The organism is Mesorhizobium sp. M0954 (genome assembly GCF_040319155.1).
Lineage (GTDB): Bacteria > Pseudomonadota > Alphaproteobacteria > Rhizobiales > Rhizobiaceae > Mesorhizobium.
In genome coordinates, this window is sequence record NZ_JAMYNR010000021.1 from 1 (window position 1) to 57,671 (window position 57,671).

Below are 57,671 nucleotides of genomic sequence, written 5' to 3' on the forward strand. Positions count from 1 at the left end.
CGTGTCCTCGAATGGCATCCCGAACCTCCCGGCGCAAAGCGCGCCAAACTGTTCGCGATGTCCTCGCACACCTGTTCGCGATGTCTCCGGTCCAAACACCCCCCTGAGGGGGAGATGTCCGGCAGGACAGAGGGGGGCGCGAAGGATCACTCCGGTCAAAATCACTGTGCCGCGGAACTCGCTTCCGGGGGGACGCGCAGCCACAGCGCTTTTTCGCCGAGGCTGCCAACCATGCCTGCGTGTGCTGCGCGCTCGGCATCGGTCAGGCGCGACGGCAAGGCGATCGGCCGCACACCGATCGAAATATCGATGTCGTCGACATCCTGCCTGCCGCCCGCCGGAGTCAGGATGCTGTCGAGGATAAGGCTTGCCTGCTTGCCGCCGATGAGCTCGATATAGACCTCGGCCAGCAATTCCGAATCGAGCAGCGCGCCGTGCTTGGTGCGGCGGCCGTTGTCGATGCCGTAGCGGCGGCAGAGCGCGTCGAGCGAATTGGGGCCCATCGGATGCTTGCGGCGCGCCAGCGCCAGCGTGTCGACGATCCGTCCCGGATCGATGGCCGGATGGCCAAGCCGGCCGAATTCGAGATTGAGGAAGCCGATGTCGAAGCCGGCATTGTGCGCGACCAGTTTGGCGCCGTCGATGAAGGCCAGAAACTCCTCGGCGATCTCCATGAAAGTCGGCTTGCCCTGAAGATCGGCGGCGCTGATGCCGTGCACGGCCTGCGCCTCGTGATGGATCTGGCGGCCTTGCGGGTTGATGTATTTGTGGAAGGTTCGGCCGGTCGGGAAGCGGTTGACCAGCTCGACGCCGCCAAGCTCGATGACGCGGTCCTCGCGCGTGTCGAGGCCGGTGGTTTCCGTATCGAAGATGATCTCACGCATCGAATCAGTCCACTGGTGCCGGCATCATTCTAGCCGAATCACACCAGGAACAAAATGGCAACAAGTAATGCGGGTCTGCAAGCCTCTTAACCAGGCCTGGCTGCCTTATCCACGACTAGTTCGGCGATGATGGCCTTGACGGCCGCGCGAGTGGCGTCAAAGCCCTGACCGGTGTCGATGACAAAGTCGGCGCGCCGGCGCTTTTCGGTGTCGGGAACCTGCCTGGCCAGGATCGACGCCAGTTTCTCCTCGTTCATGCCCGGCCGCGCCAGCACGCGGGCGCGCTGGACTTCGGGTGGCGCGGTGACGACCACGACCTTGTCGACGCGGTTGCGGCCGCCGGTCTCGAACAGCAGCGGTATATCGAGCACGGCAAGCGGCGCGCCGGCGGCACGATGTTCAGCCAGGAAGGCATCGGCGTCGGCACGGACCAGCGGATGGATGATCGCTTCCAGCCGTTTCAGCGCGGCGGCGTCGCCGAGCACCCGCTCCGCCAGTGCCGCGCGGTCGACCGCACCGGATCGGGTGGTGCCGGGAAAGGCCGCCTCGACCAAGGGCGCGGCCTTGCCGGCATAAAGGCGATGCACAGCCTCGTCGGAATCATGGACCGGCACGCCGGCCTCGGCGAACATCTTGGCCGCGGTCGATTTGCCCATGCCGATCGATCCGGTGAGGCCGAGCACGATCATTTTATCGCGCCGATATCGGCAATAATTATTTGCCGCAGTTCGGCGGTGACTTCTGGCCTGATGCCGAACCACCGCTCGAAGCCGGGCACCGCCTGGTGCAGCAGCATGCCGAGCCCATCGACGGTTCTCAGGCCGCGCGCTCTGGCGGTAGCAAGCAGCGGCGTCTCCAGCGGCACGTAGACGATGTCGGTGACGATGGCGCGGTCCGGCAGTCTGCCTGGATCCGCGGACAGGCCTTCATTGCCATGCATGCCGAGCGCTGTCGTGTTGACCAGCAGGCCGGCATCTTCGAGCAATTCGCCGGTCGCCGCGAGGTTGTGGGCGGAAACGCCGGCACCGAAGCGGTCGCGCAGCTCCTGCGCCCTCGCAAGCGTCCGGTTGACGATGCGGATGTCGCTGACGCCGCGCTGCTTCAGCGCATGGATGGCCGCGCGAGCGGCGCCGCCGGCACCGAGCACCACGGCGGGGCCGTTGGCCGCCCAGCCCGGTGCATATTCGTCCAGATTGGCGGCAAAGCCATGGGCATCGGTGTTGCCGCCGCACAATTCGCCATTCTCGAACCACAGTGTATTGACCGCACCGATCTGTTCGGCGTCGGCGTCACGCCGCTTGGCCAAAGCGAAGGCGGCTTCCTTGTGCGGGATGGTGACGTTGCCGCCGCGATAGCCTTGTGCCTGCAGCGCCTGCAGGAATTCGGCAAAGGCCTCCGGTGCAACGTCGATGGCCTCGTAGACGCCGTCGATGCCGTATTTCGCCAGCCAGTGGCCGTGGATCTTCGGAGACCTGGAATGCGCGATCGGGTGGCCGGTGACGAAGGCTTTTTTTGGGGCCTCAGCCATCGATCGCCCCGAACTCACGCAGCTTGGCCAGCACCGGCAAAAGTGGCAAGCCGACAATAGTAAAATAGTCGCCTTCGATTTTTTCGAACAGCTGGATGCCTTCGCCTTCGATCTGGTAAGCGCCGACACTGGACAACGCCTTGGCGCCGACGCGCGCCAGATGGCGGCCGATGAAGGCCGGATCGAGCTTGCGCATGGTCAGGCTGGCGATGCCGACATGCCGCCACAGAACCTGGCCGTCACGGCCGAGCACGACGGCGCTGTTGAGATGATGCGTCTTGCCCGACAGCGCCAGCAGATGACGGCGCGCTCCTTCCATGTCGGCCGGCTTGTGGAACAGCTCGTCGCCGAGCGACAGCGTCTGGTCGCAGCCGAGCACCAGGGCGCCGGGCTTGCGCTCACTGACGTCGGTGGCCTTGGCTTCGGCGAGCACCAGGGCGACGTCCTCCGGCGACACGCCAGTGTTCTGCAGCGGCGCCTCGAGCGCGCGCTCATCGACAGAAGCCGGAACCGCTTCGACAGTGACGCCGGCATTGACGAGCAGCGCTTTGCGGAACGGGCTGCCCGAGGCAAGGATGATTTTTTCGGCCATTTTTTTCGCCCGTTTGCTGGCGTCACTAGGGTGCGTCGAGATTCAGGTCAGGCCGCGCCGAAAATGGTGGCTTCCGAGAACCGGAGCGGAGCGTACATTTCGTACGTGAGCACCGGAAGCGCAGGAAACCGCCGTTTGCAGGCCGGCATCACCTGAATATCACACGCCCTAGCGCGTCTTGCCGCGCAGGGCAACGATGGCCGCCGCCGTCTCCTCGATCGAACGGCGGCTGACGTCGATCATCGGCCAGCCGTGCCGCGTGCATATCTGGCGGGCATAGGCGAGCTCTTCGGCGATCGCGGCGCGGTCGACATAGTCGGTCGGTTCGTAGGCGCTGGTGCCGAGAATGCGGTTCTGCCGGACCTGCGAGATCCGTTCGGCGGTGGCGACCAGGCCGACGATCAGCGGCCTCGTGGCATTGACCAGGCTTTCGGGCACCGGAACGCCGAGCACGATCGGGATGTTGGCGGTCTTGATGCCGCGATTGGCGAGATAGATGCTGGTCGGCGTCTTCGAGGTGCGGGAGATGCCGACGAGCACGATGTCGGCATCATCCATATTGGCCGGCAGCTGGCCATCGTCATGCTCCATGGTGAAGTTGAGCGCGTCGATGCGGCGGAAATATTCGGCGTCCAGCACATGCTGGGCACCGACGCGGCGGCCGGCCGGCGTGCCGAGATAGGACTGGAACACCGTCAGCACCGGTTCCAGCACCGAGACGCAAGGCAGGCCCATGGCCGCGCAGCGTTCGTCGATGCCGCGGGCAAGCTTCTGGTCGACCACCGTATAGAGGATGATGCCCGGCTCCTCCTCGATATCCTCAAACACCTTCGTCACCTGCTTTTCGGTGCGGATGAGCGGGTAGATATGTTCGATGGCGCGCGCGTCCTTGTATTGCGCGGAAGCCGCGCGGCCGGCGGCCAGCAGCGTTTCGCCGGTGGCGTCGGAAATCAGGTGAAGGTGAAAGAAGCTCTGCGGTTTGTTCACAGGATACATTCCAGGCTGTGGGCCGATGTGGATAAGCCGGGCGGGAAACTCGGCCACCGCAAAGCGACTGTATCAGATGGCGGTTTGTCCACAATTCGATGTGCTGTCGGCTTCTCCGGGCGGTTGGGGACAAGTCCGGGGACGGAGCTTTTTGCCTTCGCTTCATCCACAGGGGCAATTTCCCTGGCCTGGCGGCAACGCATTGACTCCAGTCGTAAATTCCCGACTTTCCACAAAGTCCTGCAATCCCGTTGGAGAAGCGCGCGACAATATGCTGGCTGGTCTTTTCGAGGGCAAAGCGGGACAGGAGACAACCACCACAACCAACAGACTCTTAGAATCATAAGATTCCTAAAAATAGAATATTTAATTATAGGGAAGCCTGGAAAGGCGAGCGCTCAATGCCTCAAGACCGGATCGTGCTGGACGTGTTGAGAGGCAAGGCGGCGTTTCCGCCACCGCTCTGGGTGATGCGCCAGGCCGGCCGCTATCTGCCGGAATACCGGGAGACGAGGAGACGGGCCGGATCCTTCCTCGATCTTTGCTACGACCCGGATCTCGCCGTCGAAGTGACGCTGCAGCCGATCGAACGCTTCGGCTTCGATGCATCGATCCTGTTTTCCGATATTCTTGTCGTGCCGCATGCGCTCGGCCGCGACGTGCGCTTCGAGGAAGGACGCGGCCCGCTGCTGACGCCGATCACGGCTGCGGAAATTGCGGCTCTCGACGGCGAAACGTTTCACGTGAATCTCGAGCCGGTCTACGAGACGGTGCGGCGGTTGCGCGCCAGACTGCCTGATGAAACGACGCTGATCGGCTTCTGCGGTGCGCCCTGGACGGTGGCGACCTACATGATTGCCGGCCACGGTACGCCCGACCAGGCGCCGGCCAGGCTGTTCGCCTATCGCGAGCCGGCGGCCTTTCTTCGGCTGCTGAAGGTGCTCGCCGATCATTCGGCTGCCTATCTGATCCGCCAGATCGCGGCCGGCGCCGACGTGGTGCAGATCTTCGATTCGTGGTCAGGCGTGCTCGACGAAGCGTCTTTCGAATTGTTCTGCGTCGAGCCGGTGGCCTCGATCGTCCGGCAAGTGGAGGCTGCCCATCCCAATGTTCCGGTCATCGGCTTTCCCAAGGGCGCGGGAGATCACTATCGAAGCTATCGCCAGAAGACCGGCGTGACCGGGCTGGGCCTCGACTGGACCGTGCCGTTGTCGAGCGCGAAGGAATTGCAGCGTGACGGCGCCGTGCAGGGCAATCTCGATCCGCTGCGGCTTGTAGCCGGCGGCAAAGCGCTTGCCGACGGCGTGGGGGCGATCCTGAAGGCGCTGGGCGACGGACCACTGATCTTCAACCTCGGCCACGGCATCACGCCGGAGACGCCGCTGGCGCATGTCGAGCAGATGGTGAAACTGGTGCGGAGCGCATCGTGACGATGATGGGCGCAGACAATGCGAACAGCACCAACAGCGGTCGAGGGGCGATGCGCCGCGCGGCAATTGCGATCGCCATCTTCCTGGTGCTGGCCGGGCTGCTGTTTTTCTTCGGGCCCGATGATTTCTATCCCTGGGCGAAGGCGATCCATGTGATTGCCGTCATCTCCTGGATGGCTGGCATGCTCTATCTGCCGCGCTTGCTGGTCTATCATGCCGATGCCGAAAAAGGCTCCGTCCAGTCGGAGACTTTCAAGGTGATGGAGCGCCGCCTGCTGCGCGGCATCATCAATCCGGCAATGGTGATCACCTGGGCATTCGGCCTGTGGCTCGCCTGGAAAGGCTTTGGTTTTCAAGGCGGCTGGCTGCATGCCAAGATCGCTGCGGTGGTTGGCCTGTCGGCCGTGCATGGCTATCTCGCCGGCGCCGTCCGGACATTTGCCGAAGACCGCAATGAAAAATCGGCAAGGCACTGGCGGATCGTCAACGAGATCCCTACATTGCTGATGATCGTCATCGTCGTTCTGGTAATCGTGAAACCGTTCTGACGTCTTCGGTTGCCCGCAAAAGGCGGCTTGCTCTTTCAACCGACCGACGATAAAAGACGGGTCTTCCTTCCCGTCATGCGCCGCCCATTTATCGCTTCGGCCGCGCCCGGCATTTGTCGCATCCCGCCGATATTTTTCCCAAAGCTTACTCAGAGTCCGTCTAATGATGCAAGAAATGAAGCTCACAGAGTTCAAGAACAAGAAACCGCCAGAGCTGATCGCTTATGCGGAATCGCTCGAGGTCGAGAACGCCAGCGTCATGCGCAAGCAGGAGCTGATGTTCGCGATCCTGAAGAGGCTGGCGACCCAGGATATCGAGATCATCGGCGACGGCGTCGTCGAAGTGCTGCAGGACGGCTTTGGCTTCCTGCGCTCCGCCAATGCCAACTATTTGCCAGGTCCCGACGACATCTATATTTCACCGTCGCAGATCCGGCGGTTCTCGCTGAAGACGGGCGATACGGTTGAAGGGCCGATCCGCAGCCCGAAAGAGGGCGAGCGCTATTTCGCGCTGCTCAAGGTCAACACGATCAATTTCGACGACCCGGAAAAAATCCGCCATAAAATTCATTTCGACAATCTGACGCCGCTTTATCCGACCTCGCGGCTGAAGATGGAGATGGAGGTTCCGACCTCCAAGGATATTTCGGCGCGCGTCATCGACCTGGTGGCGCCGCTCGGCAAGGGCCAGCGCGCGTTGATCGTGGCGCAGCCGCGCACCGGCAAGACGGTGCTGCTGCAGAACATCGCCCATTCGATCACCACCAACCATCCGGAATGCTATTTGATCGTGCTTCTGATCGACGAGCGGCCGGAGGAAGTCACCGACATGCAGCGCTCGGTGAAGGGCGAGGTGGTATCCTCGACCTTCGACGAGCCGGCGGTGCGCCACGTCCAGGTTGCCGAAATGGTCATCGAGAAGGCCAAGCGCCTGGTCGAGCACGGCCGTGACGTCGTCATCCTGCTGGATTCGATCACCCGCCTCGGCCGCGCCTACAACACCGTCGTGCCGTCATCCGGCAAGGTGCTGACCGGTGGTGTCGACGCCAACGCGCTGCAGCGGCCGAAGCGCTTCTTCGGTGCTGCCCGCAACATCGAGGAAGGCGGCTCGCTGACCATCATCGCCACGGCGTTGATCGATACCGGCAGCCGCATGGACGAGGTCATCTTCGAAGAGTTCAAGGGCACCGGCAATTCGGAAATCGTGCTCGACCGCAAGGTGGCGGACAAGCGCATCTATCCGGCCATGGACATCCTCAAATCCGGCACCCGCAAGGAGGACCTGCTGGTCCCGCGCCAGGACCTGCAGAAGATCTTCGTGCTGCGCCGCATCCTGGCGCCGATGGGAACGACCGACGCCATCGAGTTCCTTATCGACAAGCTCAAGCAGACCAAGACCAACGCGGATTTCTTCGATTCGATGAATACTTAAAGGGGGCAAGGCGCTGTCCCGCCGGCGTTCCGGTTCTGTGCACCTCGACCTATCGACGGCGCAACTGCCGCTCGAGTTCCTCAGCGTCGGTTATCGCCGGCAGGCAGACCTGCCCCGTGCAGAGCCAGGCGCCGGGCTCGGTCGTTGGCGGCAGGACGCCGCCTGGCAAGGCCGGCAGATTTGTCGCCGAGCCAACAGGCACGACGACGTCCACCCGGCGCGGGTCTGGATTTCGATTCGCAACCGGAGCAAGCCTTAGAGTCTCCGGTCTATCCACGATCACCAGCTTCAGCGGTTCAAGCGCCAAGGCACAGGCATTGACTATACCCGCCTGGCCATAGCCCTGGTGCTCCGCCCGCCCGCCCGCGTGCTCTGCGACTGTCCAGGCTTTTTCCCAGAGATCGAGATCGCCCGAAAGCGACGACAATCGGACCAGAGCCTCGATGATCTGGCCGGTAGCGGAAGGAATGGCTTCGTCGACATCGCCGCGGATGCGGATCGGCACATCCGCGCTGTCGGACGCGGTCAGATAGTAGCCGGTCTTGTCGCTGTCCCGGTGCCAAAGATCGAGTTGCTCAATGAAGTTCCCGGCGCGATCGATGTAGCCGGGATTGCCGGTCGCCTCGAACAGTGAGATGGCGGCGTTGGCCATGGCGGCATAGTCGCTCGACAGAGCCGGAAACAGCTTCTTTGCGCCGAGCATCGAATGCGGCAGGCGGCCGTCACGTCCGGCAGCCGCAATTGCGCCAAAGGCCGTTGCCGCCGCTTCGATCCAGTCGGATCGGCCAAGCGACCGTCCGGCCTCGGCAAGGGCTGCGATCATCAAGCCGTTCCAGTCGGTCAGGGCCTTGCCGTCACGCCCGGGCCGCACGCGCTGTTCCCTCGCTGCCAGCAGCCTTTGCTTGAGCGGAACCAGAAGGTCACGATCGATGACGCTCTGCGCCTGTTGAGCATCAGTCTGGCAAATGATCGGCTTGCCTTCCCAACCATGCGGGTCGGCAAGCGTGAAGTATTTGAAAAACAATGCTGAATCGTCGCCAAGGGCTGCTTCTAGCTCATCCCTGCTCCAGGTGTAGAACAACCCCTCCTCGCCCTCGCTATCGGCATCAAGGCTGGCGGCGAAGGCATCGCCCTCGACTCGCATTTCGCGCAACAGCCAGGCAATGGTCTCTTCGATTCGCAGCCGGAACAATTCCTCGCCGGTTGACGCATAGGCCCAATTGCACAAGCGGATGAGCTGGGCATTGTCGTAGAGCATTTTTTCGAAATGCGGGACCAGCCATTCGGCGTCGGTCGAGTAGCGGCTGAGTCCGCCGCCAATATGGTCATAGATGCCACCGGCCAGCATCTTTTCGAGGCTGAGGAGAACGGCGTCGCGGTGCGATGCGGTGCCGTCGCGCAGCCAGGTCAGCCAGAGGCTCTGCATGAACGGCGCGTTGGGGAATTTCGGCGCGCCGCGCAGACCGCCCAAATCGCGGTCGATCATGCCGTCAATGCCATTGGCGAGGTTCGCCAGCATGCCGCGGTCGAGCACGGCCTTGCCATGGCTGCCCGCCAGCCGCGTCTCGACATGCGTGGTCAGGCCGTCGGCACTCTGGTTAACGCTTTCTTTCTTCTCCCGCCAAGCCTTGTCAACCGCCTCCAGCACCTGGACGAAACCCGGCCGGCCGTAGCGGGCTTCGCGCGGAAAGTAAGTGCCACCCCAGAACGGCTTGCCGTCCGGGGTCAGGAACATGGTCAGCGGCCAGCCGCCCTGCTCGCCCATCGAGGACAGCGCCGCCATGTAGATCTGGTCGATGTCGGGGCGCTCCTCGCGGTCGACCTTGATATTGACGAAGAGACGGTTCATGACGGCGGCGACGTCGTCGTTCTCGAAGCTCTCATGCGCCATGACGTGGCACCAATGGCACGCGGCGTAGCCGACAGAGAGCAGGATCGGACGCTGCAGCACCTTTGCTTCGGCCAGAGCGGCGGGCGACCATGGCCGCCAGTGCACGGGATTGCCGCTGTGCTGCTGCAGATAGGGGCTGGCCTCTTCGGCAAGCAGGTTTTGTGCAGGCAATGTCACGGCACTACTCGATGCGGATTGAACAGGCATAGCTAGGGCGCTTCGGCAGAGCGGGCAAATGATTTCAAAAGACTCCATCGTGGCGCTGTCGAGCGGGCGCCTGCCGGCCGGCATTGCGGTGATCCGGATTTCCGGGCCGCAGAGTCGATTCGCTGTCGAAACGATTGCTGGATCGAAGGTGCCAAACCGCGTTGCCACCTATCGCAAGTTCCGGGCGCCCGACGGATCGGTGCTGGACAGCGGCCTGGTCGTCTTCTTTGCCGGTCCCGACAGTTTTACCGGCGAGGACGTTGCAGAGTTCCATGTGCATGGCGGGCGCGCCGTCGTGGCGAGGATGCTGGAAACGATCGCCTCCTGCGACGGCGTCAGGCATGCCGAGCCTGGCGAATTCACCCGCCGCGCCTTTCTCAACGGCAAGCTCGATCTGGTCGAGACCGAGGCGCTGGCCGATCTCATCAACGCTGAAACCGAGGCGCAGCGGCGCTTTGCCGTTCACAACGCCCAAGGCGTGCAGAGCGAACTCTATCTGGGCTGGCGCAGACGGCTGATCCACGCCCGCGCGATGATCGAGGCCGAGATCGACTTTGCCGACCAGGATGACGTGCCGGGCTCGGTCGCCGATACGGTCTGGTCCGATGTCCGGGCCATGATCGACGAAATCGAGCGCCATGTCGCCGGCTTCCGCGCTGCCGAAATTATCCGCGACGGGTTCGAAGTCGTCATCCTCGGCGCGCCGAATGCCGGCAAGTCCAGCCTGTTCAACGCCCTGGCGCGGCGCGAAGCGGCCATCGTCACCGACGAGCCGGGCACGACCCGCGACCTGCTCGAGGTGGTACTGGACCTGCAAGGGGTGCGGGTCAGGGTAACCGACACCGCCGGTCTGCGGGAGGCGCCCGGCAAGATCGAGGCGATCGGCATCGAGAAGGCCAGGACCAAGGCGCACAGCGCTGATCTGCTGTTGCTGCTGGAGGATCTGGCGGAGCCAATCGCGATCGGTATGCTGCCGGGCGACATTCAGGCGCTGAGGGTCGGAACAAAAATTGACCTGCTGGGGGGCAAATCGCCCTCGCCTGCGGCGCACTATGATTTCGCTATCTCGACGCGGGACGGCACGGGTCTGACCGAACTGCTGGACGAGATCGGGCGTCGTGCCGCAGTCCAGATCGGCAAGGCCGGCGATGTCCTGCCGTCGCGGCTGCGGCACGTCGAGCTGCTCAACGAGACGAAACGCTTCCTGCTCGCAGCAGTGGTCAGTGGTGATCGCGGCCAGGAGCTACGGGCCGAGGAACTGCGCCTGGCGGCGGATCGGCTTGGACGCATCGTTGGGGCGGTCGATGTCGAGGATATGCTGGACGTTATCTTTTCGCAGTTCTGTATCGGCAAATGACTCACGTGAAACATAGGGGAAGGAGCACACCGGGGTGATTCACGTGAAACATGGGCCCAGGAATAGGGGGGACTGTTTCACGTGAAACGATCTCGCTCGTAGCGTCTCCCCTTCTCCCCCAAAGGGGAGAAGGTGGCCGAGCGAAGCTCGGTCGGATGAGGGGTGTTCCAGCCTGGCACCAACAGTGCTCCGTCCAGCACCCCTCAACCGTCTTGGCGCTGCGCGCCAATCCACCTTCTCCCACAAAGGGGGGAGAAGGAAAGACAGGGCGGCGCCAGGCGATCTCTGTCTGCATTGTCGGGGGCAGTCATGCGTCTGAAGGCCCTGCGTCCTTGACAGCGCGTGTCTCCAGGGACATGTGTCGGTCCACTTGAATTCGGGATTCTGAAATGACCAATCACTATGATGTGGTGGTGGTGGGCGGCGGTCATGCTGGTTGCGAGGCGGCTAGTGCGGCCGCGCGGGCTGGCGCCAGAACGGCGCTGGTGACGCTGCGCTTCGACACGATCGGCGTGATGTCTTGCAATCCGGCGATCGGCGGCCTCGGCAAGGGCCACCTGGTTCGCGAGATCGACGCCATGGACGGGCTGATGGGGCGCGTCGCCGATGCCGCAGGCATCCAGTTCCGTTTGCTCAATCGCCGCAAAGGACCGGCGGTGCGCGGGCCACGGACGCAGGCCGACCGAAAACTCTATCGGCTCGCCATGCAGGCGGCGATTCGCGAACAGGCTGGCCTCGATGTCATCGAAGGCGAGGTGCTGGATTTCGAAATCAACGACGGGGAAATCGACGACGGACGCATCGCGGCGGTGCTGCTGGCGGATGGAAGCCGGCTCGCCTGCGGCGCCGTGGTGCTGACGACCGGCACTTTTCTGCGCGGGCTGATCCATATCGGCGAGAAGAAGATCGTCGCCGGCCGCATGAACGAGCAGGCGAGCATCGGCCTGTCGGCGACGATGAGCCGCGCCGGCTTCAAGCTCGGGCGGCTGAAGACCGGCACGCCGCCGCGGCTGGACGGCAGGACGATCGATTGGGCGTCACTGGAGAGCCAGGCGGCGGACGAGGACCCCGTGCCGTTCTCGCTGCTCACCGATCGCATCGAAAATCCGCAGATCCATTGCGGCATCACCCGAACGACCAATGCGACGCACGAGCTGATTCGCGCCAATCTCGGCCGCTCGGCCATGTATTCGGGCTCGATCGAAGGCGTCGGGCCGCGTTATTGCCCGTCGATCGAAGACAAGATCGTCAAGTTCGGTGACCGCGAAGGCCACCAGATCTTTCTGGAGCCGGAAGGGCTGGACGACGACACGGTGTACCCGAACGGCATTTCGACCTCGCTGCCCGAGGACGTGCAACTCGACATCCTGAAGACCATTCCGGGGCTGGAGCGGGCAACCATGCTGCAGCCGGGCTATGCCATCGAGTATGACCATGTCGATCCACGCGAGCTCAAGCCGACGCTGGAAACCAGGCGGATCGCCGGCCTTTTCCTCGCCGGCCAGATCAACGGCACCACCGGCTACGAGGAGGCCGGCGCGCAGGGGCTGCTTGCCGGCTTGAATGCAGCGCGCAAGGCGTCGGCGAGCGAGGAAATCTTGCTCAGCCGCACCGAAGCCTATATCGGCGTGATGGTCGACGATTTGACCAGCCGCGGCATTGCCGAACCCTACCGCATGTTCACCTCGCGGGCCGAGTTCCGGCTATCGCTGCGAGCCGACAACGCCGATGAGCGGCTGACGCCACTGGCGATAAGGCTGGGGATTGCCTCGCCGGAGCGGATGCAGCGGTTCAACAATAGTATGCAAGACCTTGAGAAGGCGCGACAGCTCGCCCTCGGCACCACCATGACCCCCAATGAGGCGGCGCGCCATGGGCTCGAAATCAACCGGGACGGCGTCCGCCGCTCGGCCTATGAGCTGCTGGCCTATCCCGGCGTCGACATCGCCTGGCTGGCGCGAATCGAGCCGGCTTTCGCGGCGATCGACAGCAAAACGGCGGAACGTCTTGAAACGGAAGCCAAATATTCTGTCTATCTCGACCGGCAGCAGGCCGATGTTTCGCAGATCAGGCATGAGGAGAGCAGGCTTATTCCCAAATCGCTCGACTTTGCTTCTGTTCCCGGCCTGTCGAACGAGTTGAAGCAGAAGATGCTGGCACGCCAGCCGCGCTCGATTGCCGATGCGCAACGCATGGAAGGCATGACGCCGGCGGCGCTGGCGATTATTGTCGCCCATGTCCGCAATGCCGAGGCGGCCGCGCGAAAGCAGGTCGCGTGAGCGCAGCGTCCTGGGCAAACCTGCAGGCGGCAGCGGGCCCGGTTTCACGTGAAACATTCGATCGCCTGGTCGAGTTCGAGGCCGTCTTCCGGAAATGGAACCGCCGGATCAATCTGGCCGCGCAATCGACGCAGGACGATGTCTGGCGCCGCCACATCCTCGACAGCGCGCAGCTGGCGCGAATCAAACCAGAGGCGAAGCGCTGGGTCGATCTCGGCTCCGGCGGTGGGTTTCCCGGCCTTGTGCTGGCCTTTTTGCTTGCCGAGCGGGACGGCGCCGGTATCGACCTGGTTGAAAGCAACCGGAAAAAAGCATCGTTCCTGCAAGCGGTCATCGGACAGTTCAGCCTGCCCGCCAAGGTTATCGCGCGCCGCATCGACGACAGCTATCCCCTTGTTCCTGCACCGCAAATCGTCACAGCCAGGGCACTCGCCTCGCTGCCCGACCTGCTCGACCTGGCGGCACCGTGGCTGATCAAGGGTTCGCGCGGCCTGTTTCACAAAGGCCGGGATTACCGCGCCGAAGTGGCAGAAAGCGCTCAACGATGGTCTTTCGATCTGGTAGAACATGCCAGTGCAACCGACGCGCAGGGCGTCATTCTCGAAGTATCCGACTTGCGACAGCACCCTGGCTTGTGACCGGCGACCCAAATGAATTTCTGGCATAGACCCATGATGAAGAACGGCCCCCGAATCATCACCGTCGCCAACCAGAAGGGCGGCGTCGGCAAGACGACGACCGCCATCAATCTGGCCACCGCGCTGGCGGCAATAGGCGAACAGGTGCTGATCGTCGATCTCGACCCGCAGGGCAATGCCAGCACCGGGCTTGGCATCGACCGGCGCGACCGCACCGTCTCGTCCTATGACGTGCTGACCGGCGAACTGGATCTCGAAGCGGCGGCGATCCCGACGGCGGTGCCTGGCCTGTCGATCGTACCGTCGACGCTCGACCTGCTCGGCATCGAGATGGAAATCGCCTCGGCGCCGGATCGAGTGCTGCGGCTGCGCAACGCGCTGCGGGCTTCGGCTGAGCGCTCGGCCAATTTCGGCTATGTGCTGATCGACTGCCCGCCGTCGCTCAACCTGCTGACACTGAATTCGATGGCTGCGGCGGATTCGGTGCTGGTGCCGCTGCAGTGCGAGTTTTTCGCGCTGGAGGGCCTGAGCCAGCTTTTGGAGACGGTCGAGCAGGTGCGCCGCTCGATCAACCCCGACCTGACGATCCAGGGCATCGTGCTGACCATGTTCGACGGGCGCAACAATCTCGCCAACCAGGTGGTGCAGGATGTGCGGGCGCATATGGGCGACAAGGTCTATGAAACCGTCATCCCGCGCAATGTCCGCGTTTCCGAGGCGCCGTCCTACGGCAAACCGGCGATTCTCTACGACCTCAAATGTTCGGGCAGCCAGGCCTATCTGCAGCTTGCTTCGGAAGTCATCCGCCGCGAGCGCAAATTGCGTGCTGCCTGAACAATAAGCCGATTCGACACCGAAACGATCTGGACGGACGATGAACGAAGACCCTTCGAGGAAAAGACTGGGACGGGGACTGGCGGCGCTGATCGGCGAAATCGATCGCCCGGCGGCACCGGAAAAGCCCGGGCTGGCGGCCGACGGCAAGGTGCCGATCGAGTTCCTCAGCCCCAATCCCAAAAACCCGCGCCGGCATTATGGCGACGCCGACCTGACCGACCTCGCCCAGTCGATCCGCGAACATGGCGTGGTGCAGCCGGTGGTGGCGCGGCCGTCGAAAACCCAAACGGGCCGCTACGAGATCATCGCAGGCGAGCGTCGTTGGCGCGCGGCGCAACGCGCCGGGCTGACCGAAATCCCGATCATCGTACGCGACGTCAACGATCGCACGGCGCTCGAGCTGGCGATAATCGAAAACGTCCAGCGTACCGACCTCAACCCGGTCGAGGAGGCGCTCGGCTACCAGCAGCTGATCGACGACCACGGCTATACCCAAGCCGATCTCGGCCAGGTGATCGGCAAGAGCCGCAGCCATGTCGCCAATACGCTGAGGCTGCTCAAGCTGCCCGACGTCATCCGCGACATGCTGGTCGACGGGGCGCTCTCTGCCGGCCACGCCCGTACCCTGGTGACGGCCAACGACCCGGCCGGGCTTGCCAAGCGGATCATCGACGAGGGGCTTTCGGTGCGCCAGGCCGAGGCGCTGGCGCAAATGCCGGTCGGCGCGCCGGCGGCAAAGCGCCAGCCCGCGCCCCCGCCGCAAAAGGATGCCGACACACTGGCGCTGGAGCGGCTGATGACCAGCACGATCGGCATGATCGTCACGATCGAGCACAACCAGCGCGGCGGCGTGATCAGCGTCGCCTACCGGACGCTGGAGCAGCTCGACGAGCTTTGTCGAAGGCTGAAGCGGGAGTAGGTAGGTTGCTAAAATTAGCCGGCAAAGAACGTTTTGCTGCCGCGCGGTGATTGGCGAAATCGTCGAAGTAGTTAATCTCCTTGAGGGGGAGACGGCCGGCAGGCCAGAAGGGGTCGTCAAATTTCAAGCGCCCACGTCCTCTGTCTTCGCGGAAGGGGCTGGTGTTTTACGCGCTGTGACCCCCTCTGTCGCCTTTGGCGACATCTCCCCCTCAAGGAGGAAGATCAGGTGCGCTGCGCCAGCCTTGCGCTCTCCACTGCGATGCCGAGCAGGGCCTGGCGTGCCAGCGCGACCGACAGATCCGGCCGCCGGCGTGTCTGCAGCACCGCCGTCTGCAGGCGGTTGAGGGCGCGCCCGAGCGCCTCGCTGCTCCAGCGTTCGAGGGCTTTCTCGACCAGCTTGCGCCTGGAGAAAAACACCGGCGGGCGCGCCGCGGCAACGACCGAAGCGGCATTGCGGCCGCCGGCGTCCATCAGGCCGCGCATCGCCTGGATCGCCTGCAACTGCCGCATCGCCGATGAAAGTACCAGAAAGGGCTGGCCGCCGGACTGGCAATGGCGGGTGAAGGCGGTGTCGAAGTCGGCGATCCTGCCTTCGAGCAGGGCGTCGACGGCCGCATCGAAGGAGAGGCCGGACACATCGCCGGATGTCGCCTTGACGTCGTCGAGGCCGATTTCGGCCTGGCCATGCGCATAAAGCACCAGCTTTTCGATTTCACCGCGCGAGGCCAGCCGGTCGCCGCCGAGATTGCGGCGCAGCGCCTGCCGCGCTTCCAGTGTCATCGACATGCCGGCCTTGCGCAGTTCGTCGTCGATGACCGTATCGATATCCCTGGCCTCATCGGCATAGCAAGGCAATGCCATGGCATTGTCCGCCGCCTCCACCACGGCGCGCAGGCCGACGCCCTTCTTCAGGTCGCCGGCCTCGATGAGGATGATGGCGTCCCGCGCGGGCTCCGACGTCAGCGCCTTGACGTCATCGGCAAGCGCCTTCTGAGCGCCGGCGTTGCGCACCCATAGCAGGCGCCGCTCCGAAAACATCGGCACGGTGCGCGCCTCGTCGAGCAGACGGCCCTCGTCGCGATCGACTTCCGATCCGTCCAGCCTGACGACCGAGAACGGATCGTCGAGCGGCAGGCCGGTCTTGCCGGCAAAGGCCTTTGCCCGCTCGGCAACCAGCCCGCGATCGGGACCGTAAAGCAGCACGATCGAGACGCGCGGATCCGGCTTCGCGAGCCATGCATCGACCTCGTATGCTTTCTTTTGTGCCATGGGCGCTGATTAGCATGACGCGGGCGCGGGGTGAACGGCGCCGCCCTCCTTTCCTTCTCCCCCTTGTGGGAGAAGGTGGATTGGCGCGCAGCGCCAAGACGGTTGAGGGGTGCTGGCCGGAGCGCTGTTGGTGCCAAGCTGGAACACCCCTCATCCGACCGAGCTTCGCTCGGCCACCTTCTCCCACAAGGGGAGAAGGAGGTGCTCGTGCCGCCCAACCCGACGCATTGCCTTATCTGGCGGGAAACCCGGCGCAATCATCTCCCAAATTGCGCGCCGGCGCGGAAGATCGACAAGAAATTTCGCCGACATATCTCCATCCTGTCGGCCGCGGGCAGCAGCCAGCGGCAGCGAAGCCTCGCCCGACGAATTGGCACTGGTCTGGCGGTGTGCAAATATCCTGGCCGGGCAACAGTGGAGGACCGAGATCATGGCCGATGCTGGAATGCTGCGCTTCCATGTTCCGGAACCGGAAGTGCGGCCGGGCGGGACGCCGGATTTCTCCAATGTGAGCATTCCAAAGGCTGGCTCGGTGCCGCGCCCGAAGATCGACGTCGACCCGCGCGACATCCGCGATCTGGCCTTCTCGATCATCCGCGTGCTCAACCGCGCCGGCGAGGCGGTCGGGCCGTGGGCAGGGCTGCTTTCGGACGACGAGTTGCTGGAGGGGCTGCGCCATATGATGACGCTGCGCAGCTTCGATGCGCGCATGCAGATGGCGCAGCGCCAGGGCAAGACCTCTTTCTACATGCAGCATCTCGGCGAAGAGGCAGTGAGCTGCGCCTTCCGCAAGGCGCTGTCGCGGGGCGACATGAATTTTCCGACCTATCGGCAGGCCGGCCTGCTCATCGCCGACGGCTACCCGATGGTCACGATGATGAACCAGATCTATTCGAACGAGGCCGATCCGCTGAAAGGGCGGCAATTGCCGATCATGTATTCGTCGAAGGAGCACGGCTTCTTCTCGATCTCCGGCAATCTGGCGACGCAGTACATCCAGGCGGTCGGCTGGGCGATGGCCTCCGCAATCAGCAACGATTCAAAGATCGCCGCCGCCTGGATCGGCGACGGCTCGACCGCCGAGTCCGACTTCCATTCGGCGCTGGTGTTCGCCTCGACCTACAAGGCGCCGGTCGTGCTCAACGTCGTCAACAACCAGTGGGCGATCTCGACCTTCCAGGGCATCGCCCGCGGCGGTTCCGGCACTTTTGCCGCCCGTGGGCTCGGCTTCGGCATCCCGTCGCTGCGCGTCGACGGCAACGACTATCTCGCCGTCCATGCGGTGGCCAAATGGGCGGCGGAACGGGCGCGCAGCAATCTCGGGCCGACGCTGGTCGAATACGTCACTTACCGCGTCGGCGCCCATTCGAGCTCCGACGACCCGTCGGCCTACCGGCCGAAGGCCGAGTCCGATGCCTGGCCGCTCGGCGACCCGATCGTCAGGCTGAAGAACCATCTCATCCAGCGCGGCGTCTGGTCGGACGAACGCCACGCCCAGGCCGAGGCGGAAATCCTCGACACGGTGATTTCGGCGCAGCGGGAGGCCGAGCGCCATGGCACGCTGCATGCCGGCGGCAAGCCCTCGACGCGCGACATGTTCGAGGGCGTCTATGCCGAGATGCCGCCGCATCTCAGGCGCCAGCGCCAACAGGCAGGGGTCTGACCATGCCGCGGCGGACCATGATCGAGGCGATCCGCGACGCCATGGACGTGTCGATGGCGCGCGACAGCCAAGTCATCGTGTTCGGCGAGGATGTCGGCTTCTTCGGCGGCGTCTTCCGCTGCACGCAAGGCCTGCAGGCGAAATACGGCAAGGGCCGCTGCTTCGATGCGCCGATCAGCGAATCCGGCATTGTCGGCGCGGCCATCGGCATGGCCGCCTACGGGCTGAAGCCTTGTGTCGAGGTGCAGTTTGCCGACTATGTTTATCCAGCCTACGACCAGATTGTCTCGGAAGCGGCGCGGCTGCGCTACCGGTCGAACGGCGATTTCACCTGCCCGATCGTCGTGAGAATGCCGACCGGCGGCGGCATTTTCGGCGGCCAGACCCACAGCCAGAGCCCGGAGGCGCTGTTCACCCACGTCTCCGGCCTGAAAGTCGTGGTGCCCTCGAACCCGCATGACGCCAAGGGCTTGCTGATCGCGGCGATCGAGGATCCGGACCCGGTGATCTTCCTGGAGCCGAAGCGGCTTTATAACGGCCCCTTCGACGGTCATCATGAGCGGCCGGTAACGCCATGGTCGAAACATGAGCTCGGCGAGGTTGCCGACGGCCATTACACGGTGCCGCTCGGCAAGGCGGTGATCCGACGGCCGGGTGCGGCAGTCACCGTGCTTGCCTATGGCACGATGGTCTATGTCGCCCAGGCGGCAGCCGAGGAGACCGGCATCGATGCCGAGATCATAGATCTGAGGACACTGCTGCCGCTCGATCTCGAGACGATCGTCGCATCGGTCAACAAGACCGGGCGCTGCGTCATCGTGCACGAGGCGACGCTGACATCGGGGTTCGGCGCCGAACTTTCGGCGCTGGTTCAGGAGAGCTGCTTCTACCATCTGGAAGCGCCGGTGGCGCGGGTCACCGGCTGGGACACGCCCTATCCGCATGCGCAGGAGTGGGACTATTTTCCCGGTCCTGCCCGGCTAGGCCGCGCGCTGGTCGAAACGATGGAAGCCTGAAGAGGGAACGATGGGCGAATATGTCATCAAGCTGCCCGATGTCGGCGAAGGCGTCGCCGAGGCCGAGCTCGTCGAATGGCAGGTCAAGGTCGGCGATCTCGTGCGCGAGGACGCCGTGCTTGCCGCTGTCATGACCGACAAGGCGACGGTCGAAATTCCGTCGCCCGTCGATGGCGAGATCGTCTGGTTGGGCGCCGAGATCGGCGACACGGTGGCGATCGGCTCGCCGATTGTCAGGTTGAAGGTGGCCGGCGAGGGAAATGTGAACGCAGGCGCGAAATCGGCGGAGGGTGAGGCGGCACCTACCCCCACCCCTAGCCCCTCCCCACAAGGGGGAGGGGGACGAGCTTCGGCCGCCAAAGCCGAAGCCAGGTCCAGCTCGCCCTTGGTCGGGCATGTGCCAAGAACCGAGGGCGCACGAACGGCGGATACGGAGTCCTTCTCCCCCTTGTGGGGAGGGGTTAGGGGTGGGGGTACTGCGCCGGCTTTCGGGGGTATAGCGCCGGTCGGTGCGCCGCGCCCCGAGGGAGAAAAGCCACTGGCCTCGCCGGCCGTCCGCCTCAGGGCGAAAGAGGCCGGCATCGACCTTCGGCAGGTCCCGGGAACCGGCCCGGCCGGGCGTATCCGGCACGAGGATATCGAGGCTTTCCTGGCGCGCGGACCCCGGCTCGCCAAGGTTTCCGGCCTTGCCCGCAACGAGGCGGTCGAGGACATCAAGATAGTCGGGCTCAGGCGAAAGATCGCCGAGAAGATGACGCTGGCCAAGTCGCGCATCCCGCATATCACCTATGTCGAGGAGATCGACGTCACCGCGCTCGAGGATTTGCGCGCCGCGCTCAACAAGGAGAAGCGGCCGGGCGCAGACAGGCCGAAGCTGACGCTGCTGCCGTTCCTGATGCGGGCGATGGTCAAGGCAATCGCCGACCAGCCCAATGTCAACGCACTGTTCGACGACGAAGCCGGCATCGTCCACCAGCATGGCGGCGTCCACATCGGCATCGCCGCGCAGACGGCTTCCGGGCTGATGGTGCCGGTGGTCAAGCACGCCGAGGCGCGCGACATCTGGGACTCTGCAGCCGAGGTTGTCAGGCTGGCCGAGGCGGCAAAATCCGGCACGGCGACGCGCGACGAGCTCTCGGGCTCGACCATCACCATCACTTCGCTGGGCGCCATGGGCGGCGTGGCGACGACGCCGGTGATCAATCATCCGGAAGTGGCGATCGTCGGCGTCAACAAGATGATGGTGCGGCCGGTATGGGACGGCAGCCAGTTCATCCCGCGCAAGATGATGAACCTGTCCTCCAGCTTCGACCACCGCGTCGTCGACGGCTGGGATGCAGCGGTATTTATCCAGCGGATAAAGACGCTACTGGAGACGCCGGCGCTGATTTTTGTGGACTGAGGAGATGAGAACGGTCGCAAAGGCCCCCTCGCCCGGCAGCATGGGGCGCCGGGACGCTGGCTCCCCCTTCTCCCCTTGTGGGAGAAGGTGTCGCCGAAGGCGACGGATGAGGGGTGCTCCAGCTTGGCACCTACCGCACTCCGTCCAACACCCCTCATCCGTCTCGGCGCTACGCGCCGATCCACCTTCTCCCACAGGGGGAGAAGGAAAGGTGCGCAGCGGCCGGATGGTGGGGCATTTATCCCCGAAAGGACGCAGCTGACATGAAGGAAATCTCCTGCAAGCTGCTGGTCATCGGCGCCGGTCCGGGCGGCTATGTCTGTGCCATCCGCGCCGGGCAGCTTGGCATCGACACGGTGATCGTCGAGGCAGGCAAACCGGGCGGAACTTGCCTCAATGTCGGCTGCATCCCGTCAAAGGCGCTGATCCATGCAGCCGAAGAGTTCGAAAAGCTCTCGCACATGGCCGGCGGCAAAAGTCCACTCGGCATAACGGTCGCGGCACCGTCGCTTGATCTCGCCGCGACCATTGCCTGGAAAGACGGCATCGTTAGCCGGCTGAACAACGGCGTCGCCGGCCTGCTGAAGAAAGCTGGCGTGAAGACGGTGCATGGCTGGGCGACATTTCGCGACGGCAAGACCGTTGCCGTCGAGACCGAGATCGGCATGCAGGTGATCCGAGCCGAAACGGTCGTGATAGCGACCGGCTCGGCGCCGGTCGAGCTGCCGTCGCTGCCGTTCGGCGGGCCGGTCATTTCGTCGACCGAGGCGCTGGCGCTGAGCGAAGTTCCGGAGAGGCTGGCGGTGGTCGGCGGCGGCTATATCGGGCTGGAACTCGGCATCGCCTTTGCCAAGCTGGGCGCCAAGGTGACCGTGGTCGAGGCGTTGCCGCGCGTGCTGGCGCAATATGATGCGGAACTGACCCGGCCGGTGGTGAAGCGGCTGGCCGAACTCGGCATCGAGGTGCTCGTGAACGCCAAGGCCAAGGGGCTGTCCACTAAGCGCGACGCGCTGCTGGTCGAGACGAATGGCGGCAAGAACGGCAAGATCGCTGCCGACAAGGTGCTGGTCACGGTCGGTCGCAAGCCGGTAACCGAAGGCTGGGGGTTGGAGCAGATCGACCTCGACATGGCCGGACCCTTCATCCGCATCGACGACCAGTGCCGCAGCTCGATGCGCGGCCTCTTTGCCATTGGCGACGTCACCGGCGAGCCGATGCTGGCGCATCGGGCCATGGCGCAAGGCGAAATGGTCGCCGAGATCGTCGCCGGCCACAAGCGCAGCTGGGACAGACGAGCGATCCCGGCTGTCTGTTTCACCGATCCGGAGCTGGTCACCGCAGGCCTGTCGCCGGAGGAGGCCAAGACCCGTGGCGAGATCAAGGTCGGACTGTTTCCCTTCACCGCCAATGGCCGGGCGATGACGAAGTTGGGCGAGGACGGATTCGTCCGGGTAGTGGCGCGGGCGGACAACCATCTGGTGCTTGGCATCCAGGCCGTCGGCCAGGGCGTGTCGGAACTGTCGACGGCGTTTGGGCTGGCGCTGGAGATGGGCGCGACGCTGGAGGACATCGCCGGGACGATCCATGCCCATCCGACACAGGGCGAGGGTTTTCCGGAAGCGGCGCTGAAGGCGCTGGGGCACGCACTGCATGTCTGATGGCTCGCGCTCTCCCCCCTTGAGGGCGAGATGGCCGGCAGGCCAGAGGGGGTCGGTTCGACTGGATGCGACCTCCCTTGCGACAGATGGAGGTTGGCGCTCTACGCGAGGCGACCCCCTCCGTCGCCTTCGGCGACATCTCCCCCTCGAGGGGGGAGATTACGCAGCTCATCCTGCAAGCCGGCTAACCATCTCGTGCTGCGCATAGGCGCGGCCGAAGCGGTTGGCCAGGAACGCGTCGAGCGCGATGTCCTCCTGCTTGATGAAGCCCCTGGCCGGCAAGCTGCCGTCGGTGAGCATGTCGAGCACCGCGCAGATGGCCGATGCGGTGGTGATCTGGATGGCGCTGCGCACCGTTTCGCCGTCGCGCCTGGCGTAGATCTTGTTGGCGTAGGTCTCCTGCAGCAGACGGCCGTTCTTGCGGCCGCTGACGGTGACGAAGACGATAACCACGTCCTGCAGCGTTGCCGGCAGGGCGCTTTCGAAAATGTCCTTCAGCACGTCGCGGCGGTGCCGCAGGCCGAGGTCGTTGAGCAGCGCCTTCATGATCGCCGCATGGCCGGGATAGCGGATGGTGCGGTAGTTCAGCGTGCGCACTCTGCCCTTCAGCGTTTCGGCCAGCGTGCCCAGCCCGCCCGAGGTGTTGAACGCCTCATAGGTGACGCCGTCGAGCGAGAATTCTTCACGCTCCTCGAGCGGCGGCACTTCGATCAGTTCGCCTTCGACGATCGCCTCGCAAGGCTCGCAATATTCGTTGATGACGCCGTCGGTGCTCCAGGTCAGATTGTAGTTCAGCGCATTCGACGGGTACTGCGGCAGCGCGCCGACCCGCATGCGCACGCTTTCCAGCGTGTCGAAGCGGCTGGCGAGATCGTTGGCAACGATCGAGATGAAGCCGGGCGCCAGACCGCATTGCGGGATGAAGGCGCTGTTGCCGGAGCGCGCCAGTTCCTTGACCCGCCTGGTGCTGACGACGTCCTCGGTCAGATCGAGATAGTGCACGCCGGCGCTGGCCGCCGCCTCGGCGATGCGCGTGGTCAGATGGAAGGGCGCGGCGCTGAGCACCGCGAATTTGCCGGCCAGGGCCGCTTCGAGGGTGCCGGCGGCCTCGATGTCGAGTTCCAGCGTCTCGACCGTTTCAGGCAGTTCGGCCGCGCCGAGCTGCGCCGCCGAGCGGTCGACGAGCGTAACATGGTAGTTGCCCGTGGAAGCCAGCATCTCGGCAATGGTCGAGCCGATCTTGCCGGCGCCGACGACGATGATTTCCTTCATGACCGGTCCCTCGCACCAATGCTAAATTCACGGTTAGAATCGCAGCTTGCCTGTCGAAAGGAAGCGTGAGATTGTACGAAACGCAACCTCTCTTTGGGCAATGTGACGGTAAGGTTCGTCGAAATGCTCAGCGATGCCGACCAGGCTCTGCTTTCCCTGCTGCGCACCAATGCGCGCGCCTCGACCGCAGAACTGGCGCGGCGCCTCGGCGTCTCACGAACGACGGTGCAAAGCCGGATCGAGCGGCTGGAAGAGCGCGGCATCATCGCTGGCTACGGGGTCAGGCTGTCGCCGGATTACGAGCAGGGGCTGGTCAGGGCGCATGTCCTGCTCACCGTCACCCCCAAGCTTGCCGACAAGGTGGTGCGCAGCCTGCAGGCGCTGGCACCGGTTCGCACGCTGCACTCGGTCAGCGGCAATTTCGACATGATCGTCATCGTCGAGGCGCCTTCGATCAGGGATCTCGACACGCTTCTCGACCAGATCGGCGCCATGGACGGAGTCGAGCGCACGTCGTCGTCGATCATCCTGTCGACGCGGATCGACCGCTGAGCGGGCTGGTGTCGCGGGTCCAGACGCTGGCGCGAAGGATCACCGAGCGCAGTGATCGTTCTGGCGCTCTCGCGGCAAAGCGATATAGGCTTCGAAGATGTTGGATGAGACTCGCAGAGGGGCCGCGTCCTCTCGCGCCAAGCTGACAAGTCGCGCGGTCACGCAACGATTTCCAGAGGACGCCTCCTTGCCCAAGCAATGTTTTGGAAAATCCCATGTGCCGTTGTCGCCGGCGGTCAGGGCCGGCGATTTCGTCTATGTCTCAGGCCAGGTGCCGGTCGGCACAGACGGACTGGTGGTCAAGGGCGGCATCGCCGAACAGACCGAGCAGGTGCTGTCGAACGTCAAGGCGGCACTGGCGCTGGCCGGCTGTACCCTCGACGACGTAGTCAAGACGACGGTCTGGCTCGAAGACGCCCGCGATTTCGGCATCTTCAACACCGTCTATGCCAGGCATTTCCCGAAAGACCCGCCGGCGCGCACGACAGTGGAGTCGCGGCTGATGATCGACATCAAGATCGAGGTCGAGGCCGTTGCCTACAGGCCGGCCTGACGGGAAAGTGGAGACAGGCGCGATGCAATTCGATCTCCTGATAAAAGGCGGCCGCCTCATCGATCCGGCGTCCGGCCTCGACGCGCAGCGCGATCTGGCGATTGCCGACGGCCGTATCGCCGCGATCGACACCGAAATCCCCTTCGAACGTGCCGCCCGCGTCATCGATGCCACGGGCTCGATCGTCGCGCCGGGCCTGATCGACCTGCACAGCCATGTCTATTGGGGCGGCACGTCGCTCGGCGTCGATGCCGACCGGCTCGCCGCAAAGAGCGGCACCACCACCTTCATCGATGCCGGAAGTGCCGGCGCCGGCAATTTCCTCGGCTTTCGCCGCCACGTCATCGAGCGCTCGAAAGTCCGTATTCTGGCTTACGTCAACATTTCCTTTGCCGGCATATTCGGCTTCTCGCAGACCGTGGCGGTCGGCGAGTGCAGCGACCTCCGGCTCTGCGAACCGCGCGAGACGGTAGCGGCGGCTCGCGAGCACGCGGACGTGGTTGTCGGCATCAAGGTCCGCTCGGGTCGCCATGCCGGCGGCACCAGCGGCATCGCGCCGGTCGATCTCGCGCTCGAAGCCGCCGACAAAGCCGGCCTGCCGCTGATGGCGCACATAGACGAGCCGCCGCCGGGCCGCTCGGAAGTGCTGCCGCGGTTGCGCAAGGGCGACATCCTCACCCACTGCTTCCGGCCGTTTCCCAACGCGCCGGTCTTCGCCTCGGGGGCGGTGCGGCCAGATATGCGGCTGGCGCGCGAGCGCGGCGTCATCTTCGATATCGGCCACGGCATGGGCTCGTTCGATTTCGAAGTGGCGAAAGCGATGCTCGGCGAGGGGCTGGCGCCGGACGTGATCAGCAGCGACGTGCATCTCTACTGCGTCGACGGGCCGGCCTTCGACATTCTGGTGTGCATGTCGAAGCTGCTGGCGCTCGGCATGCCGCTGGTCGAGGTGCTGCGCGCCGCGACACAGCGGCCGGCCGAAGCGATCGCCAGGCCCGATCTCGGCAGGCTGGCGGTGGGTGCGGTCGGCGACATCGCGGTGCTGCGGCTGCGTCCGGGCCGCTTCACCTTTGTCGATTCGGTCGGCGCCTCGCTGGTCGCCGAGCAACGGCTGGTCTCGGACGGAATCGTGGTCGGCGGCAGCTGGTGGCCGAACGAGGCGGTGGACGATCTCGGCGAAACCGAGCGTTTCGAAGCGCATGCGCACGACACGCATGTCGAGGTGGCGAGCCGGCATTTCGGGCGTGGGTGATCTCCCCCCTTGAGGCCCCTTGAGGGGGAGATGTCGCCGAAGGCGACAGAGGGGGTCGGTTCGACCGGGCTCGTCTTCCTGCAACGGATGGAGGCTGGCGCTCGACGCGCGGCGACCCCCTCTGGCCTGCCGGCCATCTCCTCCTCAAGGGGGGAGATCACAGCTTCACCGCCCCGCCGCTCCATAAACCGGCGTCGCAATGCCTTCCATCCTCGCCTTGATCTGCAGCGCGACGTACTTCGAATAGAAGCGCGACAGCGCCAGATTGCCGCCGTGGAACCACAGCGCTTCCTGTGCCGTCGGCTTCCACATGTTGCGCAATTCGCCTTGCCATGGACCCGGGTCGCCTTTCACGCCCGAGCCAATCCCCCAGCACGGGCCGACCTTGTTGGCGACTTCGCGCGAGACGATCGCCGCCACCGTTTCGTTCATCGAGAGATAGCCGGTGCAGGCGATGATTGCGTCGGCCGCCAGTTCGGTGCCGTCGTCGAAGAGGATGCCTGTCTGCGTCAGCGACTTGATCCCGACGCCGCTGCGGATGCCGATCTCGCCGTCGATGATCAGGTCGCAAGCGCCGACATCGATGTAGAAGCCCGAGCCGGTGCGGTAGGCCTTCATCAGGAGCCCGGTCTCGTCGTCGCCGAAATCGATGGCGAAGCCGGCGCCGCGCAAACGATCGTAGAAGGCCGCGTCGCGCGCCTTGATGATGTCGTAAAGCGCCCGCTGGCCTTGCGGCAGCAGCGCGAACGGCGTCGAGGCGACGATCATGTCGGCCTTCTCGGTGGTGATGCCGCGGGCCAGCGCCTTTTCCGAAAAGATCTCGAAACCGATCTCCATCAGCGTGTCCGACTTGACCACCGTCGTCGGCGAGCGCTGGACCATCGTCACCTCGGCGCCGCTCTCCCAGAGGTCGACGCTGACGTCATGGCCGGAACTTGCGGCGCCGATGACGGCGACCTTTTTGCCGCGGAATTTCTCGCCGCTGGAATACTGGCTGGAATGCAGGATCTCGCCGTTGAAGACATCGGCACCCGGCAGGTCGATGCGCCTGGGCGGGCCATAGGCGCCGGTCGCAAAGACGATATGCTTCGGCTTTAGCGTGATGCGCTCGCCGGCGCGATCGAGTTCGACCGTCCAGACCCTTTCGGTCTCGTCATAGGACGCGCTCACGCATGTCGTGGAGGTCCAGTAGTTGAGCTCCATGACGCGCGTATACATCTCCAGCCAGTCGCCCATCTTGTCCTTGGGCGTGAACACGGGCCAGTTCTCGGGAAACGGTATGTAGGGCAGATGGTCGTACCAGACCGGGTCGTGCAGCACGAGCGAGCGGTAGCGATTGCGCCAGGAATCGCCGGCCTGAGCGTTCTTCTCGATGACTATGGCCGGCACGGCCAATTGCCGGAGCCGGGCGCCCAGCATGATGCCGCCCTGGCCGCCGCCGATGACCAGGCAATAAGGCTGCTGGCCGGCGCCGAGTTCACGCGTCTCGCGCGCCCTCGCCTCCAGCCAGGTCTCGCGCTCCGGATCGGCCTTGTGGCGGACACCCAGCGGCCGCGCCGGGCCCTTGCGCTCCTCAAACCCCTTGAGATCGCTCATCGCGGTAAACAGTGTCCGGCATTTGCCGTCCCTGAGGCGCATGATGCCTTGGCCCCACGCCGATGACGTCTCGAAAGAAAACCAGGCTTCGATCGTGCCTTCGTCCGAAGTCGCTTCGCCGCTGAGCTGCCACCGGGCAGGTTTTGTCGTTGCCAGCGTCGCCGCCAGCATGTCGCGGATCGCGACGCGGCCCTCCATCGTCCTGACGTTCCAGGTGAAGGTCAAGAGATCGCGCCAGTAGCAGTCCTCGACGAACAAATTGGTTGCCGCCTCGACGTCGCCGGCCTCGAGCGCCCGGGCAAAGGAATCGAGCCAGGTGGCAGCCTGTTTCGTCGGTGCGATGTCGAGCATCTGTCTTGCCTAACTTCCAGTGGCCTTTGCGCTGACCTCATTCTTACCCTTTCCCGGTTCTTTGCGGGAGAGGGTAAGGGCCGTGCAAACAGTCCGGAAGCTAAGGGCGCAGCGTAGGCCGAAGCGACTGCCGCTGCCGTCAGGCCCGCGCGCGGGCCTGATCCGAACCGCTATCCAGCCATGCGAGATCGTGCGGCGAAAGTGAGATGTCGAGCGCCTGGAGGCTGTCTTCCAACTCGTCGAGCGTGCGCGGCCCGATCAGCGGGACGGACGGAAACGGCTGCGCCAGCACATAGGCGAGCGCGACGTGGATCGGGCTTTTGCCCAGCCGTTTGGCGAGCTCGATGGCGCGGTCGCGACGGCCGAAATTCCTCTCCGAATACCAGACCCGGACCAGCTCCTCATTATCGCGCCGGTCGCGCCCGGCGCGGTCGGTGAAGAAGCCGCGGCCCTGGCTCGACCAGGCGAAATTCGGCATCTGCCGGGCGGCGAGCCAGGCCTTCCATTCGTCGCTGGAGGAGGTGACGCAGCCTGCCCAGATCGGCTCCAGCATCTCGGCCAGCGAGAAATTGTTGGAAAGCGCGCCGGGCTTCTGCTTGCCGGTGCGCTCGGCATAGGCAATCGCCTTGTCCATGCGGTCCATCGTCCAGTTCGAGCCGCCGAACGGACCGCGAATGCGGCCGGCCTTGACCTCGCGGTCCATCGCATCGACGAACTCGTCGACCGGCACGTCCGGATTGTCGCGGTGCATGAAATAGACGTCGATATGGTCGGTCTGCAGCCGTTCGAGCGACTGGGTGAGCTGCTTGCCGATGACGTCGGGATAGCAGAGCGGCGAGTGCGCGCCCTTGCCGATGACCACCGACTGCTCGCGCACGCCGCGGTTCTTCAGCCACTGGCCGAGCAGCGTCTCGGTATAGCCGGAACCGTAGACGAAGGCGGTGTCGAACAGATTGCCGCCGGCCTCGAAATAGGCATCGAGCAGGATGGCGCCCGACGAAAAGGTGCGGAAATCCTCGAAGCCGAGCGCCAGGCACGAGGCCGGCCGCGGCAGGCCCGGAATGCTGCGCTTGGGGATGGCGGTTCCGCCGGAGCGCAGCTTCCGTCCGGAGATCGTGTTGACGCGCTTTGCCGGTTTCTCGATGTCGTATTCGAGCCCGATTGCGGCCCGCCATTTGTCGAGCACGCGCAGATTGCTGAGACTGTCGGCCCAGCCCATGCCGGGCCAGGCGAACTCCTGCTTTCCGCCGAGAATGGCCTCGCCGGCGGCGTCGACCTCAAATGCGTACAGCCAGCCGTCCTCCGTGACCTCGACCACCTCGGTGTCACCCGGACGGATGATGCGGATTTCGCCGGTGCCGCCTTGCTGGCCGCCGGCATACCAGAAATCCGCCACCTCGATGCGGCCTTTGCTGCCGAGAATACGCAAGACATTGTCCTGAGCGAGCGAGATGCTGCAGGACACTTCCGCGACGATGCCGCCCGGAAAATGCAACAGCGCCGACGCCCATTCGTCGACGCCGGATTGGCCGAGATGCGCAGCGCCGACGACTTTGTCCGGCTCGGCGAAGGGCTTTCCCACTGCTGCGCCGGCAATCAGCCGCGCCATCGAGACGGGATAACCGCCGACATCGAGAATGCCGCCGCCGGCGAGATCCTTGGCGTAAAGCCGGTGCTCCGGCATGAAGCCCGGCATGGCGAAGCCGAAGCTGGATTTGATCATCTTGATGTCGCCGATCGCGCCGGCCCTGATCAGCTCGACCAGCTTGGCCGTCTGCGGATGCAGCCGGTACATGAAGGCTTCGCCGAGAAAGGTGCCGGCCTTGCGCGCGGCATGGATCATGGCGTCGGCTTCGAATGCGGTCAGGCCAAGCGGCTTTTCGCAAAGCACGTGCTTTCCGGCCTCGGCCGCCTTGATCGCCCATTCGGCATGGCTCGGATGCGGCGTCGAAATATAGATCGCGTCGACATCCGGATCGCCAACCAAAGCCTCGTAGCCGTCCAGGATGCGGGCGCCGGGGAAAGCCTCGGTGAGCCCCGACTTGCCGGGATTGCGCGCCCCTAAGGCGACCAATGTGCCGGTGCGCGAATGGGCGACGCCCCCGGCAAAAGCCTTGGCGATGTTGCCGGGCCCGAGAATGCCCCAGCGAACTTTTTCTGGTTTGGACGTCATGTCAAATCTCCGTGGGGTGGCCGCGAGCAATCGCGATCGGACAAAAGAAAGATGGGTTAGCGAATGCGTGCGCCGGTGGCGTCGAAGAGAAGCGAGCGGTCGGCTTTGATCGACACCACCAGGTCGTCGCCGTTCGCGCGATGCCGCGAGGCCTCGCGCTCGATGATCAGTTCCTCGCGTCCGCCACCGGTACCGGAATTGGCATAGACATAGCTCACCGATCCCAAGTGCTCGGCGACGTCGGCCTTGAGGGTAAGGTCGCAATCGCCCTGGCCGGCGTCGAAGAAATGCTCCGGCCGCACGCCAAGCACAACATCGCCGCCTGTTGCAGGCAAGGCATCCGAAAGCGGCTTGCGCAGTCGCGCGCCGCGATGATTGACCAGTTGGACGACCGCCGCACCGTTGTCGGCCCCGACCATTTTTGCCGCCAGGAAGTTCATTTTCGGCGAGCCGACGAAGCCGGCAACGAAGCGGTTGGCGGGGTCGTCGTAGAGATCGAGCGGCGCGCCGATCTGCTCGATATTGCCGGCGTTGAGCACAACGATCCTGTCGGCCAGCGTCATTGCCTCGGTCTGGTCGTGCGTCACATAGACCATGGTAACGCCGAGTTCCTTATGAAGGCGCGATATCTCGACGCGCATCTGCACCCGGAGCTCGGCATCGAGATTGCTGAGCGGTTCGTCGAACAGGAACACTTGCGGCTCACGCACGATGGCGCGGCCGATGGCGACGCGCTGGCGCTGGCCGCCCGACAATTGCCGCGGCCGCCGCTTCATCAGCTCGGCGATACGCAGGATTTCGGAAGCCCGCTTCACCCGCCGCTCGGTATCTGCCTTGGGGTTGCCGGTCATTCTCAGGCCGAAGCTCAGATTCTGCTCGACAGTCATGTGCGGATAGAGCGCGTAGGACTGGAACACCATGGCGATGCCGCGATCGGCCGCCTCGACGTCGTTCACCACCTTGCCGCCAATGGCGATCTCGCCGTCGCTGATGTCCTCGAGTCCGGCGATCATCCGAAGCAGCGTGGACTTGCCGCAGCCGGAAGGGCCGACGAAGACGACGAATTCGCCGTCATCGATGTCGATATTGGCACCGTGGACGATCTCGAAGACGCCGAAGCGCTTGATGACGTTTTTGAGTGTGACTGCCGCCATGCTGATCCTTACTTGATGGCGCCGGCGGCGATGCCGGCAACGAAATGGCGCTGCAGAAGCACGAACACGACGAGCATTGGCGCCGTCAGCATCACCGCGCCCGCCATGATGCCGCCCCAGGACACCTTGGTGAGACCGATCAGCGTGCCGAGCGCCACGGGCGCGGTCATCGCGCCCGGCTTGGAATTGATCAGCAGCGGCCAGAGATAGTTGTTCCAGGAGGCAAGGAAGAGGATGATGGCGAGCGCCGCCAGCATCGGCCGCGCCAGAGGCAGTGCGACGAACAGGAATATCCGCCATTCCTTGACGCCCTCGACCTTGGCGGCGTCGAACAGCTCGTGCGGCATCATCGAAAAACTCTGCCGCATGAAGAGCACGCCCAGCGAATTGAACAGCGGCGGCACGATCAGCGCCACCCAGGTGTTGGCGAGCTTGAAGTCGCGCGCCACCATGATGAATTGCGGGATCAGCACGACCGCATAGGGCAGCGTGATGGTGCCGAAGATGATGGCGACGACCATGCCCTTGCCGAAGAAGTTGTAACGCACCAGCGCCCAGCCGGCCATCGAGGTCAGCATCACCGACAGGAAGGTATAGGTCACCGCCACCGAGACGGAGATGCCGATGGCGCCGATGAAATTGGTGCCGCGCTGCAGATTGCTGACATTGTCGAGGAAATTGCCATGCGGCAAAAGCTCGATGTCGGGGCTGAAGATGCCGTTGTCGGGCATCGTCGAAAAAACCACCATCATCCATAGCGGAAACAGCCAGACCAGTGCCAGCGGCGTCAGGAACAGATGCAGCGCGATGCTGCGTCCCAATCTGGCCTGGGAGCGGCTGACTCTTGAGTGCGAGGTCATTTCGGTTCCCTCGTCAGCCATATCTGCACCAGCGAAATGGCGATCGCCAGCCCGGCCATGGTGTAGGCGACGGCCGAAGCGTAGCCGAAATTGAGCGACCGGAAGCCCTGGCGGTAAAGCAGCAGCCCGAGCGTTTCGGTGCCGCCGCCCGGCCCGCCGCGCTCGGTGATCAGGAAGGGCTCGGTGAACAGCTGCATGGTGCCGATGATCGACAGCACGGCGCAGAACACGATGATCGGCTTGAGCAGCGGCAACGTGATGTAGAAGAACTGTTTGACCTTGCTGACCCGGTCCAGGGTCGCCGCCTCGTAGACATCCTCGGGAATCGACTGCAGGCCGGCGAGCAGGATGATGGCGTTGTAGCCGGCCCAGCGCCACGTCACCGCCATCATGATCACCGCCATCGCCGGGGTGACGTTGGTAAACCAGTCGACACTGGGCAGGCCGATGCTGTTCAGCAATTTGTTGATGATGCCGTAGTCGAGATTGAACATCAGCCGGAAAACCGCCGAATAGGCGACCTCGCCGACCACGACCGGCGCGAAGAAGGCAAAGCGGAACAGGCCACGGGCCTTGAGCAGTGGCGAATTCAAAAGCACCGCCATCACAATCGCCAGCGAAATCATCACCGGCACCTGGATGACAAGGATCAGCAATGTGTTCTTCAAGGCATTGAAGAAGGCCGGATCGCCGATCAGCCGGCCCCAGTTGAAGGTCGGCGCGAAGCGCCACGGCACGGTGCGCGTCGCCTGGAACGAGATCAGGAAGGAATCGATGATCGGCCACAGCCAGAAGATCGAAAAAATCAGCAGATACGGCGCGAGGAAGCGATACGCCGTGGCGTTCTGGTAGCGCATCGTTTCCTCCTTTCTGCTTTCAAGTTCTTGCCTTCTCCCCTTGTGGGAGAAGGTAGATCGGCGCGTAGCGCCGAGACGGTTGAGGGGTGATGGCCGGAGTGCCGCCGGCGCCAAGCTGGAGCACCCCTCATCCGTCGCCTTCGGCTCCCCTTCTCCCACAAGGGGAGAAGGGGAGCCGCGCGCTCGGAGCCGCCTCGTCTAGATCACGACTTGACGGGCAGGCCGGTCGCCGCGGCGATCTGGCTTGCGGCATCGTCGAGCGCTGCCTTGGCGTCGGGATAGCCGCCGGCCAGATATTTGGTCTGCACCGCGCGGATGATGATTTCGGCGTCGCTCTGGAACGGCGTGCCGCGGCTGGGGACGACCTTGGGCAAGGTGCCGAGGATGTCCTTCCACACGGCTTGGCCACCCCAATAGGGCAGGCCCTCGGAGACATAAGGGTCGTTGAGCGCCGAGATCAGCGACGGCACCAGGCCGAAGCCTTTCAGCATGGTGATCTGGCCCTCATTCGTCGCAAGCGTGTATTTCAGATAGGCGTAGGCGGCTTCCTTGTTCTTCGACACCGAGGTGATGGCGAGCGAGGAGCCGCCGAGATTGGCGGCGCGCGGACCGTCGGCGGTCAGGCTCGGCATCAGATAGACGCCCCATTTGCCTGCCCCATCGGGCGATTCGGTGCGCACGGTGCCTTCATACCAGCCGCCATACATCTGCGTGGCGACCTTGCCGGCGGTGTTGTTGGTGATCTTGGTGCTCCAGTCGGCAGAGGAAATGATGCCGGCGTCCTTCATCTCCTTGATCTTGGTCATGGCATCGACGCATTTGGGCTGGTTGACCGTGATCGATTGCCCGTCGGCGGAGAAGTAGGCGCAACCCTGCTCGTTGGAGATCATGCGGAAGAATTCGGAATCGCCGTTGAAATCGGCGTTGGTCATCGTGACGCCGGGATTGGCGGCCTGGATTTTCTTGGCGGCGGCGATGAAGTCGTCCCAGGTCTTGATCGAGGACGGATCGACGCCAGCCTTCTCGTAGAAGTCGCGGCGGTAGAACATCGCCACTGGACCGGAATCCCAGGGCATCGCATAGGCCTTGTCGTCAACCTCGAGCTCGGTACGCTTGAAGTCGGGGAATTTTGCCTGGTCTTCCGCGGTGTAGCCGAGCGTATGCAGGTCGACGAAGCAATCCGGGAACTGGCTCCAGTAGTTTTCGGCTTCGCCGTTCTCGATCGTAACGATGTCAGGCAGCCCCTCGCCGCCGGCGGCACAGCCGGCGATTGATTTGTCGTAGGTCGGCTGGTTGCCAAGGTCCTCGACCGTCACCTTGATGTCGGGATACTGCTTGTTGAAGCCCGCTATGGTGGCCTTCAGCGACGAAGCGGCGATATTCCAGCTCCAGATCGTGATTTCACCGGACTGCGCAAAGGCCGGGCTGGAGCCCAAGGCAAGCGCGAGCGCGGCGCAGGTCAATTTTATGCGCATTGAAATCCTCCCATTTCAGTTGCTCTCTGTTTGCGAGCGTGGCTAGACTAGGCCTCGGGAAAGCCTTGTCCGCGACAAAGGGAATAAGAAATGAGCGGAAAGTAAGATGCCGGAAAGGCCGTTTTACCAGCCTGGCGCCAGCAGCGTGGAGGGCCTGCCGCTGCTGCTGCAGATGTTCCACACCCAGCCCCTGGTGATGCTAAAGCCGCATTGGCACGCCCAGGTCGAGGTGAATTTCATCGTGCGTGGTGCCGTGCATTACCGCATGGACGGGCACGGGATTTCGCTTTCTGCGGGCGACATGTGCCTGTTCTGGGGCGGCCTGCCGCACCAGATGGACGAAGCCTCCGACGATGCCATCTATGCCGGCGCGCATTTGCCGCTGGTGCATTTCTTCCGGCTGCATTTGCCCGTCGAGGTCCGCAACAGGCTGATGACCGGCGCGACGCTGGTGACCGACGCCACCGACCGGTCGGACGACCACAATTTCGAGCGCTGGAATCGCTATGCCCGCTCCGGCGACCCGGTCAAGGCCGAGCATGCCGTCAACGAGCTTTTGCTGCGGCTGGAGCGGGTGCGCTTCGAGCCTTACCGGCTGGTGCCCGAAACCCCGGTCGAACAGGAGATAGGCAGTCCCTTCGATCAGCAATCGCTGCGCAATGTCGGGCGCATGTGCGACTTCATCGCCGAGAATTTCCTCTACGAAATCGATTGCGTCGACATCGCCGCGGCGGCCGATATCCATCCCAAATACGCCATGAGCATCTTCAAGAAATCGACCGGCATGACGCTCAATGAATATGTGAACTTGCTGCGCCTCAGCTACGCGCAGGCGCTGCTGATGCATCAGGATGCCAATGTGCTGCGCGTCGCCATGGAATCGGGCTTCGGCTCGCTCAGTGCCTTCAACAAGTCGTTCCGCAAGCTTTCCGGCATGTCGCCGTCGGATTTCCGCAGGGGCGTGGCCGGCGCCAGATAACGGCTGGATTCAAGCGATAATATCCAGGCGCCTCGGCAGGCGGTTCATCGGCGACGGCCCGTTGGCGGTGATCAGGAACTGGTCCTCGAGATTGAAGCTGGCGAGACCGTCGATGTAGAGCGGGATTTCGAATGCCAGCACCATGCTGGCCTCGATCACGACATTGCTGTCGGCCGAGATGAACGGCCATTGCTCGGAAAACACGGAATTGCCGACGCCGTGGCCGAAATGGCCGCGGCGATAGGAACGCAGGCCCTGGCGCGCCAGGCTTTCGCTGGCGGCGCGATGCACGGCGGCTAACGGCTTTCCGGGCATAAGCGCGGCAAGCCCGTCGGCGAAGGCGCGTTCGGCTATCGCATGCAATTCGGCCTGTTCGGGCGAGGGCGGCCCGAAGGTGAAATTCCGCGACATATCCGAGGCATAGCCGTTCACGCTGCACACCATGTCGGCCTTCAGCGGATCGCCGGCGGCGGCGACGACGTCGGCGCCTTTTGGGCGAGCGCCCAGCGTGACGTATTCCGCCGTCGAGATTTGCTGCGACGACCCGGCGGCTGCATCCGCGACGCCTTGCCGGTAAAGCGCGACCAGCTCAGACTGACGCATGCCGGTCGTCGCATGCTGCTGCAGCCGCGACAGGCCGGCTTCCGACAGGGCGATGCCCTGCTGCAGAAGGTCGATCTCGCTCTGCGATTTGATTGCCCGCAGCCTGTCGAGAACCGGCGAGCCGTTGACCAGGGCAGTGCCCGGCAACATTGCCTGCATCGCGGAAAAATCGCTGGCCGAGACGAAATCCAGCTCGATGCCGAGCGTCGCACGCTCCAGCCCGAATTCTGCGAGGATCGGTTTCAGCTCGCGGACGGAGCGGGCAAGCTCGAAGGTCGCCGGACGTGAAAAACCGGGGGCGCGGCCAACCAGGCCGGCCTCGATGCGCTGCGCAACAGGCCGGTCGGCCGTCGCCGGCTCGAGCGACGCCGATTCGATCCAGATCGCATGCGTGCGCAGCACGGCGCCGGCCATCGCCGCCCGGAGCCGGGCAGCCTGGAAATCCGCCACCACGACGCCGAGCGGCAGGTCGCCTCGCTTGGGAATAACGACGAAACCGGCGCCGGCCCGCCGGAACAGGCCGGCCGGGCCGATCCAGGCACCGGTGGCATATTGGAACGCCTCGGGCTCGCAAAGCACCAGCGCCTCGATGCCGGCGCGCTGCATCAGGTCAGTTGCGCGCTCGCGGTCGACAAAGCCGGTCATGGGATCTCCTCGAATGCACTCGAATCCGACGCCGATGCGGCGGCGTTTGGCCTTAGCGTAGCTTCAGTGCCGCCGTGGAGCAGCTTTTTTCTGGAAGCGCTGTTCACCTTGAGAGTTCGTCGTCGGGAAACGAAAAAAGCCGCGGCGAACCACGGCTTTCAACGCGACAAGTGGTCTGTTTTTGGAATCCTTACTGGGTTTCGTCAGAGGTGTCGTCGGCAGTGTCTGCCGCGTCTTTCGCGGCCTTCCTGTCCAGCGCTGCCTGCAAGGCCAGCGTAGCCTGCGGTGAGGCCGGCGTCGTGGCAACGACCGCCATTGCATGAGCAACGCCGGTCGTCGACTTGTCCTTGGCCGCGGCGGAAGTGGCGGCTCCGTGTCCCTGCGAGCCGGCCCCGGCCGAGTTTCCGCCGTTACCGTTGCTGCCGCCATTGCCGTTGCCATTGCCATTGCCCCCGGGGGCAGCGAGTACCGGAGATGCGAGAAGGGTGAGAGCGGCTACAGTCGCGAATAGACAGGTGCGCGTTTTCATAGTTCCTCCTTCGAGTCGCCCTCCCGCCAGGATGGGTTTCAGATGAAAAACGTCAGGACTTTCGAATCCGAAAGTCGGCTGTTACCTAGCTTTGTTCAAATACAGTATTCTACAAGACGGACCTTGGTCCGAAATCGATACGCAAAAGTCCTGGATTTTATCGACAGCGTACTTCGGACGACCGCAGCGGCGGGATTTTTGCTGCCGGCAGATCCGGCGCCGCTACAGCGCAGTGTGCGTCAGCTGTCATCAGGCTGGGGTCGAGGAAACCTAGCTGCTCGGCCATCGGTGAGATCATTCAAGGCGATTGAGGAACATTCCACATTTCGTGAAGTTGGGAGCGCAGGTGCGCTTTTGAGGTGCCAAAATGTTTGATGCCGGCGGGCTTTTGGGAGGAAGCCATGATCCGCGTCACGCCTGCATTTCGTGTTTCGCGCCGCCGCGCGTTGCAGTTTGGCCTGGGAGCAACGCTCGCTTCGGCCACCGGCCTTGCCCCGATTTCCCGGGCCTATGCGCAGGATGAGGTCAAAGACGAAGACATTTTTTTCCGGTTCGCCCTCAATCTCGAATATATGCGGAAGCCGAATATTACCTGCGCGGTACAACCGGAAAAGGGATCGAAGACTCGGATACTGGCCCGAAGGCCGGCGCTGTCGTTGGCGGTAAACAGGTCAGCTTTGACACGCCTGCAATCGGCGAGTTCATGTGCCCATGGCGTCCAAAAAGCTAGTGAGTTCAATTGGCTCGCCCGAAAAGAGTCGAACTCCTGACCCTTAGATTCTGGTCTGAGAAGTCAAGATCTAGGCGGTTCGAACGTGTCCCATACTCCGTCAACGCTCCGGCTTCCCACCGCCAAGGCACATCATGGTTTAGGAGCTTGGCTTAGACGCTCGAAGTGAAGTACCCAGCCCATACCTTATTCCATTCTGGAGTTTCCACGTTTTTCGCAGCGGTCAAGGCCGCCGAGAATCCGAGATGGTCAATACCAGTGAAATGATGCAGGTTCTTCTGGACCACGTGGCAAGCAGGCCGCTGAGCAGACGTAGCTTCCTGGTTTCAGCATATGGACCCTCTTTGTAATACGAATTGAAAATTGCGCCCTCATGTTTCAGAACAGGTCGGTAGACCCGCGAGGATGATTTCGAATCCTGCGGGTCGCACGGTCCTCAAGGCGAGAATTCTAAGAGACGTTCAACAATGACCCAGCACGCAGAAAACGCTCGAATTCTCATGTACAGCCACGACACGTTCGGGCTCGGCCATTTGCAGCGCTGCCGGACTATCGCGCATTCGCTGGTCGAGGATTTCCGCGGACTTCAGGTGCTCATCATTTCGGGTGCGACTATCGCTGGCGCCTTCGATTACCGCGCCCGTGTCGACTTCGTGAAGATCCCCAGCGTCATCAAGCTGCGCAACGGCGAATACACCTCGCTGGAAAAGGACATCGATCTGCATGAGACGCTAAGGATGCGCCAGTCGATCATCCGCCATACAGCTGAGACCTTCCGGCCCGATATCTTCATCGTCGACAAGGAACCGCTCGGCCTGCGCGGTGAGATTGAGGACACGCTGTCCTACCTCAAGACGCGGGGCACCACGCTGGTGCTTGGCCTGCGCGAGGTGATGGATGCGCCGCATCTGCTCGAAGCAGAGTGGGCGCGCAGAGACGTGATGCGCAAGATAGGCGTCTTCTACGACAAGGTCTGGGCCTATGGTCCGCCGGATTTCTACGATCCGTTGACGGGCTTGGATGTGCCCCCGGCTGTCAGGGCAAAGATGAGGTTCGTCGGGTTCCTGCAACGGAGCCTGCAGCGGAACGAGTTGCCCGGCCACCGGCCCGAGGGCGACTATATCCTCGTTACTACCGGTGGCGGCGGTGACGGCGCCGATCTGATCCACGACGTCATCGATGCCTATCAGCAGGATCCGCAATTGCAGCATAGAGCCCTGATCGTGCTTGGGCCTTACATGCCGGCGCGCAAGCGCAACAAGCTGCTCAAGAAGGGGTCCAAGATCCCTTACATCAAGATCATCGAGTTCGACAACCGCATGGAAGACCTGATTGCCGGCGCCAAGGCGGTAGTGGCGATGGGCGGCTACAACACCTATTGCGAGATACTGTCTTTCGACAAGCCGGCGCTGATCGTGCCGCGCGTCGAGCCCCGCCGGGAACAACTGATCCGCGCACGGCGCGCAGCCGAACTCGGCCTCATCGAGATGCTTTTGCCGGAAGAAGCCGAGGACTCCCGGCGGTTTGCCGATGCACTGAAGGTGCTGCCGGACCGGCCCCGCCCATCGCAGAGCAATCCGCATCTGACGCTCGAAGGGCTGCCTCATATTTCCGAAATCGTCGCGGAACTGCTCGACCGGCGGGCCGGCCATCACCTTTCGGTCATTGAAGGAATGACCTGAGTTGCAACATCGCAAGATCGTCGTGGTTCTGAAGGGTTATCCGCGGCTGTCCGAAACCTTCATCGCGCAGGAACTGCTCGGTCTTGAGCGTGCGGGGTTCGACCTGATACTCGTCGCGCTCAGGCGGCCGACCGACGAAAAACGCCACCCCGTGCATGACGAGATCAAAGCGCCCGTCCATTATCTGCCGGAATATCTGCATGAAGAGCCGCTGCGCGTGCTTCGCTCGCTGTTTGCCTGTCTGCTGCGTCCGGGCTTCTGGCGCGCGCTCGGATGGCTGGCTGCCGATATGCCCCGCGACTTTACGCGCAATCGCGCGCGGCGCTTCGGGCAAGCGCTCGTGCTGGCGGCCGAATGGCCGGAAAACGCGGGCTGGCTGCATGCACATTTCGCGCACACGCCTGCATCGGTGACGCGCTATGCCAGCCAGCTTCGTGGCCTGCCGTGGACCTGCTCGGCCCATGCCAAGGACATCTGGACTTCGGCGGACTGGGATCTGGCCGGCAAGCTTTCCTCGGCGCGCTGGACGGTCACTTGCACGAAAACCGGCTTCGACCGTCTGAAAAAACTCGATAACGGCAACTCGTCCGTGCATCTGAGCTATCATGGGCTCGACCTTGATCGCTTCGGCAGTTTCGGCGAGGCGCGAAAGCAGCATGACGGCTCGGCTCCGGACGAACCGGTTGTCGTTCTGAGTGTCGGGCGCGCCGTTGAAAAGAAAGGTTACGATACGTTGCTGGAGGCCCTTGCCCTGCTGCCCGGCGATTTGGCGTGGCGTTTCGAGCATATCGGCGGCGGCGAAGAATTGGAACGGTTCAAGGCGCTGGCGCAAAAGCTCGGCCTGGATGGTCGCGTCTCTTGGAAAGGCGCGCTTGCGCAGGAGGAGGTGCTTGAGCACTACCGCCGCGCCGACATCTTCGCCCTGGCCTGCAGGATCACCGCAAATGGCGACCGCGACGGTCTGCCGAATGTTCTGGTGGAGGCGGCTAGCCAGCGGCTTGCCTGCGTGTCGACCGATATTTCCGGCGTGCCGGAGCTTTTATCGTCGGATGAAACCGGGTTGCTGGTTCCGACGGAAAACCCGCTTGCCCTGGCACGGGCGCTGGAGCGCCTGATCCGTGATCCCGTGCTCCGCGACCGCCTCGGCGACGCCGCAGAGCGGCGCGTGCGCGGCAATTTCGATCATATGGCAAGCATTGGACAGCTCAAGGAACTGTTCGAGCGGGAGTGGCGGGCCGCCGAATGAAGCGGCTGCGCGCTTTCTTCTATGTCCAGCACCTGCTCGGCATCGGCCATCTCGCGCGCGCCAGCCGCATTGCGGCGGCTCTGGTCGATGACGGGTTTGACGTTACCGTCGTGACCGGCGGAGCGCCGATCGCCGGGTTTCCGGGACTGGGTGTACAATCTGTAACCCTGCCACCTGTCACCTCCGGTGATGAAGGATTTTCGGGACTTGTCGACCTGCAAGGCAACCCGATCGACGATGATTTCAAGAAATGGCGTTCAGAGATGCTGCTGCAGGCATTCCGGGATTGCAGGCCTGATATCGTCATTGTCGAGGCGTTTCCATTTGGACGCCGGCAGATGCGTTTCGAACTCTTGCCGCTGATCAAGGCCATCGACGCGACGTCGCCCAGACCGCTGCTGGCGACGTCCGTCCGTGATATCCTCCAGGAGCGCGTCAAGCTGGGCCGAAACGAGGAAACGGTCGATCTCATCAACAGGCATTTCGATCTTGTTATGGTCCACGGCGATCCGGCTTTCGCAACCATCGACAAGACATTTCCACTGGCTGGGGCGATCAGGGCCGAGGTCACCTACACGGGGCTCGTTGCCGCGCCGCCATCGCCCGCGGCCTCCGAGCGCTTCGACGTTCTGGTGTCGGTTGGCGGCGGGGCTGCCGGAAAGAGCCTTGTCAGATCCACCATCGCAGCGGCGCGGAATGCCAACAACGCTTGGAAATGGTGCTTGATCACCGGCCCAAACCTGCCGAAAGACGAGTTTGACGCGATCGCACGCGATGCCACGCCAGGCCTGTCCATCTTCCGGTTCCGCGAGGATTTCGCCAGCCTGCTGACCGGCGCCCGCCTGTCAGTCTCGCAGGCGGGTTACAACACGGTCTGCGATGTCCTGCGCGCGGGTTGTCGCTCCCTGCTCGTCCCATTTGCAGCCGGCGGGGAAACCGAACAGACGGTTCGCGCCCTGATGCTCGAAGAACTCGGTCTTGCAACGGTGCTGATGGAAAAGGATCTGACGCCTGAAGGTTTGGCGCAAGCGATCGAACAAGCGCTTGTGGAACCGACGCCATCCGCGCATCGTCTCGATCTGGAAGGCGCGCGTCGCTCCGCGCAAATCCTGCGCGAGCGGCATCGAACATGGTCCCTAAATGTGGGGCCCGGTTTCGGAAAAGTTCATGATTGAACAGACGATAGATCCTAGAGCGGTTCATCGTTTCACGCAGAACCGCTGTGTCTCTTTGTTTTGACGCAATTCCGGACGGAAAGCCGTTTCCACACTTTCCTGCAAATGCTCTAACGCGCGTCGCGCCTGGTGAGATTCGTGCGACGCGCTTCAAGTCCTGTTTTTATGCGTGTCGTTGTCCCAAACCGCTACGCGCTTTTGGGCGAAATGCATTAAACAGTTCCAATCAGCATGAAGCGCGTATAATTTTTTGTCGGCAGTTCGCCGGAGAACCGCACCTCCCGCAGCGCCGCCATTTCCTCGAAGGCTGCAAGCGAAGCCACGCAGTTGATGTGCGTCGGCTCGCTGAAATAATCGTTCGATTGCAGCAGTACATTCGTGCCCGGCGGAAGCAGAGCAAGCCAGGCGCGCAGATCGGCTATGTGTTCGCAGCTCGTATTGATCATCAGATCGGGCCGCCCGGCCGCATAGTCGAGTGCGTACATATCTGCCGTCAGCGCCCGGAACCGGTCGCCGGCTTCCCGGTTGAGGGTCCGGGCGACCGGCGCGACTTCGGGATCGATGTCGATACTATCGACCGCCGCGATGTCGAAGCGGGCGTCGTTGAAAAGCATTGCCGGCAATACGCCGTACCATCCACCCAGAACCCATATGCGCCCGAAGCGGCGGCCGCCGCTTTCGAATAGCCTGTCGAGCGCCCACATCTTGCAGGCGACCTGCTTGTGGTTGAAGGCGTTGGCGATATCGGCCTTCGGATGCTTGGCGACGACCCGCGCCAGCCCTGCCACGAGAGGGCACTTGACATAAGCAGCAATTCCCCGCGTGAGGTCCAAGGCTTGCTCGTGCCAGTCCATGGCATTGCGTGGTTGCGTGACATCCATCATAATTCGTCTTGTATGTTGGGATTTTGGGCGACACAACGCAATCTTGCCTCCCGCAAGACTGTTTGATTCCGCGGACGTGATCATGCTGCAAGCCGCTTGGCTATTGCCCGGTGCCGGAGAGAGCCTGTTGCATCTGTCCGGATCATCGGCGTCCATCCGCCAGCACCAGCCGCGCAGCTGCGGCCTCGTGCCGCTCGGCTGTTCGCCAAAGCCCTACGAAAGCCGCGGACCGTTTGGCCAGCCGCTGTCTTCGCCGATCAACAATGCCCATGTCGATGCCATCGACCATGCGTCGGAACTGGATCGCGCCGCCTCGCAGGTTTCTTGCATCGTTGAGCGCAGGACAATGTCCGTGCACAGCAGCTTCAAGCTTGTCGTTGGCGATGAAGAAATTGCCGATACGCCATTCGCCAGCAGGTGCTTTTACATCCTGCATCCTTCCAACTGAAGGGTCCACAGTCGCATATGGAAGCCAGCCTAGCCCGCTATATCTGGACGCACACCAAGAAGCAGCAACTCTGGATATTGATGATCGTCGTGCTTTCGATGATCCCGTATTTCATGTCCTTCGACCTGCCGAAGCTGATCGTCAACGGACCGATCCAAGGTCGCGGCTTCGAGCAACCGGGCGCGACCCAGCCATTCATGAGGCTACACTATAACCTGCCGTTCGTTGGAGAGGTCCAGTTCTTCTCCGGTTTTCAGCTCGACCGCAAGGAGACCCTGTTTGCCCTGAGCCTTGTGTTCCTCTTGCTAGTCGTCATCAACGGCCTGTTCAAATTCTACATCAACACCTACAAGGGCCGCCTCGGCGAACGCATGCTGCGGCGTATCCGCTTCGATCTGGTCGACCGTGTGCTGCGTTTTCCGCCGGTTTATTTCAAGCGGGTGAAATCCGCCGAAGTGGCGACCATGGTGAAGGACGAGGTGGAGCCGCTGGGCGGCTTCATCGGCGACGCCTTCCTGCAGCCGGTACTGCTCGGCGGCCAAGCGCTGACGGCCATGCTGTTCATCATGATCCAGAACGTCTGGCTCGGAATGATAGCGGTCGTGATCGTGGCGATCCAGATCGTGCTCATCCCGCGAATGCGGCGGCGGCTGATCGTGCTCGGGCGCCAACGGCAGTTGACCGCGCGCGCGCTTTCGGGCCGGGTTGGCGAAATCGTCGACGGCATCGGCGCGGTTCACGTCCACGATACATCAAACTACGAGCGCGCCGACATAGCTGCCCGGCTCGGGCTCATCTTCAAGATCCGCTTCGATCTTTACCAATGGAAATTCATGGTGAAGTTCCTCAACAATTTTCTCGCGCAGCTCACGCCCTTTCTGTTCTACATGATCGGCGGGTATCTGGTCCTCGAGGGGCGGCTGGACGTCGGCCAGCTCGTGGCCGTGATCGGCGCCTACAAGGACCTGCCCGGACCGATGAAGGAACTGATCGACTGGGATCAGGATCGGCAGGATGTCCAGGTCAAATATCAACAGGTCGTTGAACAGTTCACCGTCGAGGGTCTCATCGCGCCGAAAATCGGGGCATTGACGATCGACGATCCCGATCCGATGACCAAGCCGCTGTCGGCGATCAATCTGTCCGTAGCAGACGATGGCGGTGCAATGCTCCTCAACCGTATCTCCCTCCAGGTCAAGCCGGGTGAGACGGTGGCACTGGTCAGTACCGCAACAGGTGGAGCGGAGGCGCTTGCAGAAGCCTTCGCGCGGCTGACCTGGCCGGACAGCGGAAGGGTCGCTTCGGGCACCGACGACCTGCTTGAACTCCCCGAAGCAGTAACCGGCCGGCGCATGTCGTATGCCTCGTCGGATGTTTTCCTGTTCCAGGCAAGCCTCCGCGACAACCTGCTCTACGGGTTGAAGCATGCGCCGCTGACATCGGTGCCTTATGACGGTGCTGCGGCAGATCAGCAACGCTGGAACATTCACGAGGCGCGCCGGTCGGGCAATCCGGATCTTGATATCCACAGCGACTGGATCAACTATGCTTCCGCTGGCGCTACCGGCCCGCACGACCTCTTTGAAGCCGTGCGCCGGGTGCTCGACGCGGTTGTTCTGTCGCGTGACATTCTGGATCTCGGCTTGCGCTCTTCGGCCGACCTCACGCGTCACACGGAGCTTGCCAGGCGGATCGTCGAACTGCGTGCGGCGCTGCGGACCCGGCTGGAACAAGAGGGGCTGAGCGGACTGGTGGTTCCTTTCGAACCGGGCGCCTACAACAAGGAAGCAACGATCGGCCAAAACCTGCTCTTCGGCGCTGCCGCCGGCCCTGAACTGGCCGACAGGGCCCTGGCGGCCAATCCCTATTTTGCTTCCGTGCTGAGGCAAGCCGGCCTCGACCGAACGCTCTACGAAATGGGCTTGGAGATCGCCAAACAGGCGATCGAGCTGTTTGCCGACCTGCCGCCCGATCACCAGTTCTTCCAGCAGCTCGCCTTCATGAGCGCGGAGGAGATACCCGCCTACGAAACCTTGCTGCAACGGCTCAAGAACCGTCCCTACGAGGCGGTTTCGGAAAACGATCGCGCCATGATCGTCACCTTGAGCTTTGCCTACATCGAGCCCCGGCACCGCTTCGGCCTGCTGAGCGACGAGCTGATGAGCAAGATCGTCGCTGCACGCAACCGGTTCTATGAAGACCTGCCGCCCGAGCTGCACAATGCGGTCGAACGGTATGATCCTGCCAAATACATTGCCGCGGCCACCGTCATGGATAATGTCCTGTTCGGGCGTGTGGGCAACAATCATCCCGACGCGCCCGACCGCATACGCTCCATCGTCTATGACATTCTTGACGAACTGGGGCTTTATGGCGAACTTCTGGATGTCGGCCTGGACTTCAACGTCGGCTCCGGCGGCAGGCGGCTGACCGGTGGACAGCGACAGAAGCTCGATGTTGCCCGAGCCTTGCTCAAGCGTCCCGATTTTCTCATTCTCAACCGGCCGCTATCGGCGCTCGACCAGCGCATGCAGGATAAGGTGCTGCGAAATGTGCTCGAGGAAGCCAGGCGCGACGGCCATTCGCCGGCAATTGTGTGGGTCGTGACGAGTCCGGCAATGGCGATGATGTTCGATCGCGTTATCGTCTTCGACTCGGGTCAATTGGCGGAAGACGGAACACACGAGACACTTTTGGCAGGGAACGGTATCTTCAAGGAACTGTTGTCATAGAGCAACGGATATTCAGCTGGGATCATTCTGCCGGTGCACGACATCGGGCTCGCCACCTTTCGCGTGGTTTGTCTCGCCATCCCGGAAAGAGAATTGATTCCATCGGGGCGTCCGTTGCTCTAGTCTGGCAAACGCGAATTTTGGAAGGTTTGCGACAATGCTGCTCAAGGATGAAGTTGGAATGCTGCAACGCGTTCCCTTGTTCTCTGCCATCGAGCCGACAAAGCTCAAGCTGCTTGCGTTCACATCCGATCGTGTGAGCTACAGCGCCGGCCAGATCCTTTTCCGGCAGGGCGACGAGGGAGACGCCGCCTATGTCATCCTTTCAGGCAGAGCGGATATTCTTGTCGATTCCGACAGCGGACCGATAAAAGTTGCCGAACTGGAGCCAAATTCGATCGTTGGCGAGATCGCCATATTGTGCAACAGCTCCCGCACTGCCACCGTCAGAGCGGCAAGTCCGCTGGAAGCCCTGAGAATCCGCAAGGATCATTTCCTGAGGCTTATGAGGGAGTTCCCGGAAATGACCATCGAGATATTGCGGGTTCTTGCCGATCGCCTAAGCCATACGACCGCGGATCTGATCGACGCACGAAGCGCCAAATAACGAAGGACGTGCGCTCGATCCTCGCAGTCGTGGCGGCACTGTCCTCTCGCTGAGAAGATCACCCGGAGAAAGCCTGTCTGTCTCGCCTAGCAGCAGTTGTTTGGATATGATGGGCGAAGGGGTAGCATGGACGACAACGTTTTCCTGGTCAGGTTTTGGGGTGTCCGCGGCAGCATTTCGGTATCAGGGCCAGAATTCTCTCGCTATGGCGGCAACTCAATCTGCGTCGAGATGCGATGCGGCAAGCACACGATTCTGTTCGACGCAGGCTCTGGCCTACGGCCTGCCGGCGCGGCGCTTCAGGCGTTGGGCGTGACCGATTTCGACCTGCTTTTCACCCATTGCCATTACGATCACATCATCGGGCTGCCGTCTTTTGCGCCGATCTATGACCGGGGCGCCAAGGTTACGCTTTGGTCCGGGCATCTTGCAGGACACATGACGACCCGGCAGATGGTCGATGAGTTCATGCGGCCGCCGTGGTTTCCGGTGAAATTGGAGGCCTGCAAGGCAAGCCTCGACTATCGCGATTTCGTATCCGGAAACGTGCTTCGCCCGCGCGAAGGGGTGGTGGTCCGAACCGGCAGTCTTATGCATCCGGGCGGCTGCATAGGCTACCGGGTCGAATGGGGTGGCGGCGTCGTGGCGGTGATCACAGACACTGAGCACGACCCGGACAAACTCGATCAGACGGTGCTCGGCCTGATCGAAGATGCCGACCTTGTCATCTACGATTGCACCTACACCGAGGAGGAAATGGAACGCCGCCGCGGTTACGGGCACTCGACGTGGCAACAGGGCGTCAAACTCTGTGAGGCGGCAGGTGCGCGGAGGCTTGCGCTGTTTCACCACGATCCGACACGCACCGACAAGGAACTGGACAAGATCCAGAAACTGGCCAAGGACAGGTTTACCGGCGCTTTTGCCGCGCGGGATGGCCAGACGCTCAACATTCCAGTCTCATTGCGCAAAAAGCGCTGAGCTATTTTCCTCTATCTCTTTGTCTTGACGCAATTCCGGACGGAAACCGTTCACACTTTCCTGGAATTGTTCCACCGGCGCTGCGCCCGATCAATGTCCTGATCGGAAGCCATGCGCAGGCTTCAGTCTTTGCGGTGACTGTGAACAGCCGTTCGAGGAAGAGCCAGGCCGATTCATCATGTACGAGATGGTGGGTGAGCAGGCCCACCGGTTCGCCCCTATCGAATGCATGCTGCAAGTGCGCGATGATAGCCTGAACCAATAGGCCATGATCGCGGCAGCCGTGCGTGCCATGCCAATCCATGATGTCGACATTGCTGTTGATGACCGCAAGTGAAGCCGGCCTTGGCGGCCCATAGACCGACAATGCCGAAAATCCTATCGATCCAAGGTCGGATACCAAGCCGGCGTCGATCCTGTTCCAGGGTGGTACCAGCATCGGAACAGCACGTGCGCCGTGCAGGCCGGTTACGTGCGCCAGCCCGCGAGCCAGATCATCGAGCACCGCCTCGCGTGGCCGATGCGCGCCGAGCTCCTGCTTCTTCTGGTCCTCGGGCGCATGATTTCGGTGCGCCCAGCCATGGATGGCGACCGTGGCATGCGGCGCCTCGTCAAGCCGAACGACAAGCTTCTCGTCAGTCAGGGCGGGAATGACGGCCAGAGTCACCGGAACCGCGAATTCACCGGTGAGGTCGAGCAACCGATCAAGCGCAGGCGTCGGATCCACGGCGTCATCGTCGCGCAGCCAGAACTCTGCCTTACGGTCCGCCCGTTGCCGGCTCGCCAGTTCCTCCACCAAGGGTTGCCAGATCTGATCGGATGTCATGAGACCGGGATCTTTGCAAGAAGTTCGGCCAGACGCGCCGCCGCAGCACCGATAGAACGTTCTTCGAGGATGAAACGTCTGGCTTCTGCGGCCATGATGGATCTTTCGTCGTTACGGGCCAGAAGCCTTTCAACGGCAGAAGCGAACGCCGCCACATCGCCCGGCGGGGTGAGAAACCCGGCCTGGCCATCCCGCACGACCTCCGGCACGCCGGCGATGTCCTGAGCCACAACCGGAAGGCCGGCGGCCTGTGCTTCAAGATAGGCAACGCCATAGGCCTCGCCGAAACCCGGCCAGACGTAAATTCCCCCACTGTAGAGGACATCCGGCACGGCGGCTGGCTCAATCGCGCCAAGCCATTCGATACGGTCGGCGGGCAAGCCGGCGAATTGCGCTTTGATCTCCTCGCGGGCAGGTCCGTCCCCGACGACCGACATCGTCCAGGGCAGGTGACCGATCGAACCGAGCGCCTGCGCCAGCATGCCATAGCTTTCGACTTTGTCGCCCGGGCGCATCATGGCGACGGTAACGAGGCGCGACGGACAACCCCGCGCCGGCGTTTCCCGGAATAGCGATGTGTCGATGAAGGGCGAAAGCATGCCGAAAGCGGCGTCGGGTACCGCATCTGCCAGTCCCTGACGATCCCTTTGCGTGAAGCAGATGTTCAGCGCCGCCTGTTCGACGGCTCGCGCCACCAACGCTTGCGTATCGGCCCACAAACCGGTGTTGCGCCGCCTCGAATAGGAGGCTTCCGCTGTCACATAGGGGACACCAAAGGCCAACGCCAGTTCGGGCCCGATCAGGTCGGGTGCCTTGTAATAGGGATGATAGGTGAACCACAGATCGGGCTTGCCGTCACGATCCCAAAGCCTTGCCAGCCGCGCGGCTTCCTCCCGGGCCTCGATCTTGAGCGCATCGAAACTTTTCGAATCCGGTTCGCGTAGATAGAAGCGCAATTCGGATGCCAATTCGACGCTATGCCTTCCATGCTCCAGTGCCTTGACCAGCATCCGTGCCATCTGGCGGTCGCCGGAGGCAACGGGATGATTGGGCGACTTCAGCGGCGCATAGAAGGCAATTCGCATCGCCGGACCCTATCATCGGAAAGCCTGCGCAAGTCAAATTCGAAGCATGATCGACTTCACCCTCAAGCACTGGAATGTGCTATCTGATACTCATGGAAACAGCTGCCGCGTCCGATCCGTTTGTTGCTTCTCTGCCGGTCTTCGCAAAGTTCGAAAGCGTTGCCGATATCGATAACTATCGGCCTCTCCCCGATGGCTGGGCGCTGGCCACCGCAGACATCGTCGGCTCGACCAAGGCGATCGAGGCGGGGCGCTATAAAACCGTCAATATGGCCGGTGCCAGCGTCATTTCGGCGCTGCTCAATGCGCTGGGTAGGCAAGATCTTCCCTTTGTCTTCGGCGGCGACGGTGCGCTCGTGGCGTTTCCCGGCTCGGCGCTGGAGATCACCCGCAACGCGCTGGCGGCTGTCCAGAGATGGGTGGCGGACGAACTGGACCTGACCTTGCGTGCCGCAATCGTGCCGATAAAGGATATAAGAGCGCAAGGCCTCGACGTTCGCGTGGCGAGGTTCCAGGCCTCCGATGCGGTCTTCTATGCCATGTTCGCCGGAGGTGGCGGCAGTTGGGCGGAAGCCGAGATGAAAGCGGGGCGCTACCGCATCGATCCTGCGCCGGCCGGCGCGCGGCCGGACCTGACCGGCCTCTCGTGTCGCTGGAACCCGATCGAAGCCCGGCATGGCGAAATCGTCTCGATCATAGCCATACCGGGGGCGTCGCGCGACTTGCGCGGTTTTCAGTTTCTGGTTTCCGACATCATCGCCCTTGCCGGCAGGCAGGAACGCGATGGCCACCCGGTGCCGGTGAACGGGCCGGACTACAGTTTGCTGCCCGCCGGCCTCGATATCGAGGCGCGGGCCACGGCGCCGGCAGGACGGCGGTGGCTGTCGAAGCTGTGGATAGTGTTCCTGATGACGCTTACGGCTGTTACGGATAGATATGGCTGGACGATCGGCAGATTCGATCCGAAGATCTACAAACGCGAAGTGGCCAGCAATTCGGATTTCCGGAAGTTCGACGATGGCTTGAAGATGACCATCGACGTTGACGCGGATGTGTTGCAACGGATCGAGGACCGGCTGAAACAGGCGGAAGAGGCGGGCATCTGCAACTATGGCCTGCACCGCCAGAAATCGGCCTTGATGACATGCCTCGTCGCATCGCCGCTGCAGCGCGATCACGTTCATTTCATCGATGGCGCCGCCGGCGGCTATGCGATGGCTGCCGCAAGCCTTAAGGCGAAGGTGCCGGCCTGACGCTTGCGGACATCGATTTTCCGCAATATGCCTCGGGGCTCTTGTGAGCGGTGAACCTCACCATGGAAGCGGACGGCCTGTCCGAATTAACAGAAAGCAGATTGTTGGACGCCTCACGATCGATATATGACCGTCTTCTGACCCGGATTTCGACGCGCGCCGCGCAAGTCGGCGTGATCGGACTGGGCTATGTCGGGTTGCCGCTGGCGGTTGCGATCGCACGCGCCGGCTTCCCGGTTTCCGGCTTCGACATCGAAGGCCAGAAGGTCGAGAGCCTGAACAACGGCCAATCCTACATCGAGGCGGTGACGTCGACAGCTCTTGCCGGCCAGGTGGCAAGCGGACGGTTCCGCGCCACTGCGGATTTTGCCGAACTGGCCGTCTGCGATGTCATCATCATCTGCGTTCCGACACCACTGACGAAACACCGCGAGCCGGATCTCTCCTTTGTCAGGAACACCGCAGGCACCATCGCGAAGCATCTGCGTTTCGGCCAGCTGATCGTGCTGGAATCGACCACCTATCCCGGCACCACCGACGACGTGATCAAGCCCATCCTGGAAAAAACCGGCTTGCAGTCGAGAATAGATTTCTTCCTCGGCTTCTCGCCCGAACGCGAGGATCCCGGCAACCGCAGCTTTGAAGTCGCGACGATCCCCAAGGTCGTGGCAGGTGACGGCATTGAAGCGGCGACGCTCGTGCAGGCTTTCTACCATGGCGTGGTCAAGACCGTCGTTCCGGTTTCCACCACGGCGACCGCCGAGGCGGTCAAGCTGACGGAAAACATCTTCCGCTCGGTCAACGTAGCCCTCGTCAACGAGTTGAAGATCGTGCTCGGTGCGATGGGAATCGACATCTGGGAGGTGATCGAGGCGGCAAAGACCAAGCCCTTCGGCTACATGCCTTTCTATCCCGGCCCTGGACTTGGCGGGCACTGCGTTCCGATCGATCCCTTCTACCTGACGTGGAAGGCTCGCGAATACGAACTGCCGACCCGCTTCATCGAGCTGGCGGCAGAGATCAACACGGCCATGCCGCGTCATGTGGTCGATGAACTGGCGAAGGCGCTGGACCGGCGCTGCGGCAAGGCGCTCAGCCGCTCGAGCATTCTCATCATCGGGCTCGCCTATAAGAAGAATGTGCCCGACATCCGCGAAAGCCCCTCATTGCGGCTCATTGAACTCATCGAGGAATGGGGCGGCAAGGCGGAATTCCACGATCCGCATGTTGCCGAAATCCCGGCCACACGGGAGCATATGGCGATCAAGGGGCGTCGCTCGGTCGAATTGACCGAGGCGGCCTTGAAGGATTTCGACGCTGTCGTCGTTGCAACCGACCACGACGCGATCGACTATCAGGCGATCGCGGATCACGCTCTACTGATCGTCGACACACGCAATGTTTTTGGCCGCCTCGGGCTAGCCCGAGAGACGGTGGTGAAGGCCTGACGGCGTCCGAGCCGGCGAATTTGTGGCAGATCAAGGAGATTTCGAGATAGCATGAGCACAGCGCAAGCAGAAATTTCTGCCATTCTCATGGATAAGGTTGCCGATTGGCTGACCCAATCGGCGTTGGCGGGCAACGACCTGGAAACATTGGTAAGGGGCTTTTGTGAACGGCTGGCTGCTGCCGGCCTGCCGTTGAAGCGGGTGCATTTGAGCTTTTCGATGCTTCATCCGCTTTATGACGCGCTCGGCTTCACCTGGCTCCGCGGCCAAGGCCTGGAAGTGGAAGGCTTCCGCAAGGAGAACGGCGTTCATTCCGACAGATTCCTGACCAGCCCATACTACCATCTGCTCAGCCACAAGCTGGACCATCTGCGGCGCCGGCTCGACCCGTCGGTGCCGTCGGAATTTCCTGTTTTCGATGACCTCAAGCTGATGGGCGTCACCGATTACATGGCTTTTGTCCATCCCTTCAGCGGCAACACCAGTCAGGGCATGATCGGGTCTTGGTCCACCGACAGTGCTGCAGGCTTCAGCGACAGCATGATTTCGGCGCTGCTGCGCATCCAGAACCATCTCGCTATCGCAACCAAGATGGCGGTGCTCACCAAGCTTGCCGACAACATGATGACCACTTATCTCGGCGGCGACGCCGGCAGGCGCGTGCTCGAAGGCCAGATCAAGCGCGGCGAGGGTGATACAATCCGGGCGGCACTGGTCATGGGCGACATGCGCGGGTCGTCAAGACTTGCCGAAACCTCCGGCCGCGAAGTCTATATCGATACGCTGAACCAGTTTTTCGACGCCGCTGCTGCACCTTTCAATCGCAAGGGCGGGCAGATCATGAGTTTCATAGGGGATGGCTTCATTGCCGTCTACCCTTGCGCAAGGCACCGTTCGCAGTCCGAGATCGCCTGCCAGGCTGCTCTTGCGGCAGCGCACAAGGCCACCGCGCGCATGATGGATCTCAATCTGCGCAGAAAGCAGCAGGGATTGAGCGACATAAACTATGGTATCGGCCTGCATGTCGGCAATGTGATGTTCGGCAATGTCGGGCTTACCGACCGGCTCACATTCTCTGTCTTCGGCTCGGCTGTAAACGAGGTCCAGCGCCTCCAGACCCTGACCAAGAAATATCCGCACAGCGTTCTCGCCAGCAAAGACTTCGCCAGCTATTGCGGCGCCAACAACTGGCTGGCGCTCGGCATGGAGGAACTGGCGGGCATCAGGCAGAAGCTAACGGTGCTTTCACCCGATTTGTCGGGTGCTCTCGCACTCGATGAAGACGGTGCGCTGGAGCCGATTTACGACCGAATATCGGACGCCGAGCAGGTCATGCTGCTTCATCGCAATGCCGCGCGGCCGTCCGCGGGCGACCCGAGGAAGCTCCAGTAACCGCCACGATCTGATCCGAACGCGTTTGGTATGCAGTTCGGTCGCCGGTTCCGCCAGGGAACTGGCGACTGTTCGAATCCAAGTTGCTCTAGGCTGGCAATGCGTTAGTCTCGCCTTCTGGACGTGCCAGAGTGGGGGCTGGTGTGAGAATGAATTTGGGCGTTGATCTGCTGCGGATCGAGGATGTTGGCATCTCTTTTGCCATTATAGGGGGACCGTTGCATGCTGTCAGGCGTGCAAATCTTCGCGTCCTGCCCGGCAAGGTTACCGCGCTTGTGGGCGAGTCCGGCTCCGGAAAATCGGTTCTCAGCCAGGCAGTGATGGGCATTTTGCCGAACACAGCCCATGTTCGCGGCCGTATCCTGTTTTCCGATCCAAAAAAGCCCGGTACGACGCAGGATATCCTGCAGATGCCGCGTGACGGAACCGAAATCCGGGCGTTGAGAGGCAGCCGCATCGGCAAGATATTTCAGGAGCCGATGACATCGCTGTCGCCGCTGCATACGATCGGCAATCAGGTCAGCGAATCACTGCAGATTCATACGCCCATGGCCCGGGTGGAGCGCAAGGCGCGGACCGAGGAAATGCTCGGCCTTGTCGGCTTTCCCAACCCCAAGCGCGCCTATGACATGTATCCCTTTGAACTTTCGGGAGGATTGCGTCAACGCGCCATGATCGCCATGGCGCTTATCTGCCGGCCCGCCCTGTTGATCGCCGACGAGCCGACGACGGCGTTGGACGTGACCATCCAGGCGCAAATCCTGCAATTGCTGCGCGAGCTTCAGACGAAGCTGAACATGGCGATGCTGCTGATCACGCACGACCTTGGCGTAGTCGCCAATGTCGCCGACGAGGTGGTGGTCATGTACCATGGCGAGATCATGGAAGCGGGACCCGTGGAGGCGATATTCCGCCGGCCGGGCCACCCTTACCTGAAGGGCCTGATGGCAGCCGTTCCGCATTTCGACCTGAAGCCCGGCGAAAGGCTAAAGGCGCTCCGCGAGGTGCCGGTGAATGTCGGGAACCTGCTCGGCAAGCAGACGGCGCCGGCATCGAAGGGGCCGAACGACCTCCTGCTATCGGTCAGCGATCTGACAAAGACCTTCACGATCCGCAAGTCCGGATGGTTCGGCGGAGATCATCAAACCTCTGTTCGCGCCGTGGACGGCGTGAGCTTTGATATCAGGCGGGGTGAGTGCCTGGGTCTTGTCGGCGAAAGCGGCTCCGGCAAAACCACCGTCAGCAAGATCCTCATGCGGGCTGTCACCCCTACCGGCGGCTCTGTGATCTTCAATGGCCGCGATGGTCCGATCGACGTCTTGGAAGCCGAGGGAGACGCCCTGCGCATGCTGCGCGCGAAAATCCAGATGGTATTCCAGGATCCGGTTTCGTCGCTTTCACCCCGCATGACGGTGGAGAACATTTTGAGCGAGCCGCTGGAAATCCATCGACGTGGCAATGCCGCGTCCCGACTCGCCACGGTCAAGAGCCTGATGCAGGCAATCGGGCTCGACCCGCGCTTCATAAAGCGTTATCCGCATAGTTTCTCCGGCGGGCAGCGTCAGCGTATCGGCATCGCGCGCGCGTTGGCGCTGGGGCCTGAACTCCTGATCTGCGACGAGCCGGTTTCGGCACTCGATGTCTCTGTCCAGGCGCAGATCCTGAACCTTCTGAAGGACCTGCAGAAGGAACTGGGCCTGACCTACCTGTTCATATCCCACAACCTCGCGGTGGTGGACTACATGGCAGACCGTATCGCGGTGATGTGCGGCGGGCGTATCGTCGAGCTCGCGCCGCGCGAAATTCTGCTTAGGAAACCGGTCCACCCCTACACGCGCTCATTGGTCGCCGCAGTACCTTTCCCCGATCTCGACAGGCCGATGGATTTCAAGACGCTGAAACTCAGCGGCGCTTCCGACACCAGCGCATGGGGACCGCAATTCCGCGACGAGGGCGACGAGGATATGCTGTCGCCGCTCGATCTTGGCGGCGGCCACCTCGTGCTGGCCCGACGTTCGGCCGATTTCAGCGAGCTACGCCATTGATCAGCCGGCGCACCGTCCTTGGACTCATGGCTTCGGCATTTCTGCCGGGCACGTTGCGCGCCGGCGATCTGGAGCCGGAATTTCTTGAGCCGCAGCTGAAGGCCAGAGCGCTGCCGGCACTCGCCGAACGCCTGCCCAAGCGCCCTCGCGCGTTGAATCTCGCCGCGATGGGCCGGCAGCCCGGCCAATATGGCGGCACGCTGCGCACGATCATCGGCAGCCAGAAAGACATCCGGATGATGACAATCTACGGGTACGCTCGCCTGGTCGGCTATGACGAAAAGCTTAACCTGCAAGCCGACATTCTCGAAAGTTTCGATGTAGCGGATGATCGTGTCTTCACTTTCAAGATACGAGAAGGACATAAATGGTCTGACGGTAGCCTGCTGACGTCGGAGGATTTTCGCTATTGCTGGGAAGATGTCTGGCTTAACGATGAGCTTTCGCAAGGCGGGCTCGCCCCGGCCCTGCTGGCGGACGGCAAGCCGCCACGCTTCGAGATCGTCGATCCGTTGACGGTCCGCTATAGTTGGGATGCGCCCAATCCCGACTTCCTGCCCAAGCTCGCCGCTGCTTCGCCCCTATCGCTTGTTCTGCCGGCCGCCTATCTCAAGCAGTTCCACAAGAAATACCAAGATCCATTCCGGCTCGCCGGCCTAATGAAGGAGAACCGGGCCCAGAAATGGACGCTCTTGCATATCCGCATGTCGCGGCAGTATCGCCCGGAGAACCCGGAACTGCCGACGCTCGATCCCTGGCAGAACCGGACCAAGCCGCCGGCTGAGCAGTTCGTCTTCGAGCGGAACCCGTTCTTTCATCGAATAGACGAGAATGGCCGGCAACTGCCTTATGTCGACCGGATTGTCATGAATGTCAGCTCGTCGGCGATCATTTCCGCCAAGACCGGTGCGGGCGAGAGCGACCTGCAAGGCATGGGAATTGACTTCACCGATTACTCCTTCCTGAAGGATGCGGAGAAGCGCTACCCGGTGAAGATGCATCTCTGGAAACGCACACAAGGTTCGCGGCTGGCGCTGCTGCCCAATCTGAATTGTGCCGACCAGGTGTGGCGTGGCCTTTTTCGTGACGTGCGCGTGCGCCGCGCACTTTCGCTCGCTGTGGACAGGCGCGAGATCAATTTGGCTGTGTTCTACGGATTGGCGCAGGAAAGTGCCGATACGGTCCTGCCGGAGAGCCCGCTCTACCGGCCGGAATTCGCGAAAGCCTGGGTCGCCCATGATCCCGACCAGGCCAATGCCCTGCTCGACGAGGTCGGGCTTCAGGCGCGTGACGATGACGGCCTGCGGATACTCCCCGACGGACGCCCGGCGCAGCTCGTAGTGGAAACGGCCGGCGAAAGCACGCTGGAAACCGACGCGCTCGAGCTCATCACCGATCACTGGCGCAAGATCGGCATCGCCCTGTTCATCCGGACTTCGCAGCGCGACATCTTCCGCAGCCGCGCGCTTGGTGGCCAGATCATGATGTCGATGTGGTCGGGCATCGACAATGGCGTGCCGACCGCCGACATGAACCCCTACCAACTCGCCCCCACCGTCGATGACCAGCTGCAATGGCCGCTCTGGGGTGCTCACTACTTGTCCCGTGGCAAGGTCGGCGAAGCGCCCGATCTTCCGCCCGTGGTCGAGTTGATGGCTTTACTCAAGCGCTGGAACGCATCGACCGAAGCCACGGAGCGCGCCGAGATCTGGAATTCAATGCTTTCGATCTATACCGATCAGGTGTT

General features: G+C 62.7%; 47 protein-coding genes and 1 pseudogene (1 of these 48 running past the window's edge). 29 read left to right on the top strand and 19 right to left on the bottom strand.

What is annotated here, in order from left to right:
* Positions 1–161 precede the first annotated feature (161 nt).
* The 5 genes from dnaQ to NKH93_RS24390 all read right to left on the bottom strand — a co-directional run bounded on the left by dnaQ (position 162) and on the right by NKH93_RS24390 (position 3,991).
* Positions 162–884, bottom strand: a complete 723-nt coding sequence (gene dnaQ / locus NKH93_RS24370; protein ID WP_352770143.1) for a DNA polymerase III subunit epsilon — start codon at positions 882–884, stop codon at positions 162–164.
* Between the two features lie 86 nt (positions 885–970).
* Positions 971–1,573: a dephospho-CoA kinase gene (gene coaE, locus NKH93_RS24375; protein WP_352473995.1), complete on the bottom strand. Its 603-nt coding sequence runs from the start codon at positions 1,571–1,573 to the stop codon at positions 971–973.
* Positions 1,570–2,412: a shikimate dehydrogenase gene (locus NKH93_RS24380; protein ID WP_352972421.1), complete on the bottom strand. Its 843-nt coding sequence runs from the start codon at positions 2,410–2,412 to the stop codon at positions 1,570–1,572. Before NKH93_RS24380 ends, coaE begins: the two co-directional genes overlap by 4 nt.
* A complete protein-coding gene (locus tag NKH93_RS24385) occupies positions 2,405–3,004 on the bottom strand; it encodes a Maf-like protein (protein WP_352473997.1) in 600 nt (199 codons plus the stop codon). The genes NKH93_RS24380 and NKH93_RS24385 overlap by 8 nt, the downstream gene beginning before the upstream one ends.
* A 168-nt stretch (positions 3,005–3,172) precedes the next feature.
* Positions 3,173–3,991, bottom strand: a complete 819-nt coding sequence (locus tag NKH93_RS24390) for a pyruvate, water dikinase regulatory protein (protein ID WP_254817949.1) — start codon at positions 3,989–3,991, stop codon at positions 3,173–3,175.
* A gap of 401 nt (positions 3,992–4,392) precedes the next feature.
* Here NKH93_RS24390 and hemE point away from each other — a divergent pair, with 401 nt between their 5' ends.
* The 3 genes from hemE (at position 4,393) to rho (ending at position 7,401) form a co-directional block, all read left to right on the top strand.
* The gene (gene hemE / locus NKH93_RS24395; RefSeq protein ID WP_352972423.1) at positions 4,393–5,421 is read left to right on the top strand and encodes a uroporphyrinogen decarboxylase; all 1,029 of its coding nucleotides are present in this window, start codon (positions 4,393–4,395) and stop codon (positions 5,419–5,421) included.
* Positions 5,422–5,426: 5 nt separating this feature from the next.
* Complete coding sequence (gene hemJ / locus NKH93_RS24400; RefSeq protein ID WP_352614786.1) at positions 5,427–5,969, top strand: protoporphyrinogen oxidase HemJ; 543 nt, start codon at positions 5,427–5,429, stop codon at positions 5,967–5,969.
* A 166-nt stretch (positions 5,970–6,135) separates the two neighbouring features.
* Positions 6,136–7,401 (top strand): transcription termination factor Rho, encoded by a 1,266-nt coding sequence (gene rho, locus NKH93_RS24405; protein ID WP_023675925.1) that lies wholly within the window; start codon positions 6,136–6,138, stop codon positions 7,399–7,401.
* 49 nt (positions 7,402–7,450) lie between these two features.
* Here the strand turns inward: rho and NKH93_RS24410 are convergent, their stop codons facing one another.
* Positions 7,451–9,469, bottom strand: coding sequence for a thioredoxin domain-containing protein (locus tag NKH93_RS24410; RefSeq protein ID WP_352972425.1), 2,019 nt, complete (start codon positions 9,467–9,469; stop codon positions 7,451–7,453).
* A gap of 58 nt (positions 9,470–9,527) precedes the next feature.
* Between NKH93_RS24410 and mnmE the strand changes: the two genes are divergently transcribed.
* The 5 genes from mnmE to NKH93_RS24435 all read left to right on the top strand — a co-directional run bounded on the left by mnmE (position 9,528) and on the right by NKH93_RS24435 (position 15,529).
* Complete coding sequence (gene mnmE, locus NKH93_RS24415; RefSeq protein ID WP_352820773.1) at positions 9,528–10,856, top strand: tRNA uridine-5-carboxymethylaminomethyl(34) synthesis GTPase MnmE; 1,329 nt, start codon at positions 9,528–9,530, stop codon at positions 10,854–10,856.
* 389 nt (positions 10,857–11,245) lie between these two features.
* The gene (gene mnmG, locus NKH93_RS24420; protein WP_352820771.1) at positions 11,246–13,135 is read left to right on the top strand and encodes a tRNA uridine-5-carboxymethylaminomethyl(34) synthesis enzyme MnmG; all 1,890 of its coding nucleotides are present in this window, start codon (positions 11,246–11,248) and stop codon (positions 13,133–13,135) included.
* Positions 13,132–13,773, top strand: coding sequence for a 16S rRNA (guanine(527)-N(7))-methyltransferase RsmG (rsmG, locus tag NKH93_RS24425; protein WP_352820770.1), 642 nt, complete (start codon positions 13,132–13,134; stop codon positions 13,771–13,773). Before mnmG ends, rsmG begins: the two co-directional genes overlap by 4 nt.
* Before the next feature lie 33 nt (positions 13,774–13,806).
* Positions 13,807–14,607, top strand: coding sequence for a ParA family protein (locus NKH93_RS24430; RefSeq protein ID WP_084642633.1), 801 nt, complete (start codon positions 13,807–13,809; stop codon positions 14,605–14,607).
* A 40-nt stretch (positions 14,608–14,647) separates the two neighbouring features.
* Positions 14,648–15,529 (top strand): ParB/RepB/Spo0J family partition protein, encoded by an 882-nt coding sequence (locus tag NKH93_RS24435; protein ID WP_352972427.1) that lies wholly within the window; start codon positions 14,648–14,650, stop codon positions 15,527–15,529.
* A 224-nt stretch (positions 15,530–15,753) separates the two neighbouring features.
* Here the strand turns inward: NKH93_RS24435 and holA are convergent, their stop codons facing one another.
* Positions 15,754–16,800 (bottom strand): DNA polymerase III subunit delta, encoded by a 1,047-nt coding sequence (holA, locus tag NKH93_RS24440; RefSeq protein ID WP_352614672.1) that lies wholly within the window; start codon positions 16,798–16,800, stop codon positions 15,754–15,756.
* A 430-nt stretch (positions 16,801–17,230) separates the two neighbouring features.
* Here holA and NKH93_RS24445 point away from each other — a divergent pair, with 430 nt between their 5' ends.
* The 4 genes from NKH93_RS24445 (at position 17,231) to lpdA (ending at position 22,539) form a co-directional block, all read left to right on the top strand.
* Positions 17,231–18,463, top strand: coding sequence for a 3-methyl-2-oxobutanoate dehydrogenase (2-methylpropanoyl-transferring) subunit alpha (locus NKH93_RS24445; RefSeq protein ID WP_352818028.1), 1,233 nt, complete (start codon positions 17,231–17,233; stop codon positions 18,461–18,463).
* A gap of 2 nt (positions 18,464–18,465) precedes the next feature.
* Positions 18,466–19,479 carry an alpha-ketoacid dehydrogenase subunit beta gene (locus tag NKH93_RS24450; RefSeq protein ID WP_352770114.1) on the top strand — a complete coding sequence of 338 codons (1,014 nt, stop codon included), beginning with the start codon at positions 18,466–18,468 and terminating at the stop codon, positions 19,477–19,479.
* A 10-nt stretch (positions 19,480–19,489) separates the two neighbouring features.
* Entirely contained in the window at positions 19,490–20,881 is a 1,392-nt protein-coding gene (locus tag NKH93_RS24455; RefSeq protein ID WP_352820766.1) for a dihydrolipoamide acetyltransferase family protein, read from the top strand.
* A gap of 263 nt (positions 20,882–21,144) precedes the next feature.
* Entirely contained in the window at positions 21,145–22,539 is a 1,395-nt protein-coding gene (lpdA, locus tag NKH93_RS24460) for a dihydrolipoyl dehydrogenase (RefSeq protein ID WP_352820764.1), read from the top strand.
* 168 nt (positions 22,540–22,707) lie between these two features.
* Here lpdA and NKH93_RS24465 read toward each other — a convergent pair whose 3' ends face one another.
* Positions 22,708–23,811 carry a saccharopine dehydrogenase family protein gene (locus NKH93_RS24465; protein WP_352820762.1) on the bottom strand — a complete coding sequence of 368 codons (1,104 nt, stop codon included), beginning with the start codon at positions 23,809–23,811 and terminating at the stop codon, positions 22,708–22,710.
* Positions 23,812–23,934: 123 nt separating this feature from the next.
* Between NKH93_RS24465 and NKH93_RS24470 the strand changes: the two genes are divergently transcribed.
* The 3 genes from NKH93_RS24470 (at position 23,935) to NKH93_RS24480 (ending at position 26,168) form a co-directional block, all read left to right on the top strand.
* A complete protein-coding gene (locus NKH93_RS24470; RefSeq protein ID WP_352770106.1) occupies positions 23,935–24,363 on the top strand; it encodes an Lrp/AsnC family transcriptional regulator in 429 nt (142 codons plus the stop codon).
* 187 nt (positions 24,364–24,550) lie between these two features.
* Positions 24,551–24,916, top strand: a complete 366-nt coding sequence (locus NKH93_RS24475; protein ID WP_023675940.1) for a RidA family protein — start codon at positions 24,551–24,553, stop codon at positions 24,914–24,916.
* A 22-nt stretch (positions 24,917–24,938) separates the two neighbouring features.
* Positions 24,939–26,168 carry an amidohydrolase/deacetylase family metallohydrolase gene (locus NKH93_RS24480; RefSeq protein ID WP_352614663.1) on the top strand — a complete coding sequence of 410 codons (1,230 nt, stop codon included), beginning with the start codon at positions 24,939–24,941 and terminating at the stop codon, positions 26,166–26,168.
* A gap of 165 nt (positions 26,169–26,333) precedes the next feature.
* Here the strand turns inward: NKH93_RS24480 and NKH93_RS24485 are convergent, their stop codons facing one another.
* From NKH93_RS24485 to NKH93_RS24510, 6 genes are all read right to left on the bottom strand, one after another.
* The gene (locus NKH93_RS24485) at positions 26,334–28,115 is read right to left on the bottom strand and encodes an NAD(P)-binding domain-containing protein (RefSeq protein WP_352614661.1); all 1,782 of its coding nucleotides are present in this window, start codon (positions 28,113–28,115) and stop codon (positions 26,334–26,336) included.
* A 139-nt stretch (positions 28,116–28,254) separates the two neighbouring features.
* The gene (locus NKH93_RS24490; protein WP_352972429.1) at positions 28,255–30,288 is read right to left on the bottom strand and encodes an aldo/keto reductase; all 2,034 of its coding nucleotides are present in this window, start codon (positions 30,286–30,288) and stop codon (positions 28,255–28,257) included.
* A gap of 56 nt (positions 30,289–30,344) precedes the next feature.
* Positions 30,345–31,442 carry an ABC transporter ATP-binding protein gene (locus NKH93_RS24495; RefSeq protein ID WP_352820759.1) on the bottom strand — a complete coding sequence of 366 codons (1,098 nt, stop codon included), beginning with the start codon at positions 31,440–31,442 and terminating at the stop codon, positions 30,345–30,347.
* An 8-nt stretch (positions 31,443–31,450) separates the two neighbouring features.
* Positions 31,451–32,302 (bottom strand): carbohydrate ABC transporter permease, encoded by an 852-nt coding sequence (locus tag NKH93_RS24500; protein ID WP_352972431.1) that lies wholly within the window; start codon positions 32,300–32,302, stop codon positions 31,451–31,453.
* Entirely contained in the window at positions 32,299–33,159 is an 861-nt protein-coding gene (locus NKH93_RS24505) for a carbohydrate ABC transporter permease (RefSeq protein WP_254817930.1), read from the bottom strand. Before NKH93_RS24505 ends, NKH93_RS24500 begins: the two co-directional genes overlap by 4 nt.
* A gap of 203 nt (positions 33,160–33,362) precedes the next feature.
* Positions 33,363–34,634: an extracellular solute-binding protein gene (locus tag NKH93_RS24510; protein ID WP_023675947.1), complete on the bottom strand. Its 1,272-nt coding sequence runs from the start codon at positions 34,632–34,634 to the stop codon at positions 33,363–33,365.
* A 106-nt stretch (positions 34,635–34,740) separates the two neighbouring features.
* On the opposite strand from NKH93_RS24510, the gene NKH93_RS24515 reads away from it, so the two are divergent.
* A complete protein-coding gene (locus NKH93_RS24515; RefSeq protein ID WP_352972434.1) occupies positions 34,741–35,613 on the top strand; it encodes a helix-turn-helix domain-containing protein in 873 nt (290 codons plus the stop codon).
* A gap of 9 nt (positions 35,614–35,622) precedes the next feature.
* Here the strand turns inward: NKH93_RS24515 and NKH93_RS24520 are convergent, their stop codons facing one another.
* Positions 35,623–36,861 carry a M24 family metallopeptidase gene (locus NKH93_RS24520; protein ID WP_352972437.1) on the bottom strand — a complete coding sequence of 413 codons (1,239 nt, stop codon included), beginning with the start codon at positions 36,859–36,861 and terminating at the stop codon, positions 35,623–35,625.
* Positions 36,862–37,051: 190 nt separating this feature from the next.
* Positions 37,052–37,390, bottom strand: a complete 339-nt coding sequence (locus tag NKH93_RS24525) for a hypothetical protein (RefSeq protein WP_352470899.1) — start codon at positions 37,388–37,390, stop codon at positions 37,052–37,054.
* 401 nt (positions 37,391–37,791) lie between these two features.
* On the opposite strand from NKH93_RS24525, the pseudogene NKH93_RS24530 reads away from it, so the two are divergent.
* The 4 genes and pseudogenes from NKH93_RS24530 to NKH93_RS24545 all read left to right on the top strand — a co-directional run.
* Positions 37,792–38,096, top strand: a pseudogene (locus NKH93_RS24530) (ferritin-like domain-containing protein); the annotation flags it as partial.
* A 491-nt stretch (positions 38,097–38,587) separates the two neighbouring features.
* The gene (locus NKH93_RS24535) at positions 38,588–39,802 is read left to right on the top strand and encodes a glycosyltransferase family protein (RefSeq protein WP_352450264.1); all 1,215 of its coding nucleotides are present in this window, start codon (positions 38,588–38,590) and stop codon (positions 39,800–39,802) included.
* A 1-nt stretch (position 39,803) separates the two neighbouring features.
* Positions 39,804–41,048, top strand: a complete 1,245-nt coding sequence (locus NKH93_RS24540; protein WP_352541931.1) for a glycosyltransferase — start codon at positions 39,804–39,806, stop codon at positions 41,046–41,048.
* Positions 41,045–42,223, top strand: a complete 1,179-nt coding sequence (locus NKH93_RS24545) for a glycosyltransferase family protein (protein ID WP_352491730.1) — start codon at positions 41,045–41,047, stop codon at positions 42,221–42,223. Before NKH93_RS24540 ends, NKH93_RS24545 begins: the two co-directional genes overlap by 4 nt.
* A 212-nt stretch (positions 42,224–42,435) precedes the next feature.
* On the opposite strand, the gene NKH93_RS24550 is transcribed toward NKH93_RS24545, so the two are convergent.
* Entirely contained in the window at positions 42,436–43,104 is a 669-nt protein-coding gene (locus tag NKH93_RS24550; protein WP_352770469.1) for a class I SAM-dependent methyltransferase, read from the bottom strand.
* Positions 43,105–43,234: 130 nt separating this feature from the next.
* On the opposite strand from NKH93_RS24550, the gene NKH93_RS24555 reads away from it, so the two are divergent.
* The 4 genes from NKH93_RS24555 to NKH93_RS24570 all read left to right on the top strand — a co-directional run bounded on the left by NKH93_RS24555 (position 43,235) and on the right by NKH93_RS24570 (position 47,875).
* Entirely contained in the window at positions 43,235–43,555 is a 321-nt protein-coding gene (locus NKH93_RS24555) for a hypothetical protein (RefSeq protein ID WP_352972440.1), read from the top strand.
* A 17-nt stretch (positions 43,556–43,572) separates the two neighbouring features.
* Entirely contained in the window at positions 43,573–46,287 is a 2,715-nt protein-coding gene (locus tag NKH93_RS24560) for an ABC transporter transmembrane domain-containing protein (RefSeq protein WP_352500819.1), read from the top strand.
* 157 nt (positions 46,288–46,444) lie between these two features.
* Positions 46,445–46,894 carry a cyclic nucleotide-binding domain-containing protein gene (locus tag NKH93_RS24565; RefSeq protein ID WP_023675957.1) on the top strand — a complete coding sequence of 150 codons (450 nt, stop codon included), beginning with the start codon at positions 46,445–46,447 and terminating at the stop codon, positions 46,892–46,894.
* 126 nt (positions 46,895–47,020) lie between these two features.
* A complete protein-coding gene (locus tag NKH93_RS24570; RefSeq protein WP_352972442.1) occupies positions 47,021–47,875 on the top strand; it encodes an MBL fold metallo-hydrolase in 855 nt (284 codons plus the stop codon).
* 1 nt (position 47,876) lies between these two features.
* On the opposite strand, the gene NKH93_RS24575 is transcribed toward NKH93_RS24570, so the two are convergent.
* Together NKH93_RS24575 and NKH93_RS24580 are read right to left on the bottom strand one after the other, a co-directional pair.
* On the bottom strand, positions 47,877–48,701 hold the full coding sequence (locus NKH93_RS24575; protein ID WP_352820751.1) for a polysaccharide deacetylase family protein: 825 nt from the start codon (positions 48,699–48,701) through the stop codon (positions 47,877–47,879).
* Positions 48,698–49,786: a glycosyltransferase family 4 protein gene (locus NKH93_RS24580; protein ID WP_352921594.1), complete on the bottom strand. Its 1,089-nt coding sequence runs from the start codon at positions 49,784–49,786 to the stop codon at positions 48,698–48,700. Before NKH93_RS24580 ends, NKH93_RS24575 begins: the two co-directional genes overlap by 4 nt.
* A gap of 74 nt (positions 49,787–49,860) precedes the next feature.
* Here NKH93_RS24580 and NKH93_RS24585 point away from each other — a divergent pair, with 74 nt between their 5' ends.
* The 5 genes from NKH93_RS24585 to NKH93_RS24605 form a co-directional block, all read left to right on the top strand.
* Positions 49,861–51,039 carry a DUF3095 domain-containing protein gene (locus tag NKH93_RS24585; RefSeq protein WP_352921592.1) on the top strand — a complete coding sequence of 393 codons (1,179 nt, stop codon included), beginning with the start codon at positions 49,861–49,863 and terminating at the stop codon, positions 51,037–51,039.
* A 104-nt stretch (positions 51,040–51,143) separates the two neighbouring features.
* Positions 51,144–52,487 carry a nucleotide sugar dehydrogenase gene (locus tag NKH93_RS24590; protein WP_352820746.1) on the top strand — a complete coding sequence of 448 codons (1,344 nt, stop codon included), beginning with the start codon at positions 51,144–51,146 and terminating at the stop codon, positions 52,485–52,487.
* Positions 52,488–52,538: 51 nt separating this feature from the next.
* Positions 52,539–53,879 (top strand): adenylate/guanylate cyclase domain-containing protein, encoded by a 1,341-nt coding sequence (locus tag NKH93_RS24595; protein WP_352684409.1) that lies wholly within the window; start codon positions 52,539–52,541, stop codon positions 53,877–53,879.
* 149 nt (positions 53,880–54,028) lie between these two features.
* Entirely contained in the window at positions 54,029–55,924 is a 1,896-nt protein-coding gene (locus NKH93_RS24600; protein WP_352614644.1) for an ABC transporter ATP-binding protein, read from the top strand.
* Positions 55,921–57,671 carry the 5' portion of an ABC transporter substrate-binding protein gene (locus NKH93_RS24605; protein WP_023675965.1) on the top strand. Its footprint extends 148 nt past the window's final position, so the window shows 1,751 of its 1,899 coding nt (coding positions 1–1,751); the start codon lies at positions 55,921–55,923; its stop codon lies beyond the right edge, outside the window. Before NKH93_RS24600 ends, NKH93_RS24605 begins: the two co-directional genes overlap by 4 nt.

What these genes read in the sequence shown, in the direction of transcription:
- NKH93_RS24560 (WP_352500819.1), top strand. Translation starts at nt 43,573, where the DNA reads ATGGAAGCCAGCCTAGCCCGCTATATCTGGACGCACACCAAGAAGCAG.
- dnaQ (WP_352770143.1), bottom strand. Translation starts at nt 884, where the DNA reads ATGCGTGAGATCATCTTCGATACGGAAACCACCGGCCTCGACACGCGC.
- NKH93_RS24450 (WP_352770114.1), top strand. Translation starts at nt 18,466, where the DNA reads ATGCCGCGGCGGACCATGATCGAGGCGATCCGCGACGCCATGGACGTG.
- NKH93_RS24470 (WP_352770106.1), top strand. Translation starts at nt 23,935, where the DNA reads ATGCTCAGCGATGCCGACCAGGCTCTGCTTTCCCTGCTGCGCACCAAT.
- NKH93_RS24495 (WP_352820759.1), bottom strand. Translation starts at nt 31,442, where the DNA reads ATGGCGGCAGTCACACTCAAAAACGTCATCAAGCGCTTCGGCGTCTTC.
- NKH93_RS24520 (WP_352972437.1), bottom strand. Translation starts at nt 36,861, where the DNA reads ATGACCGGCTTTGTCGACCGCGAGCGCGCAACTGACCTGATGCAGCGC.
- holA (WP_352614672.1), bottom strand. Translation starts at nt 16,800, where the DNA reads ATGGCACAAAAGAAAGCATACGAGGTCGATGCATGGCTCGCGAAGCCG.
- NKH93_RS24455 (WP_352820766.1), top strand. Translation starts at nt 19,490, where the DNA reads ATGGGCGAATATGTCATCAAGCTGCCCGATGTCGGCGAAGGCGTCGCC.
- NKH93_RS24565 (WP_023675957.1), top strand. Translation starts at nt 46,445, where the DNA reads ATGCTGCTCAAGGATGAAGTTGGAATGCTGCAACGCGTTCCCTTGTTC.
- lpdA (WP_352820764.1), top strand. Translation starts at nt 21,145, where the DNA reads ATGAAGGAAATCTCCTGCAAGCTGCTGGTCATCGGCGCCGGTCCGGGC.
- NKH93_RS24480 (WP_352614663.1), top strand. Translation starts at nt 24,939, where the DNA reads ATGCAATTCGATCTCCTGATAAAAGGCGGCCGCCTCATCGATCCGGCG.
- NKH93_RS24500 (WP_352972431.1), bottom strand. Translation starts at nt 32,302, where the DNA reads ATGACCTCGCACTCAAGAGTCAGCCGCTCCCAGGCCAGATTGGGACGC.
- NKH93_RS24430 (WP_084642633.1), top strand. Translation starts at nt 13,807, where the DNA reads ATGATGAAGAACGGCCCCCGAATCATCACCGTCGCCAACCAGAAGGGC.
- NKH93_RS24435 (WP_352972427.1), top strand. Translation starts at nt 14,648, where the DNA reads ATGAACGAAGACCCTTCGAGGAAAAGACTGGGACGGGGACTGGCGGCG.
- NKH93_RS24490 (WP_352972429.1), bottom strand. Translation starts at nt 30,288, where the DNA reads ATGACGTCCAAACCAGAAAAAGTTCGCTGGGGCATTCTCGGGCCCGGC.
- NKH93_RS24515 (WP_352972434.1), top strand. Translation starts at nt 34,741, where the DNA reads ATGCCGGAAAGGCCGTTTTACCAGCCTGGCGCCAGCAGCGTGGAGGGC.
- hemJ (WP_352614786.1), top strand. Translation starts at nt 5,427, where the DNA reads ATGGGCGCAGACAATGCGAACAGCACCAACAGCGGTCGAGGGGCGATG.
- NKH93_RS24485 (WP_352614661.1), bottom strand. Translation starts at nt 28,115, where the DNA reads ATGCTCGACATCGCACCGACGAAACAGGCTGCCACCTGGCTCGATTCC.
- NKH93_RS24465 (WP_352820762.1), bottom strand. Translation starts at nt 23,811, where the DNA reads ATGAAGGAAATCATCGTCGTCGGCGCCGGCAAGATCGGCTCGACCATT.
- NKH93_RS24575 (WP_352820751.1), bottom strand. Translation starts at nt 48,701, where the DNA reads ATGACATCCGATCAGATCTGGCAACCCTTGGTGGAGGAACTGGCGAGC.
- NKH93_RS24600 (WP_352614644.1), top strand. Translation starts at nt 54,029, where the DNA reads ATGAATTTGGGCGTTGATCTGCTGCGGATCGAGGATGTTGGCATCTCT.
- NKH93_RS24510 (WP_023675947.1), bottom strand. Translation starts at nt 34,634, where the DNA reads ATGCGCATAAAATTGACCTGCGCCGCGCTCGCGCTTGCCTTGGGCTCC.
- NKH93_RS24380 (WP_352972421.1), bottom strand. Translation starts at nt 2,412, where the DNA reads ATGGCTGAGGCCCCAAAAAAAGCCTTCGTCACCGGCCACCCGATCGCG.
- NKH93_RS24525 (WP_352470899.1), bottom strand. Translation starts at nt 37,390, where the DNA reads ATGAAAACGCGCACCTGTCTATTCGCGACTGTAGCCGCTCTCACCCTT.
- NKH93_RS24545 (WP_352491730.1), top strand. Translation starts at nt 41,045, where the DNA reads ATGAAGCGGCTGCGCGCTTTCTTCTATGTCCAGCACCTGCTCGGCATC.
- NKH93_RS24385 (WP_352473997.1), bottom strand. Translation starts at nt 3,004, where the DNA reads ATGGCCGAAAAAATCATCCTTGCCTCGGGCAGCCCGTTCCGCAAAGCG.
- rho (WP_023675925.1), top strand. Translation starts at nt 6,136, where the DNA reads ATGCAAGAAATGAAGCTCACAGAGTTCAAGAACAAGAAACCGCCAGAG.
- NKH93_RS24550 (WP_352770469.1), bottom strand. Translation starts at nt 43,104, where the DNA reads ATGGATGTCACGCAACCACGCAATGCCATGGACTGGCACGAGCAAGCC.
- mnmE (WP_352820773.1), top strand. Translation starts at nt 9,528, where the DNA reads ATGATTTCAAAAGACTCCATCGTGGCGCTGTCGAGCGGGCGCCTGCCG.
- NKH93_RS24505 (WP_254817930.1), bottom strand. Translation starts at nt 33,159, where the DNA reads ATGCGCTACCAGAACGCCACGGCGTATCGCTTCCTCGCGCCGTATCTG.
- coaE (WP_352473995.1), bottom strand. Translation starts at nt 1,573, where the DNA reads ATGATCGTGCTCGGCCTCACCGGATCGATCGGCATGGGCAAATCGACC.
- NKH93_RS24580 (WP_352921594.1), bottom strand. Translation starts at nt 49,786, where the DNA reads ATGCGAATTGCCTTCTATGCGCCGCTGAAGTCGCCCAATCATCCCGTT.
- NKH93_RS24595 (WP_352684409.1), top strand. Translation starts at nt 52,539, where the DNA reads ATGAGCACAGCGCAAGCAGAAATTTCTGCCATTCTCATGGATAAGGTT.
- NKH93_RS24585 (WP_352921592.1), top strand. Translation starts at nt 49,861, where the DNA reads ATGTGCTATCTGATACTCATGGAAACAGCTGCCGCGTCCGATCCGTTT.
- hemE (WP_352972423.1), top strand. Translation starts at nt 4,393, where the DNA reads ATGCCTCAAGACCGGATCGTGCTGGACGTGTTGAGAGGCAAGGCGGCG.
- NKH93_RS24570 (WP_352972442.1), top strand. Translation starts at nt 47,021, where the DNA reads ATGGACGACAACGTTTTCCTGGTCAGGTTTTGGGGTGTCCGCGGCAGC.
- NKH93_RS24445 (WP_352818028.1), top strand. Translation starts at nt 17,231, where the DNA reads ATGGCCGATGCTGGAATGCTGCGCTTCCATGTTCCGGAACCGGAAGTG.
- mnmG (WP_352820771.1), top strand. Translation starts at nt 11,246, where the DNA reads ATGACCAATCACTATGATGTGGTGGTGGTGGGCGGCGGTCATGCTGGT.
- NKH93_RS24535 (WP_352450264.1), top strand. Translation starts at nt 38,588, where the DNA reads ATGACCCAGCACGCAGAAAACGCTCGAATTCTCATGTACAGCCACGAC.